Origin of the sequence: Mycobacterium sp. 852002-10029_SCH5224772 (assembly GCF_001667315.1) — a bacterium.
In the GTDB taxonomy this organism is placed as follows: domain Bacteria; phylum Actinomycetota; class Actinomycetes; order Mycobacteriales; family Mycobacteriaceae; genus Mycobacterium.
This window is the reverse complement of the sequence record NZ_LZHT01000118.1, coordinates 1-57,671: the sequence shown is the minus strand read 5'-3', so window position 1 is coordinate 57,671 and position 57,671 is coordinate 1. Positions and strand designations below refer to the sequence as shown.

Below are 57,671 nucleotides of genomic sequence, written 5' to 3'. Positions count from 1 at the left end.
GAGCGGGCGTGGCCCCGGCATCGCCGGCTGTCCCTGACCGCCGATGACGCCCGGTCGGCGGCGGTGGTCGCGCTGCTCGAGCGCATCAGCGCGAGCGTGGAGGCGCTCAGCGCGCTGCTCACCGACGGCGAGCTGGTCAGTGCGCATCTGGTGTTGACCCCCGAGCGGGTGGTCGCCGCGGAGGCGGCCCGGACGCTGGGGTCCCTGGCGTTGATGGGTGTGCGCGTCGAAGAGCTGATCGTGAACCAGGTTCTGCTGCAAGACGAGTCGTACGAGTACCGCAATCTGCCCGAGCACCCTGCCTTCTACTGGTACACCGAACGCATCGCCGAGCAGCGCAGCGTGCTCGACGACCTCGACGCCACGATCGGTGAGGTAGCCCTGGTGATGACCCCGCACCTATCCGGCGAGCCGGTCGGCGCCAAGGCGCTAGGCGCGCTGCTCGATGCCGCCCGTCGCCGGGGCGGCGCCGCGCCGCCGGGCCCGTTGCGTCCCACCGTGGACCTGGAATCCGGGACGGGACTTGGGTCCATCTACCGGATGCGGCTAGCGTTGCCGCAACTCGATCCGTCGGCGCTGACGTTGGGGAGGGTCGATGACGACCTGATCATCAGCGCCGGCGGATTGCGGCGCAGGGTGAGGTTGGCGTCCGTGCTCCGGCGCTGCACAGTGCTGGACGCGCGCCTGCGGGATGGTGAGCTGACAGTGCGTTTTCGACCAGATCCGGAGGTGTGGCCTAAGTGAGTGGGGCTCATCCCGAAAGCGGTCCCGAGCTACGCAGGCTCGCCCAGTCGATTCTGGACGGAATCGATCCCGCGCTGCGCGCGGCAGCGGCGCTGACGGCGGGCGCAGGACCCGGAACCGGCAAGTGCCAGCAGGTGTGGTGCCCGGTGTGCGCGCTGGCCGCGTTGGCGACCGGCGACCAACACCCCTTGCTCACCGCGATCGCCGACCACAGCATCGCCTTGCTTCAGGTGATCCGCGACATCGTCGACGACATTGACCGGGCGTCCACACCGGAGCCGCCGCCCGACGGTCCGCCCAGCGGCGCGACCGACGCCGGCGATGCCGCCCCGCGGACCCGTTATCAGCCCATCCCCGTCACGCTGGACGAGTGAGCCTCGGCGTCGCAGGTGGTCCCTTCTCGTGGGGATGGGTACAGTTGGCGCAGAACATCAGCGGGTGAAGCAGAGAGGGAGGGCCATGTGGTACTGGCTGTTCAAGTACGTACTCCTCGGCCCGTTGCTATCTCTGCTCGGTCGGCCGAAAATTGAAGGCTTAGAACACGTTCCGAGCTCCGGGCCGGCGATACTGGCAAGTAATCACCTGGCCGTGATGGACAGTTTCTATCTTCCGCTGGTCGTGCGGCGTCGAATCACCTTCCTGGCCAAGTCGGAATATTTCACCGGCACCGGCGTGAAGGGATGGTTCCAGCGGTGGTTCTTCACCGCCGTTGGGCAGGTGCCGATCGACCGTACCGATGCCGACAGCGCTCAGGCCGCGCTGAGGACCGCGCAGCAGGTGCTGGACCAGGGCAAGCTGCTGGGCATGTACCCCGAAGGCACGCGGTCCCCGGACGGCCGGCTGTACAAGGGCAAGACCGGGCTGGCGCGGCTGGCCCTGGAGACCGGGGTCCCGGTGATCCCGGTCGCGATGATCGGCACCAACGTCGTCAACCCGCCCGGGACCAACATGTTGCGGTTCGGCCGGGTCACCGTTCGCTTCGGCGAGCCCATGGACTTCTCGCGCTTCGACGGGTTGGCCGGCAACCGCTTCATCGAGCGGGCCGTCACCGACGAAGTGATCTACGAGCTGATGGGTTTGTCCGGGCAGGAGTACGTCGACATTTACGCGGTCAGCCTAAAAAAGGGCGGCGACGGTGACGCGGCCGACGGCGAGGCCGCGCGCATTCCCGAGACCGCTGCCGGTTAGCCGACCGCGGTAACCGGCGCCAACGGCTCCGGAGCGGTCTCCCGCGAAACCCCGCGGGCGGTGACGGCGACGCCGGCCGCGACGATGACCGCCAGCGCCCACCACACGTAGGACATCCCGGCGAGTTGGCGCCACCACACCGCGCTCGCCTCGTGATGCTTGGGCAGCAGGTCGATCGGAGTCCACCTCATCAGCGCAACCCCGACGGCGCTGACGACCATCAGCGGCGCGTTGCGGCGCCGCCAGGCCAAGATCGCCGTCACCAGCGCCGCGGGCAGCACCCACACCCAATGGTGTGACCACGACACCGGCGACACCACCAGCCCGAACAGCGCGACGCAGACCAGCGCGAGCGTCGGCTCGTCGGCGCGCAGCACCCGCCGCATCGCCCAGACCGTCAGCGCCAGCACCACCAGCGATGCGGCCACCCACAGCAGGAAGCGCTCCTGTTGTCCCAGCCCCAGCCGGGCCAGGGCGCCGGCGATGTTCTGGTCGGTATTCAACGACGCGGAACCGATCCGGTCGGTGTGGTGCACGGTGTGCGTCCAGTACTCCCACGAGTCGTTCCAGGCCAGGGCGAAACCCAGCAGCGTCGCCCCCACGAACGACGCCAGCGCGGTCAACGCCGCCCGGTGATCGCGGCGCAGCAGGAAATAGAGCAGAAACACCGCCGGCGTCAGCTTCAGCGCCATGCCCAGCCCCAGCAAAAGCCCGCGCGGCCACGGCGTGCGGCGCGGCAGGCAGTCGGCGATCACCAGCGTCATCAGCACAACATTGATCTGACCGAAGGCGAAGTTCGAGCTGATCGGTTCCAGCCAGATCGCCGCCGCCGCCGCGGCGACGATGGCCAGCCACCACCGGCGCAGCCAGGCCGGCCCAGGCAGCACAGCGGAGGCGCTCCACACGTCGAGCCGGGTCAGCACGATCACGGTCGACACGACCAGCAGCACCAACGTCAAGGCGGTGATCGCGACACTGGCGGCCGGCATGTGCATCCAGGCGAACGGGCAGAACACGATGGCGGCCAGCGGCGGATAGGTGAACGGCAGATCCACGATCGGCGTGTGGAACAGCACGTCTCCGCGGTACAGCGGCCGGCCGTCCATCCAGGCCCGGGCGCCCATCTGATAGACGTCGATGTCGATGCGATACGGGGTGTGCCCGAACAACTGCCACGCCGCGTAACTGAGCCCCGCCGCGGCGGCCAGCCAAGCCACGCCCCACACCAGCGCCCACCCGGGGCCACGCTTACCTGGTAAGCCCGCCCCGGGCGCCTGCCGTGTACTCATGTCGCACAACAGCGTAATGGGTGCCCGCGCCCGGACATCCCTGGTGCAGCGCGGCTCCCACGGCATCGCCGCGCGAAGGCGTAGGTTTCAGGAGTGCTCCACTCGTTCGGGGACGAGATGTCCCGATGGTTCGAACATGACATTCACGATCGGGGCCACCTGCCACTGTTGTGCTGCCTGGTGGCCTTTATCTTGACGTTTTTCGTCACGCGGACGTTCGTGCGGCTCATCCGTCGCCGCGTCGAAAACGGCCAGCCCACCAGGTGGTGGCACCCGCGCAACGTCCACGTCGGGGGAGTGCACATCCACCACGTGACGTTCGGGGTGGTCCTGACGCTGCTCTCCGGGCTGACGCTGGTCACGCTGTCCATCGATGGGCATGAGCCTCAGTTCATGATGGCCGCTACCTTTTTCGGGGTCGGCGCCGCCTTGGTCCTCGACGAGTACGCGTTGATCCTGCATCTGTCCGACGTCTACTGGTCCGAGGACGGCCGCACGTCGGTCGATGCGGTCTTTGCCGCCGTGGCGGTGGCCGGGCTGTTGATGATGGGTCTGCACCCGCTGATGTTCTTCCTGCCGATCTGGCATGACGCCAATTCGGTGGCACTGCGGGCCGTGGTGGGCGGCGCCATGGCGCTGACGCTGCCGCTGGCCGTCGTGGTGGTGCTCAAGGGCAAGGTATGGACGGGCCTGCTGGGCATGTTTCTGGTCATCCTGCTGGTCATCGGGGCGATCCGGCTGTCGCGCCCGCACGCGCCCTGGGCCCGCTGGCGCTACTCCACGCAGGCGGACAAGATGCGCCGCGCGCTGCAGCGCGAACGGCGGCTGCGCCGCCCGGTGGTGCGGGCCAAGCTGTATCTGCAGTGCGCCATCGCCGGCACGCCGCGGTTCCCGGACCAACATGCGGTGGACGCCAGGCTGGACGACGAGATTCATCCCGCGCCGGCCCCCACCGGTCCCATCCTGATCGGCAGATAGGCCGCCGCGCCCGCCGCCGCTTGAGTGACCGTCTCCTTTTTCGTGCCGTGCCGGCACTCATCGTCGCCGGCTGAGCTTGAGTGACCGTCTCCTTTTTCGTGCCGTGCCGGCACTCATCGTCGCCGGTCTAGGCTTCTTCCGGTGCGGTACTTCTACGACACCGAATTCATCGAGGACGGCCGCACCATCGAGCTGATCTCGATCGGGGTTGCCGCCGAGGACGGCCGCGAGTACTACGCGGTATCCACGGAATTCGACCCCGAGCGCGCCGGGCCGTGGGTGCGCGCCAACGTGCTGCCCAAGTTGCCGCCGCCGGCGTCGCAGTTGTGGCGCTCACGCAGGCGGATCCGCGAGGACCTGGAAGAGTTCTTCGGCCTGAATTCTGGGCAGGCAACCCCGGAGCCGATCGAACTGTGGGCGTGGGTGGCGGCTTACGACCACGTCGCGCTGTGCCAGTTGTGGGGCCCGATGCCGGAACTGCCGCGGGCCATCCCGCGTTTCACCCGGGAGCTGCGGCAACTGTGGGAAGACCGGGGCAGCCCGCGGATGCCGCCGCGGTCATCCGACGCCCACGACGCGCTGGTCGACGCCCGCGATCAGCTCCACCGATTCCGGTTGATCACAGCGGCAGACTGAGACCGCCCCGAGGCGATCGAGCCCAGATCGACGGCGTTCACGCTGATCAGCCCTGACCAGGGGCGTCCACGCCCCGGTTACGATGGACCGATGAACTGGACCGTCGACATACCGATCGACCAGCTGCCGCCGCTGCCGCCGCTGCCGACCGATCTGCGGGCGCGGTTGGACGCCGCCCTGGCCAAGCCGGCCGCCCAGCAACCCAGCTGGCCCGCCGATCAGGCGTCGGCGATGCGCACGGTCCTGGAGAGCGTGCCGCCGGTCACGGTGCCGTCGGAAGTCGTCCGGCTACAAGAGCAACTGGCCCAGGTGGCCAGGGGTGAGGCGTTCCTGCTGCAGGGCGGTGACTGCGCCGAGACGTTCACCGAGAACACCGAACCCCACATCCGCGGCAACGTGCGCACCCTGCTGCAGATGGCGGTGGTGCTGACCTACGGCTCGAGCTTGCCGGTGGTCAAGGTGGCCCGCATCGCGGGGCAATACGCGAAGCCACGCTCAGCCGACGTCGACGCGTTGGGGTTGAAGTCCTACCGCGGCGACATGATCAACGGCTTCGCCCCGGACGCCGCGGTGCGCGAGCACGATCCGTCGCGGCTGGTGCGTGCCTACGCCAATGCCAGCGCGGCGATGAATCTGGTTCGGGCGCTGACGTCTTCGGGGTTGGCGTCGCTGCATGGGGTTCACGACTGGAACCGCGAATTCGTCCGGACATCGCCGGCGGGTGCCCGCTACGAGGCGCTGGCCACCGAGATCGATCGCGGTCTGCGTTTCATGAGCGCCTGCGGGGTGGCCGACCGCAACTTGCAGACCGCCGAAATCTACGCCAGCCATGAGGCTTTGGTGCTCGACTACGAGCGGTCGATGCTGCGCCTGTCCGAAAGCGACAGCGGCGAGCCCCAGCTGTATGACCTGTCGGCGCACACCGTGTGGATCGGCGAGCGGACCCGCCAGCTCGACGGCGCACACGTCGCCTTCGCGGAGGTGATCGCCAACCCGATCGGCGTCAAGATCGGCCCGACGATCACCCCGGAGCTCGCCGTCGAATACGTCGAGCGGCTCGACCCGCACAACAAGCCCGGCCGGCTGACGTTGGTGAGCAGGATGGGCAACAACAAGGTGCGCGACCTGCTGCCGCCGATCGTGGAGAAGGTCCAGGCCGCCGGCCACCAGGTGATCTGGCAGTGCGACCCCATGCACGGCAACACCCACGAGTCGTCCAACGGCTACAAGACCCGGCACTTCGACCGCATCGTCGACGAGGTGCAGGGCTTCTTCGAGGTCCACCGCGCGCTGGGCACCCATCCCGGCGGCATTCACGTCGAGATCACCGGCGAGAACGTCACCGAGTGTCTTGGTGGGGCGCAAGACATTTCGGACACCGACTTGGTCGGCCGCTACGAGACCGCGTGCGACCCACGGCTGAACACCCAGCAGTCGCTGGAGTTGGCGTTCCTGGTCGCCGAGATGCTGCGCGACTGAGTTTCATTGCTCGTGAGCGTGTGTGTCTGCATGACGACACGGCCGTACAACTGCGCACGCTCGCAAAGAAGCTAGAGCAGTCCGTCGAGGTTGCTTCCGATGGTCCACGCCGCGGTCGCGACCAGTCCGCTGAGCGCCAGCACCAGCGCCACCCACACCAGCACCATGCGCCGATTGTGCTGGCGCGTCCACACGAATTCGCTGATCGGAATCCCGGCGAATTCGCCTGTGACAGGCTCATATTCGTTGTCATCGTCGGGCTCGGCCTCGGGCGGCGCCGGGCGCTGCGGTTCCGGCCAGTCCTCGGGGCCCCGGGTCAGCTGGCGGGTGGGGTGGCGCACCGGCTCGGGCGGCCCGGGTTGCTGCGCCGGGTGCCGGCTCGTCCGGCTGTGATGCAGCGCCGCCGAGCGGTGCTGCGCGGAGTTGCGCGGCGCCGGCACCCGAAAGTCCGGCAGCGCAAGCTCGTCGGCGATCGCGTCGAGATCGGCGCCCATCTCGGACGCGTCGGCGTACCGGCCGGCCGGGTCGCGGGCCGTCGCCCGCTGCACGAATTGGTCGACCTGCGCGGGCACGCCGTCGATGGCCGCGCTGGGCGCCGGCACGTCGGTGTCCAGCCGTTGATAGGCGATCGACAGCGCCGAGTCGCCGGTGAAGGGGGTGTGCCCGGTCAGCAGCTCGTAGGCGAGGATGCCCGCGGAGTAGACGTCGCTGCGCGGGCTGGCGTCGCCGTCGCGCACCTGTTCGGGCGACAGATACGCCGCGGTGCCCAAAATTACACTGGTAGAGGTGATTCCGGCGGCAGCGACGGCACGAACCAACCCGAAGTCGGCGATCTTCACTTCGCCATCGTCGGAGATCAACACGTTCTCCGGCTTGACGTCGCGATGCACCAGGCCGGCCCGGTGCGCGGCGGCCAGCCCGCCGAGGACCGGACGGAGCACCGCCGCCACGGCATACGGCGGCATGGGTCCGCGCTCGCCCAGCAGCTCGCGCAGGGTGCCGCCCTCGATGAGCTCCATCACCAGAAACGGGTGCCGCGCGTCGGAGCCCTGGTCGTAGACCGCGACCAGCCCGGGATCCTTCAGCCGCGCAACGGTGCGGGCCTCGCGCTGGAACCGGGTGAGGAACTGCTCGTCGCCGGCATAGCGAGAGTCCATCACCTTCACGGCGACGGGACGGTCGAGCCGGGTGTCGAGACCGCGGTACACCGTTGAGGTGCCCCCGCTGGCGATCTTGGCCTGGATCAGATAACGGCCGTCCAGCACGGCGTTGTCCAACGGGTCCGCCGCCCCGGCTTCGGCCCGCCGACGAGACGGAACGGCCCGGCCGGGCGGATGAGCTTGGGCCACGGGGCCATCGTAGGTGCGACGCTGTGATTGGGCGGTAGAACCCGGGTTCAAGGCGCGTATCAAGGCTTACACTTGCGCGGATGAGCAGTATTCCTGCCGGCGACGATGTGCTAGAGCCCGACGAGCCGATCTACGACCTGCCGCGGGTCGCCGAATTGCTCGGAGTCCCGGTTACCAAGGTGCACCAACAACTCCGGGAGGGCCATCTGCTCGCGATCCGGCGCGGCGAGGGCGTGGTGGTGCCGCAGGTGTTCTTCACCCAATCCGGCGAGGTGGTCAAAAGCCTGCCGGGATTGTTGACGATCCTGCATGACGGCGGCTACCACGAAACCGAGATCGTGCGCTGGTTGTTCACCCCGGACCCGTCGTTGACGGTGACCCGGGACGGCAGCCGCGACGCGATCAGCAATGCCCGTCCCGTCGACGCGCTGCATGCCCACCAGGCCAGGGAAGTCGTGCGCCGGGCGCAGGCGATGGCCTGCTGAGCCCGTCGATTAACCGGCGTTGACCGCGGTCCGCTCGGCCGGCGGCTGACGATCCCGGTACAGGGTGTACCAGGCGGTCAGCGCGCACGCGGTGGCCAGCGAGAAGTGCAGCCACGAGTACATACCATGCGAGCCATCGGGTTTGAAGATCACCATCACCCAGGTCGATAGCCCACCGATGATCGCCACCGCGCGCCGTGACTGGGCCAGGGGGGCCACGACCGCCAGCGGCCACGAGTAGTACCACGGCAACGCGGCCGGGACGAACAGCACCACGATCAGCATCGAGTACGCGATGCCGGTGAGCGCGCCCTTGTCGTCACGACGGAACCGCCACCACAGCAGCGGCAGGCAGACCGCGATGATCGCGATGCCCACCAGCCGGGTGACGCGGAGAATCGGATAGAAGCTCACCGGGATCAACCCGCTGCCGATCGCGTGGATCAGGTTGGCCGCCGCCGTCGGCACGGTCAGCCAGTTGATGATCTTCACCGATCCGGCCAGCGCGGTCAGCCACCCCAGCCCGACGCCGGCCACCGCCGACAAGACCGCGAACGTCACGGCGAAGACCAGCAGGGTCGCCCCCGTGGCCGCGAGAAGCGCTCGCACGGGCGGATATCCGCGTCGGCCGCGCAGATCCCGCGCCCACACCCAGACCAGGAAGGGCAGCGCGATGCCGGCGGTCGCTTTGACCGCGATGGCGACCGTGATCAGCGCGGTGCCCGCGACGTGGCGGCCGCCGAACGTCAGCGCGATGCCGGCGGCCATCAGACCCACCATCAGCATCTCGTTGTGCACTCCGCCCATCAGATGGATGAGCACCAGCGGGTTGAGCACACAGATCCACAACGCGATCGACGGGTCAGCGCCCAAATGGCGCGCCAATCGAGGGGTCGCCCAGATCAACAGCGCCAGACCGGGCAACATGCACAGCCGCAGCAACATGGTTCCCGCCACCACGTTGTTGCCGACGATGACGGTGATGAGCTTGGCGACCAGAATGAACGCCGGACCGTAGGGCGCGGTCGTGATCGACCAGATGGGACTGACGTTGTCCAGCAAGATGTTTGGATTGGCGACCGGGCCAACGGCGTAGGGATCCAGGCCGTCGCGCAGCAGTGCGCCCTGCGCCAGATACGAATAGGTGTCCCGGCTGAAGACGGGCACCGACACCAGCAGTGGCGCCAGCCAGAAGCCGGTGGTGGCCTTCATGACGAACTCGGTCGCTTCGCCGGCCAGCACCCGGCGGCCCAGACCCAGCCAGGCGATCAGCATGAGACCGACGCCGGCCCACAACACGATCGACGACAGCACCAGGCCGTGTCCAAAACGCAGCCAGGACATGTGAATTGATTCGAGCAGCGGGTCGTGTTGGCGGGTGCTGCCCGCCCCCAGTCCGCCCAGGGTGATCAACACCGATCCGAGCAAGCCGAGTTTTGCCGGACGGGAGTCGTCGGCGGCCACGAACGTCTTCAGTCGCGAAAACCATTCTCCGCGAGACGGTTTAGCTGCAGCCGAGTCGGCGTCCGGGGTGTCGGTAGGTGTCGTCATCGGTTCATGCGGACCGGTTGGTGGCCATCTTGGCCAATTCGGACAGGCCCGCTTTTGCCGCGGTGTTGATGGGTGCGGCGGCCAGCGCGGCCAGCGCCCGCTGGGTGAGCGTGGCGATTCGCTGTTCGGCCGCGGCCAGGGCGCCCACCGACTCGATGACGTCGCGCAGCTGATCCACTTGCGCGTCGGTCAGCGGGGCTCCGATCGAGCTCCGTAACAGGTTGGCCGCCAACGGGTCTGACTTCTCCGCCAGCTCCACCGCCTCGGCCAGCAGCACCGTGCGCTTGCCCGATCGCAGGTCATCCCCGGACGGTTTGCCGGTCACCGCCGGGTCACCGAACACGCCCAGGACGTCGTCGCGTAGCTGAAACGCCACCCCGAGATCCGTGCCGAACTGGCTAAAGATGTCGTGGACGTCGGGTCTGTCGGCGGCCGCGGCCACCCCGAGCTGCAGCGGTCGCGACACGGTGTAGCAGGCGGTCTTGAAGGTGTCGACGTTCATCGCCGATGCGATCGAGGCGGCGGCGCTGGCCTCGGCGACGATGTCGAGGTACTGCCCGCCGAGCACCTCGGTGCGGATGTTGGCCCACACCCGGCGGACGCGCCGCTGTGCCTGCGGCGTCAAGTCGACACCGAAGACGATGTCGTCGGCCCAGGCCAGGGCGAGGTCACCGAGCAGGATGGCGGCCGACATGCCGAACCGCTCCGGCGAGCCTTGCCAGCGCCGGTCGCGATGCAGCGTCGCGAAACGAACGTGGGTGGTCGGCCGTCCCCGCCGGGTGGAGGAGTCGTCGATCACGTCGTCGTGCACCAGGGCGCAGGCGTGCAGCAACTCGAGTGCGGAAAACAGCAGCAGCACTTGCTCATCGGGAGCGTCGGCGGCCACCGCGCGCCAACCCCAATAGGCGAAGGCGGGGCGTAGCCGCTTACCGCCGCCCAGCACAAAATCTTCGAGCGCAGCGATCAGCTCGCTGTAGTCCTCACCGATGTAAGCGGTCTCGGCGCGCCGGTCGTGCAAATACCGCCGCAATTGTTCGGTGATGGCGCCGGTCAACTCGACGGTTGCCGCTGCTGCTGTTGCTTTCCGGCTCAGCGCGGCGCCCCTTTCTGCTCGGCTCGCTGGGTGTTCCAGGCCCGACCAGTGTATTCGTCGCGCCGCCCGGGTTGCGTTGCCCATGACGTCGCCGCGCGCACCCAGTTGCTTCGACTGCCTCACTAACCCGCCCCTATGCTTGCGGGTGCGCTGGGGCCCGCGCGGGTCATGCGCGGCCAGAGGACGCCCCAGGCCAATAGTCGTTGGACGGAGAGAAGCCGCGTGACCCTCAACACCATTGCGCTCGAGCTGGTGCCCCCCAACGCCGACGAAGGTCGGGAGCGGGCACTCGAAGAGGCGCAGAAAGTGGTGCGGCATTCGGCCGAGGCCGGTCTGGACGGCCGGATCCGGCACGTGATGATCCCCGGGATCATCGCCGAGGACGACGACCGCCCGGTTCCGATGAAGCCCAAGCTGGATGTGCTCGACTTCTGGTCGGTCGTCAAGCCGGAGCTGCCGGGGATCAAGGGCTTGTGCACGCAGGTCACCGCGTTCATGGACGAGCCGTCGCTGCGGGGCCGGCTGACCGAGTTGTCCTCGGCCGGAATGGAAGGCGTGGTCTTCGTCGGCGTACCGCGCACCATGAACGACGGTGAGGGCTCCGGCGTCGCCCCGACCGACGCCCTGTCGATCTATCGCGAGCTGGTGAGCAACCGCGGCGTGATCCTGATCCCCACCCGCGACGGGGAGCAGGGCCGGTTCAACTTCAAGTGCGACCAGGGCGCCACCTACGGCATGACCCAGCTGCTGTACTCCGATGCGATCGTGGGTTTCCTCAGCGAGTTCGCCAAGGAAACCGATCACCGGCCCGAGGTCCTGTTGTCCTTCGGCTTCGTGCCGAAGATGGAAGGCCGCGTCGGGCTGATCAACTGGCTCATCCAGGACCCGGGCAACGCCGCCGTGGCCGCCGAGCAGGAGTTCGTCCGCAACCTCGCCGCCAGCGAGCCGCCCCAGAAGCGCCGGCTGATGGTCGACCTCTACAAGCGCGTCATCGACGGGGTGGCCGAGCTCGGCTTCCCGCTGAGCATCCACCTCGAGGCGACCTACGGGATTTCGGGTCCGGCGTTCCAGACCTTCGCGGAGATGCTCGCGTACTGGTCACCGGCTCAGCAGGGCTAGCTGGGCGGCGGCTGATCGCGCGGTGCGGTGAGCCGCGGTGACCGGTCGCGGCTGACCCACGCCAGCAGCCCCACCACGCCGGCGGCCGCGAAGGACGCGATGCCCAGCCACACCACGGCGCCGGTGAAAGAACGGGTGTTGGGGTCGGTGTAGCGGGCCTGGGCGGTCATGGTGCTCACCACGCCCGGCTTGAGCTTCCACGACACCACGTCGGGCTCGACCCGGTCGCCGTTGGTGGAGGTCACCACGCCCGGGAAGGCGACGGTCAGCTCGACATCCGCCTCCGAATCGGTCAGCGAGGTCAGATCCGCCCGGCCCTCCAGGAGCACCAGGTTGCCGTTGCGGCGCAGCGACAGGTTGACGCCGGAGGCGTCGGAGTTCATGTTGGCCAGCTGCGGCAACTCGGCGAACGTCAGATCGGAGAACACCGCCTGGGAGCCGACGTAGCCGTCGCTGTCGTAGTTCGACACCGCCACCTTCTGGCTGAACGGCAGGTTGTTGCTGTCCAGCTGGGGGCCGGTGTCCTTGGGGGTCTTGGGTTTCGCGGCGGCGACGATCTCGCCGGACACCAGGTCGTCGGGGGAGATGGTGAGCGAGGCCCGGACCCGCAGGCACCCGGTGGCCAGCGGCACCACCAGCAGCAACATCGCGATGGCCACGAAACGGCTTCGTCGAGCCCGGGGGGCTCGGACGCCTCGGCCGCGGACGGGGGGAGGGCTGGCGCGCACCAGGTCATCGTGCCAGATCAGGTGTGCCACTTAAATACGCGCCACACCGCAGTGAGGCTCCCGATGCGCCCCGAGTTCCGCGGCGTCACAGGGGCAGTTCGCGGCCCAGGATCGCGAACGCGCGCGGGTCGCCGGCGAAGTGGTAGCGGCGGATGATGTCAGTGAAACCCAGCCGCCGGTACAACCGCCAGGCGCGGTTGGGCTCACCATTGATTTCCGGCGTCGACAGCAGCACGTTCTTTTCCGCGCGGCCGGCGAGCAGCCGACGGGCCAGCGCCTCGCCGAGGCCGCGGCCCTGGGCGCGGGGATGGATGTGCAACTCGGTCAACTCGAAATAGCTGTTCATCAGCCGGGCGATCTCCTGGGGCGGCGAGCCGCCGCGCTGCATGCCCAGCACGACCTGCTGCTGCCACCATTGCCCGGGCGCCCCGGGATAGCCGTAGGCGACGCCGAGTAACGGTGCGCTGGTCAGATCTTCCGACGAGGGCGGGTGCGTGTTCTCATCGTCGGCTACCTCGGCTTCGACGACGCCAACGCCTTGCCAGCCGCGTCGACGGATGTGCTCGAGCCACATCGCGGCGCGCTGCTGCTCCGTGCCCCGCGGGTATCGCATCGCATCGACGTACACCCCCAGGGCGTCCCCGAGGCGACGCTCCATATCGTGCGGGAGCAGATCGATGAGGAATATCGCCAACTCGCGGTGCCCTCCTCATCCGGTGATCAGAGTCATGCGGTGCTCGTCGTGCTGTGGTCGTCGGGGACCAGGCTGCTATCGATCATTATCGGACCCCCGCACCGCGGCCCGACGAGCGGTCGTGGCACCGAACCGCCGAACCACCCCGGTTCGGGAAGCCGGTTGTACCGCACGGGCGTTCCGGTCTGGCGGGGTGCCCCGATCCGGCCGGGATAGAATCGGCGCGGAACCAGTGGTATGGGGCAGATTGACCTCGTATCATTCAATTAGTTGCCCGTGCAACGGGCATCCGCGTGCTACCGATAGTCACGTGCCACATTGTCGGCAAGGAGGGACGAATGCCACTCTCCGATCATGAGCAGCGAATGCTCGATCAGATCGAGAGCGCTCTCTACGCCGAAGATCCCAAATTCGCGTCAAGCGTCCGGGGCGGCGGGTTTCGCGCGCCCACGGCCCGCCGGCGTCTGCAGGGTGTGGCGCTGTTCGTCGTCGGTTTGGCGATGCTGGTTTCCGGGGTGGCGTTCAAGGCCACCTGGATCGGTGGCAGCGTCCCCATTCTCAGCATTTTCGGGTTCATCGTCATGTTTGGCGGAGTGGTGTTCGGCATCACCGGCCCCCGGTTGTCGGGCAGGTCAGACCATTCCGGCTCGACGCCCGGCTCGCTGCGCCAGCGCCGCAACAAAGGCGGCGGCTCCTTCACCAGTCGCATGGAGGATCGGTTCCGCCGCCGCTTCGACAACTAGCGCCGATCTGCACGCGCGGGGTAGCCACGGGCTGCCCCGTTTTGCTTTTCTTCCAGGTCCGATGCCGGCGGCGCTGCCATCGTCGCAGGTTCCGGCCGTCTGGCTGACCCCGGCGCAATCGTCGATGCCGTTTTGCGACTCATTCGAACCCTAACCGAGGTGCGGGGGCCGCGCCTGAGCCCCACTGGGCCCCACTCAGGTTCCCCACTACGCCCCACCCGCGGCGTTTTCCCTGATAGATACGCTGATTCTGCAGCCCTGCAGCATGCCTGGGGAAGCGCCCGACACGCCCCCTGTGTCGCGCTGTGGAGCCCGTGACGACGGATAACCCGAAAAACGCCACGACGACACTCGGTTAATGGGGCGAAGTGGGTGATTGTGGGGTATGGTGGCGACAGTGTTTGGGTGACCTCGAACGGGAGGTGAGCTGGTGTTTCTTGGCACCTACACGCCCAAACTCGACGACAAGGGGCGGCTGACGTTGCCCGCCAAGTTCCGTGACGCACTGGCAGGGGGGTTGATGGTCACCAAGAGCCAGGACCACAGCCTCGCCGTCTACCCGCGGGCGGAATTCGAGCAACTGGCCCAGCGGGCGAGCAAGGCCTCGCGGAGCAACCCCGACGCCAGGGCGTTCCTGCGTAACCTCGCCGCCGGCACCGACGAGCAGCATGCCGACGCCCAGGGCCGCATCACGTTGTCGGCCGACCACCGTCGTTACGCGAGCCTGTCCAAGGACTGCGTGGTGATCGGCGCGGTCGACTACCTCGAAATCTGGGACGCGCAGGCCTGGCAGGACTACCAGCAGACCCACGAAGAGAACTTCTCCGCGGCCAGCGATGAAGCACTCGGCGACATCATTTGAGGCGCATGCCCGTGCAACGTGGCCTCTGCCCGAACCGACCCTGGCGTACTTCCCCAACGCCAGGTTCGCGCTTTCGGACAGGGACCTCGATGCAGGGGCGCCGCACTTTTTCCGGCACGCACGGACGGTACGGGCCCACGCGGTCGACGGGTGCCGGCGAATCCGGGGAGGCGTTGCGGTGGCAGACAATTCAGATTTCGGGCACATGCCCGTCCTGCTGGAGCGTTGCGTCTCGCTCCTCACGCCCGCATTGACCCGCCGACACCCGGACGGGACGGGAGCGACCTTGGTCGATGCCACCGTCGGCGCGGGCGGGCATGCGGAGCGGTTCCTGACCGACCTGCCGGGGCTGCGGCTGATCGGACTCGACCGCGACCCCAGCGCCCTGGACATCACCCGATCACGGTTGGCGCGATTTGCCGACCGCGTCACGCTGGTGCACACCCGCTACGACGGGGTCGCCTCGGCGCTGACCGAATCCGGATATGCCGCAACCGAATCGGTCGACGGAATGCTGTTCGACCTCGGAGTGTCCTCCATGCAGCTGGATCGCGCCGAACGGGGTTTCGCCTACGCCCAGGATGCGCCGCTGGACATGCGGATGGACCCGCAAGCACCGCTGACCGCGGCCGACATCCTCAACACCTATGACGAGGCGGAGCTGGCGAACATCTTGCACCGCTATGGCGAGGAGCGGTTCGCGCGGCGCATCGCCGCACACATCGTGCGCCGGCGTGCCCGCCAGCCGTTCACGTCCACCGCGGACCTGGTAGCCCTGCTCTACGAAGCGATTCCGGCCGCGGCCCGGCGCACCGGCGGGCACCCGGCCAAGCGCACCTTCCAGGCGCTGCGGGTAGCGGTCAACGACGAACTGGACTCGCTGCGCGGCGCGCTTCCGGCGGCCCTGGACGCGCTTGCGGTCGGCGGGCGCATCGTGGTGATGGCCTACCAATCGCTGGAAGACCGGATCGTCAAGCGGTTGTTCACCCAGGCGGTCGCCTCCCGTACCCCGGTGGACCTGCCGGTCGAACTTCCCGGCCACCAGCCGCGATTCCAGGCCCTGACACAGGGTGCTGGACGCGCCGACGCCACCGAGATCGAACGAAATCCGCGCAGCGCCGCGGTGCGATTACGGGCTCTGCAACGAATCGAATCACAGCAGGCTACCGGGAAAGGCGATTGATGAAAGCGGACCGCGAGACGGCGAAACGGCGCGGTGGCGGCGACCGCCGGGGCGCGCGCGACGCTTCTGGCCGACGGGGCAGGCGTCCGGCACCGGAATCCGGTGCGGCGCGGCGCACCCGCGGCGCCAAGACCTCGGCGCCCACCCGTGAAACCCGCGCGCCCAAGTCCGGACCGCAGACCAGCCCCGTCGCCCGGCCGGTCGAGCGGCCGGCGCGGGCCAAGAACACCAGCCAGGCCAAGGCGCGGGCCAAAGCACGGAAAGCCAAGGCGCCCAAGGTTGTTCGTCCCAGGCTGACCGAGCGGCTGGCAATCCGGCTCGCATCGATCGACCTGCGCCCGCGCACACTCGCGAGCAAGGTTCCGTTCGTCGTGTTGGTCATCGGTGCGCTCGGCGTCGGGCTTGGGCTCACGCTGTGGTTGTCCACCGACTCCGCCGAACGCTCCTACAAGTTGAGCCACGCCCGCGAGCGGACCCGGCTGCTGCAGCAGCAGAAGGAGGCGCTCGAGCGCGACGTCCGCGAGGCCGAAGCCGCGCCGGCGCTGGCAGAGGCCGCCCGCAAGCAGGGCATGATCCCCACCAGAGACACCGCGCACCTGGTCCAGGACCCGTCCGGGAACTGGGTGGTCGTGGGCACCCCCAAGCCGGCCGACGGTGTTCCGCCGCCGCCGCTGAACACCAAGCTCCCCGACGAAGCGCCGCAGCCCCCGAAGCCGGCCGCGCCTGCCGCGGAGGTTCCGATGCGGCTCGAACCGGTCCCCGGCGGCCCGGCCCCGGCCAGGTCCGGGCCCGAAGCGCTGCTGCGCGCACCCGACGGGGCCTCGACGGTGGGCGGCCAGCACTTCCCGCCGGCAGTTCCGCCGGTGCCCGGCGCGCCTGGTGCGCCGGGCGCGCCCGCTGCCGGTACGCTGCCCGGCATGCCAGGCGGGCCCGTTACCGGTGCGCTGCCCGGCATGCCCGGTGGGCCGGTAACCGGTGCGCTGCCGACGCCGGGCCTGCCGATGCCGGCCATGCCCGCGGCCCCTCCGGTACCCGCCGAGGTGCCGATTCCCTTGGGCGGCCTGCCCATTCCGGCGCCTGGACAGCTGCCCGCACCCCTGTCGCCGGAGGTTCCGGTCCCCGTGCAGCTGGGCCGTCCCGCCAGCCCCCAGCCGATCGTCCCCGCCGCTCCGGCGCCCGCCCCGATGCCGCAACCGGGCACCGGCGTCCTGCCCGGGCCCGCCGGTACGGCGCCAGGTGCCCCCAGGTGAGCCGCGGCGATTCCCCGCGGGCACGCCGCTCGCAGGCGGCACGCCCGACGCGTGGTCCCCGTAAGGACTTGGAGGGCAACGGCGTCCGGCAACCCAAGCGCCGCGCGAAATCGCAGCAAGCCGAACAGGGTCGCGACGTTCGGGAACCGAAGCGAGTCCGAAAAGCCAAGCAGCCCAAGGATGCCCGCGGAGCACAGCGGCCCGAGCCGGCGGGCGCGGGGCACTCGGCGCGGGACCGGCGCACCCGTCAGATCGCGCAATTGGCCAGTCGCGGCAGCTCGTTCGTTTTCCGTCATCGCGCCGGCAACATCGTCATCCTGGTGTTGATGCTGGTTGCCGGCGCCCAGTTGTTCGTCCTGCAGGTGACCGACGCTCCATCGCTGCGCGCCCAGGCCGCCGGACAACTCAAGGTCACCGATGTGGAAAAGGCGGTGCGCGGCAGTATCATCGACCGCCACAAGGATCAACTGGCCTTCACCATCGAGTCGCGTGCGCTGACCTTTCAGCCGAAACGCATTCACAAGCAGCTGGAGGAGGCGAAAGCCAAGAATTCGGCCGCCCCCGACCCGCAACAGCGGATGCGGGATATCGCCAAGGACGTCTCGGGCCGCCTGGGCAACAAGCCCGATTCGGCGACCCTGCTGAAGAAGCTGCAAAGCGACGAGAATTTCGTCTATTTGGCGCGCGCCGTCGATCCCGCTGTCGCCAGCGCGATCTCGGACAAATTCCCCGAGGTGGGTTCCGAACGCCAGGATCTGCGCCAGTATCCGGGCGGATCGTTGGCCGCCAACATCGTCGGCGGCATCGATTGGGACGGCCACGGGCTGCTGGGGCTGGAAGAGGCCATGGACTCCGTACTATCCGGAACCGACGGTTCGGTCACCTATGACCGCGGATCCGACGGTGTGGTCATCCCCGGCAGTTACCGCAACCGGCACCGGGCGGTCAACGGCTCGATGGTGCAGCTGACCCTCGATGACGACATCCAGTTCTATGTGCAGCAGCAGGTTCAGCAGGCCAAGAATGCATCTGGCGCGCACAATGTTTCGGCCGTGGTGCTCGACGCGAAGACCGGCGAAGTGATGGCCATGGCCAATGACAACACCTTTGACCCCTCCCAGGACATCGGGCGGCAGGGCGACAAACAGCTGGGCAACCTGGCGGTGTCCTCGCCATTCGAACCCGGCTCGGTGAACAAGGTGATCACCGCTTCGTCGGTCATCGAGTACGGCCTGTCCAATCCGGACGAGGTGCTGCAGGTCCCCGGTTCGATCCAGATGGGCGGGGTCTCCATCCACGACGCCTGGGACCACGGCGTGATGCCCTACACCACCACGGGTGTGTTCGGAAAGTCCTCCAACGTCGGCACGTTGATGCTCGCGCAGCGGGTTGGCCCGGAGCGCTTCTATGACATGGTCCGCAAGTTCGGACTCGGGCAGCGCACCAACGTGGGCCTGCCCGGGGAGAGCGCCGGGCTGGTGCCGCCGATCGACCAATGGTCGGGCAGCACCTTCTCCAACCTGCCTATCGGGCAAGGTCTTTCGATGACGCTGCTGCAGATGACCGGCATGTACCAGACGATCGCCAACGACGGGGTGCGGATCCCGCCGCGGATCATCAAGGCCACCATCGCGCCCGACGGCACGCGGACCGACGAACCGCGCCCGGACGGTGTGCGCGTGGTGTCGGCGCAGACGGCGCAGACCGTGCGCAACATGCTGCGTGCCGTCGTGCAACACGATCCGATGGGCTACCAGCAGGGCACGGGTCCGGCCGCCGCGGTGACGGGCTACCAGATGGCCGGCAAGACCGGTACCGCTCAGCAGATCAACCCCGCCTGCGGCTGCTATTTCGACAACGTCTACTGGATCACGTTCGCCGGGATGGCCACCGTCGACAACCCCCGGTATGTCATCGGCATCATGATGGACAACCCGGAGCGCAACGCGGACGGCACGCCGGGCCACTCGGCGGCTCCGCTGTTCCACAACATCGCCGGCTGGCTGATGCAGCGCGAGAACGTGCCGCTGTCGCCGGACCCGGGCCCGCCGCTGACCTTGCAGGCCACCTAACCGCACGCCCGCGGCGCGGCCGGGCGGCCCACCTGCCGCGGGCCCGTGGATCCCCTCACGGCCGGGTGCGGCTCGGTAGGGTGTCATGGCCGATCATGAGGATCATGCGGTGCCGGAGGGAGGTGTGACGGAAGTGGTGTCGATGCCCACCGGGTTACGCCCCAGCGCCGCCGCGGGCGCACGCCTACCCGTGCTGGCCGCCCAGGCGGGGGCCGTGCCAGCCGACGATGCAGGTCGGCGGGCAGCGGTGCCCGACGTGGCGGTGACCGGTGTGACGCTGCGCGCCCAGGACGTGCTGCCCGGTGATCTGTTCGCCGCGCTGCCCGGTTCGACCACCCACGGGGCCCGGTACGCCGCGCAGGCGATCGCCAGCGGGGCGATCGCGGTGCTCACCGATGCCGCCGGGGTCACCGAGATGGGTGCCCTCACCCAGGCCGTGCCCACGCTGGTGCACCCCGATCCCCGCGGTGTGCTGGGCGGGCTGGCCGCCACGGTGTACGGGAACCCGTCCGCGCGGGTGCCGGTCGTGGGGATCACCGGCACGTCCGGCAAGACCACCACGACGTATCTGGTCGAATCCGCTTTGCGCGCCGCGGGCCGCACGGCCGGGCTGATCGGCACCATCGGCATTCGCGTCGACGGCGCCGACATTCCCAGCGTGCTCACCACGCCGGAAGCCCCCACCCTGCAGGCGATGCTGGCGGCGATGGTCGAACAGGGGGTGGACACCGTCGTCATGGAGGTCTCCAGCCACGCGCTGGCACTGGGCCGCGTGGACGGGACCGAATTCGCGGTCGGTGGTTTCACCAACCTGTCCCGCGACCACCTCGACTTTCACCCGACCATGGCCGACTACTTCGAGGCCAAGGCGTTGCTCTTCGAGCCGAATTCGCCGCTGCGGGCCCGCCGCGCCGTCGTCTGCGTCGACGACGAGGCCGGGCGCGCGATGGCGGCCCGTGCCGGCGACGCGATCACCGTCAGCGCCGAGGGTCACCCCGCGCACTGGCGCGCAGTTGACGTGGCCCCGATGGGCGCCGGGGGACAACGGTTCACCGTCATCGATCCCGCCGGCGCGCGGCATCAGCTCGGCGTTCGGCTGCCTGGCCACTACAACATCGCCAATTGCCTTGTGGCACTGGCTGTTCTGGACGCGGTGGGGGTGTCTGTGGGCCAGGCATCGGCGGGACTGTTGCAGGCGCGCGTGCCGGGGCGCATGGAGGAAATCGACGCCGGACAGGATTTCCTGGCGCTGGTCGACTACGCCCACAAACCGGGCGCGTTGCGCGCCGTGCTGACCACCCTGGCCCGTCCGGAACGCCGGCTGGCGGTGGTGTTCGGCGCCGGCGGCGAACGCGACCCGGGCAAACGGGCGCCGATGGGCGCGACCGCGGCCGAGCTGGCCGACCTGGTGGTCGTCACCGACGACAATCCGCGCGGCGAGGACCCGGCGGCGATCCGCCGCGAGATCCTGGCCGGCGCAGCCGAAAGCGGTTGTGCGGCAGACATTGTCGAGATCGCCGACCGGCGCGCCGCGATCAGGCACGCGGTCGCCTGGGCGGGCCCGGGTGACGTGGTGCTGATCGCCGGCAAGGGCCACGAGACCGGCCAGCGGGCCGGCGGGCACACCCGTCCCTTCGACGACCGGGTGGAGCTGGCCCAGGCGCTGCGCGACCTCGACGGGGTCCGGCGATGATCGACCTGACCGTCGCGCAGATCGCCGACATCGTCGGCGGCACCCTGTCCGGCATCTCGCCGGAGGACGCCGCGCAACGCCACGTCACCGGGACGGTGGAATTCGACTCACGCGCCGTCGGACCCGGCGGGCTTTTCCTGGCGCTCCCGGGCGCGCGCTCGGACGGCCACGACCACGCGGCCTCGGCGGTCGCCGCCGGTGCGGTCGCGGTGCTGGCCGCCCGGCCCGTCGGTGTCCCCGCCGTCGTCGTCGCCCCCGATCGGGCGGCCGGATCGCGGGCCGGGGTGCTCGAGCACGACCCGGACGGCTCTGGCGCGGCGGTGCTGGCGGCGCTGGCCAAACTGGCCAAGGCGGTGGCCGCCGAACTGGTTTCGGCGGGGCTGACCATCGTCGGGATCACCGGATCGTCCGGCAAGACCTCGACCAAGGACCTGGTGGCCGCCGTGCTGGAACCGCTGGGAGAGGTGGTCGCCCCGCCCGGGTCGTTCAACAACGAGCTGGGACATCCGTGGACGGTGCTGCGTGCGACACCCGACACCGATTACCTGGTCCTCGAGATGTCGGCGCGCCACCCCGGCAACATCGCCGCGCTCGCCGACATCGCCCCGCCGGCGATCGGGGTGGTCCTCAACGTCGGCACCGCGCACCTGGGCGAGTTCGGCTCGCGCGAAGCCATTGCGCAAACGAAATCCGAACTGCCGCAATCTGTTCCGGCCTCCGGGGTGGTGATCCTCAACGTCGACGACCCGGCGGTGGCGGCGATGGCGGAGGTGACCGCGGCCCGGGTGGTGCGGGTCAGCCGCGCCGAGACGGGCCCCAGCCAGCTGTGGGCAGGGCCGGTGGCGCTCGACGAGTTGGCCAGGCCGTGCTTCACGCTGCATTACCGCGACGCCTCCGGGGCCAGGCAGGCACAGGTGCGCCTCGGTGTCTACGGCGATCACCAGGTCGCCAACGCGCTGTGCGCCGCCGCGGTCGCGCTGGAATGCGGCGCCGACGTCGAACAGGTGGGGGCGGCACTCGCCGGGGCCGGCCCAGTGTCGCGACACCGGATGCACGTCACCACCCGCTCCGACGGCGTCACCGTGATCGACGACGCCTACAACGCCAACCCCGATTCGATGCGGGCCGGGCTGCAGGCCCTGGCCTGGATTGCCCACGGCGGGGGCGAATCGGGCAGCGGGCACCCCGCTGCAAAACGCAGGAGTTGGGCGGTGCTCGGCGAGATGGCCGAACTCGGCGAGGACGCGATCGCCGAGCATGATCGCATCGGCCGGCTGGCCGTGCGCTTAGATGTGTCTCGACTCGTTGTCGTGGGAAGTGGGAGGTCGATGAGCGCCATGCACCACGGAGCGGTCATGGAGGGTTCGTGGGGTTCCGCCGATAAGGGGGCCGTCAACGTGGCAGACAGCGACGCCGCCCTGGCGTTGCTGCGGGCCGAGGTGCAACCCGGCGACGTCGTCCTGGTCAAGGCGTCGAACGCGGCCGGCCTGGGCGCGCTGGCCGACGCCCTGGCCGCAGAACACTCAGCAGTCGCGGAAAACGGCGGGACCCGCCCATGAGGCAGATCCTCGTCGCCGTCGCCGTCGCGCTGACCGTGTCGATCCTGTTGACCCCGGCGCTGATCCGGTTGTTCACCCGGCAGGGATTCGGCCACCACACCCGCGACGACGGCCCGCCGACCCACCACGCCAAACGTGGCACGCCGTCGATGGGCGGCGTGGCGATCCTGGCCGGCATTTGGGCCGGTTATCTGGGGACCCACCTGGCCGGGCTGGCCTTCGACGGCGAGGGCGTCTCCGCGTCGGGGCTGCTGGTGCTGAGCCTGGCCACCGTGCTCGGCGGCGTCGGCTTTCTCGACGACGTGATCAAGATCCGCCGGTCGCGCAATCTCGGGCTGAACAAGACCGCCAAGGCGGTCGGGCAGGTCACCGCCGCGGTGCTGTTCGGTGTGCTGGTGCTGCAGTTCCGCAACGCCAACGGGCTGACACCGGCCAGCGCGGACCTGTCCTACGTGCGGGAGATCGCCACCGTCGCCCTGGCCCCGGCGCTGTTCGTGCTGTTCTGCGTGGTCGTCGTCAGCGCGTGGTCCAACGCGGTCAACTTCACCGACGGACTGGACGGGCTCGCCGCCGGCAGCATGGCGATGGTCACGGCGGCATACGTGCTGATCACGTTCTGGCAGTACCGCAACGCGTGTGTCACCGCACCCGGGCTGGGCTGCTACAACGTGCGCGATCCGCTGGATTTGGCGATCGTCGCCGCCGCCACCGCCGGGGCCTGCATCGGCTTTCTGTGGTGGAACGCCGCGCCCGCCAAGATCTTCATGGGCGACACCGGATCGCTGGCGTTGGGCGGCATCATCGCGGGCCTCTCGGTCACCAGCCGCACCGAGATCCTCGCCGTGGTGCTGGGTTCGCTGTTCGTCGCCGAGGTCGGCTCGGTTGTGTTGCAAATCTTGACTTTTCGTACCACCGGGCGCCGGGTCTTCCGGATGGCGCCCTTCCACCACCACTTCGAGTTGGCCGGCTGGGCCGAGACCACGGTCATCATCCGCTTCTGGCTGCTCACCGCGATCGCCTGCGGGTTGGGCGTGGCCCTTTTCTACGGTGAATGGCTGGGCGCGATCGGTGCGTGATGAGCGGTCTTGATCCCCTCGTGCCGGGCGCGCCGGTGCTGGTGGCCGGCGGCGGGGTGACGGGCAAGGCGGTGCTGGCGGCCCTGATCCGATTCGGCGCGGTGCCGACGCTGTGCGACGACGACGCGGCGACCCTGCGCGGCTTTGCCGATGCGGGGGTGGCGACCGCGCCGAGGGCGGCGGCCACCGAGCAGATTTCCCGCTACGCCCTGGTGGTCACCAGCCCGGGCTTCTCACCGGCCGCGCCGCTGCTCGTCGCCGCGTCGGCCGCGGGCGTGCCCGTCTGGGGTGATGTGGAGCTGGCCTGGCGGCTGGACGCCGCGGGTCACTACGGACCGCCGCGCCGCTGGCTGGTGGTGACGGGGACGAACGGCAAGACCACGACGACGTCGATGCTGCACGCCATGCTGAGCGCCGCGGGGCGCCCAAGCCTGTTGTGCGGCAACATCGGCAGCCCGGTGCTCGACGTGCTGGACGAGCCCGCCGAGTTGCTGGCCGTCGAGCTGTCCAGCTTCCAGTTGCATTGGGCGCCTTCGCTGCGGCCCGAGGGCGGCGCGGTGCTCAACATCGCCGAGGACCACCTGGACTGGCACGGCACGATGGCCGACTACGCCGCGGCGAAGGCCCGGGTGCTCGACGGCCGGGTGGCGGTGGTCGGGCTGGATGATGGCCGGGCCGCGGCGCTGCTGGCCACCGCGCGGGCCCCGGTGCGCGTCGGCTTTCGGTTGGGCGAGCCGGGCCCGGGGGAGCTCGGCGTGCGCGACGGCCACCTGGTCGACCGCGCCTTTGCCGACGACCTGGCGTTGCTGCCCGTCGAATCGATACCGGTGCCCGGTCCCGTCGGCGTGCTCGACGCCCTGGCCGCCGCGGCGCTGGCCCGCAGCGTCGGGGTGCCGGCCGAGGCGATCGCGTCGGCGATCGGGACTTTCCGGGTGGGCCGGCACCGGGCCGAGGTCGTGGCCGTCGCCGACGGCATCAGCTACGTCGACGACTCCAAGGCCACCAATCCCCACGCCGCCGAGGCGTCCGTGCTGGCCTACCCCCGGGTCATCTGGATCGCCGGCGGTCTGCTGAAGGGGGCGTCGGTCGACGCGGAGGTCGCCAGGATCGCGTCCCGGCTGGTCGGGGCGGTGCTCATCGGTCGCGATCGGCAAGTGGTTGCAGAGGCGTTATCGCGACACGCGCCGGATGTCCCCGTCCTCCACGTTGTGACAGGCGAGGATGCTGGTATGGATGCGACTGCTGTGGTTTTTGGTGCAGATGTGACAGAAGTGAAACATTTGGCCGGGGATCTCGGCGCTGCGGTCATGCGCGCGGCGGTGACCGCGGCTCGTGGCCTGGCCACACCCGGTGACACGGTCCTGCTGGCACCGGCGGGCGCATCGTTCGACCAGTTCGCCGGTTACGCCGACCGCGGCGACGCGTTCGCGGCCGCCGTGCGCGCGGCGATCCGGTAGGGCGGGCGTGGGTAACGCACTGACCCGGCTCCTGGGCCGGGGTAAGGCGACCGGCGGAATCGCCGCGACCGAGCAGGGGCCCGCGGACGACGCCGACTCGTCGACCGAGGACACCGACGCGGCCGCTGTTGCCGGGACGTCCTCGCACGACACCGGCAAGAACGGCAAGCCCCCCAAAGCCCCGAAGGCCCCTAAGGCGCAAAAGGAAACGGCCGCCGGCAACGACGGCGGTTCGCACAACCGGTTCGGCGCCTGGCTCGGCCGTCCCATGACGTCGTTTCATCTGCTCATCGCCATCGCCGCCTTGCTGACGACGCTCGGCCTGATCATGGTGCTCTCGGCGTCGGGCGTGCGGTCCTATGGCGCCGACGGGTCGGCCTGGATCATCTTCGGCAAGCAGGTCCTGTGGACGGTCATCGGGCTCGTCGCCTGCTACACCTCGTTGCGGATGTCGGTGCGGTTCATCCGCCGCGTCGCCTTCACCGGTTACGTCGTCACGGTCATCTTGCTGGTCTTGGTGCTCGTTCCCGGCATCGGCAACCTGGCCAACGGCTCCCGTAAGTGGTTCGTGGTCGCGGGCCTTTCCATGCAGCCTTCCGAGCTGGCCAAAATCGCCTTCGCCATCTGGGGTGCGCACATGCTCGCGGCCCGCCGCCTGGAGCGGGCCAGCCTGCGCGAACTGCTGATCCCGCTGGTGCCGGCGGCGATCATCGCGCTGGCGCTGATCGTTGCGCAGCCCGACCTCGGGCAGACGGTGTCGATGGGCATCATCCTGCTCGCCCTGCTCTGGTACGCCGGCCTGCCGCTGCGCGTCTTCGGCACCTCGCTGCTGGCGGTGTTCATGGCCGGCGCGGTCTTGGCGATGTCGGCCGGCTACCGGTCCGAGCGGGTGCGATCCTGGATCAACCCCGAGAACGACCCGCAGGACACGGGCTACCAGGCCCGGCAGGCGAAATTCGCATTGGCTCACGGCGGCATCTTCGGCGACGGCCTGGGCCAAGGCACCGCCAAATGGAACTACCTGCCCAACGCGCACAACGACTTCATCTTCGCGATCATCGGTGAGGAACTCGGTTTCATCGGCGCGTTCGGTCTGCTGGTCCTGTTCGGGCTGTTCGCCTACACCGGGATGCGGATCGCCCGCCGGTCGGCCGACCCGTTCCTACGGCTGCTGACGGCCACCACGACGATGTGGGTGCTGGGCCAGGCGTTCATCAACATCGGTTACGTGATCGGGATCCTGCCGGTGACGGGCATTCAGCTACCGCTCATCTCCGCCGGTGGAACATCCACCGCGGCAACGCTTTTCATGATCGGAATCATGGCCAACGCGGCCCGGCACGAACCCGAGGCGGTGGCCGCGCTGCGCGCCGGCCGTGACGACAAGGTGAACCGGCTGCTGCGGCTGCCGCTGCCCGAGCCGTATTCGCCCACGCGGCTGGAGGCGTTCCGCGGCCGCCGGTCTCGCCCGCAGCCGGAAGCCACGCCCCGCAAGGGCGCCGGATCGCCCGGGCGCAAGGCGGCCCGCAACGGCGAGGCACCGCTGCGACCGGCGCCGCCGCGAGCGGCCGGCCGGCCGGCTCGCCAGTCTGCGGGTAACGCCCGCTCACGGGCGAGGCATCATGGATCTGGCCAGCGCTATGCGACCCTTGGAGCCAATCAGGCCGCCGGCCGGCGTCAGCAACGGCGCACACGCGCATTGGAAGGTCAGCGTTACGGGTGAACGACACGGTCAACAAGCCGACCGGCGGGCGGGGGGCAGACCCTCTGCCCGCCGGTGCCGCGTTGTCGGCTTTTAAGCCGTTATCGGTCGTGCTGGCCGGCGGGGGAACGGCCGGCCACGTCGAGCCGGCAATGGCCGTCGCCGACGCGCTGAGTGCGCTTGACCCGCGGGTCCGGATCACCGCGCTGGGCACGGCGCGGGGGCTGGAAACCAGGCTGGTGCCCGCGCGCGGGTATGACCTCGAGCTGATCACCCCGGTGCCACTGCCGCGTAAGCCCAGCGGCGACCTGGCCCGCCTACCCTCGCGGGTGTGGCGAGCGGTCCGGGAAACCCGCGCCGTGCTGAGGGCGGTCGACGCCGATGTGGTGATCGGCTTCGGCGGGTACGTGGCGCTGCCGGCCTACCTCGCCGCCCGCGGCCTCCCCGGCGGGTACCCACGGCAGCGCCGGGTTCCGGTGGTGATCCACGAAGCCAACGCCAGCGCCGGGCTGGCCAACCGGGTAGGCGCCCGCAGCGCCGAACGGGTGCTCTCCGCGGTCCCCGATTGCGGCCTGCCGGGCGCCCAGGTCGTGGGGGTGCCGGTGCGCGAGGCCATCACCGCACTGGACCGCGCGGCGCTGCGCGCCGAAGCGCGCCGACACTTCGGTTTCGCCGACGACGCCCGGGTGCTGCTGGTGTTCGGCGGCTCACAGGGCGCGGCCTCGCTGAACCGGGCCGTTTCCGGGGCGGCCGCCGGTCTGGCCGAGGCGGGCGTGGCCGTGCTGCACGCGCACGGCCCCAAGAACACGCTCGACCTGCGTGAACCCCAGCCGGGCGATCCGCCGTACGTCGCGGTGCCCTACCTCGACCGGATGGATCTGGCCTATGCCGCCGCCGACCTGGTGATCTGCCGGTCGGGGGCGATGACGGTCGCCGAGGTCTCGGCGGTGGGTTTGCCGGCGATCTACGTGCCCCTGCCGATCGGCAACGGCGAGCAGCGGCTCAACGCGTTGCCGGTGGTCAATGCCGGCGGTGGCATGGTGGTCGCCGACGCCGACCTGACGCCCGAGCTGGTCGCCCGGGAAGTGGCGGACCTGGTGGGCGACCCGCCGCGGCTGGCGGCGATGACGACGGCCGCCGCGCAGGTGGGGCATCCCGATGCGGCACGCCAGGTGGCCCAGGCGGCGCTGGACATCGCCAGGAAGGCGCAGCTCGGCCGCTCGAGCGGCCGGGGGACCGGGGGAACCCGGTGAACACCCACCAGCTGCCGCCTGAGCTGCAGCGGGTGCACATGGTCGGCATCGGGGGCGCCGGCATGTCGGGCATCGCCCGCATCCTGCTCGACCGCGGCGGGCTGGTCTCCGGCTCGGATGCCAAGGAGTCGCGCGGCATCCATGCGCTGCGGGCCCGGGGCGCGCAGATCAACATCGGGCACGACGCGTCCTCGCTGGATCTGCTGCCCGGCGGCGCCACCGCCGTCATCACCACCCACGCCGCCATCCCCAAAACCAACCCCGAGCTCGTCGAGGCCCGGCGGCGCGGCATTCCGGTGATCCTGCGGCCGGCCGTGCTGGCCAAGCTGATGGACGGGCGCACCACGCTGATGGTCACCGGCACGCACGGCAAGACGACGACGACATCGATGCTGATCGTCGCGCTGCAGCACTGCGGGCGCGACCCGTCGTTCGCGGTCGGCGGGGAGATGGGGGAGGCCGGCACCAACGCCCACCACGGCAGCGGCGATTGCTTCGTCGCCGAGGCCGACGAAAGCGACGGGTCGCTGCTCGAATACACGCCGAACGTCGCGGTGGTCACCAACATCGAGACCGACCACCTGGACTTCTACGGCAGCGCCAAGGCCTACGTCGACGTGTTCGACGCCTTCGTGGAGCGGCTTGCCCCCGGCGGCGCGCTGGTGGTGTGCGTCGATGACCCGGGGGCGGCGGCGCTGGCACGGCGCACGGCCGCACTGGGCATTCGAGTCTTGCGCTACGGATCCGGCTCAGCGACCTCGCACTCGGGTGAACCCCTGGCCGCCGCCTTGTTGTCGTGGCAGCAGCAGGGCACCGAAGCGGTCGCCCAGATCCAGCTCGCTCCCGGCCTGGACCCCGAACAACGCCCGCGGGTGATGCGGTTATCGGTGCCCGGCCGTCACATGGCGCTCAACGCGATGGGCGCGCTGCTGGCGGCCGTCGAGATCGGCGCCCCGGCCGACGCGGTGCTGGACGGGCTGGCCGGCTTCGAGGGGGTGCGCCGCCGATTCGAGCTGGTCGGCACCGCGGGTAACGGGCAGCCGGTGCGAGTGTTCGACGACTATGCCCATCACCCCACCGAGATCGTCGCCACGCTGGGGGCGGTGCGAACCCTGCTCGAACAGAGCGGTGACGGCCGCAGCATCGCGGTGTTCCAGCCCCATTTATATTCGCGGACAAAAGCTTTCGCCGAGGAGTTCGGGCACGCGCTGGACGGCGCGGACGAGGTGTTCGTGCTCGACGTCTACGGCGCGCGCGAACAACCGCTGGCCGGTGTCAGCGGCGCCAGCGTCGCCGAGCACGTCAGCGTTCCGGTGCGCTACCTCCCGAACTTCTCCGCCGCCGCCGAGCAGGTGGCCGCGGTCGCCGGGCCCGGCGATGTCATCGTCACCATGGGGGCCGGGGACGTGACGTTGCTGGGACCCGAGATCGTCACGGCGCTGCGGGTGCGGGCCAACCGCGGCGCACCGGGAGCGCTGCGATGACCCAGAACCCCGAGCCGCCCGGGGCCACCCCGGCCGACCGCCCGGCGACGACGCGGGCTGCGGAGCGGCCCGCCGAGGAGCCGGGCAACCCGGGTGTCGGCGACCAACCCGACACCCCGGTCCCCGACGACGCCGTCACCGAACCGCTGTTCACGGGTGCGGGCGCCGACGAGACGGAAACCGCTCAAAGCGCCGATCCGGCGGAGGTCGAGGGGCCGCGCCGGCGGGCCCGCCGGGAACGCGCCGAACGCCGCGCCGCCCAGGCCCGCGCCACCGCCATCGAAGAGGCGCGCCGTGAAGCCAAGCGCAGGGCCACCGGACTGCCGGCCAGCGAGTCCAAACCCGTTGCGCGCGGCGTTGTTCGAGGGCTCAAGATGCTGTTGGTGACCATCCTGCTGGTGATCGTCGGCGTCGGGCTGGCATTGGTCCTCTATTTCACGCCAGCGATGTCGGCCCGCAACATCGTCGTCGTCGGCACCGGCGTGGTGACCCGCGAAGAGGTCCTGGACGTGGCCCAGGTGCGGCTCGGAACGCCGCTGCTGCAAATCAACACCAGCCAGGTCGCCGACCGGGTGGCGGCGATCCGACGCGTCGCCAGCGCGCGCGTGCAGCGCCAGTACCCGTCCGCGCTGCGGATCACCATCGTCGAGCGAGTCCCGGTGGCGGTCAAGGACTTTCCCGACGGGCCGCACCTTTTCGACCGGGACGGCGTGGACTTCGCGACCGGGCCGCCACCACCGGCGCTGCCTTACCTCGATGTCGCCGATCCGGGGCCGAACGACCCGGCCACCAAGGCCGCCCTTCAGGTGCTGACGGCGCTGCGGCCCGAGGTCCAGGACCAGGTCGGCCGGATCGCGGCGCCCTCGGTGGCGTCGATCACCCTGACGCTCGGCGACGGCCGGGTGGTGATCTGGGGGACCACCGACCGCACCGATGAGAAGGCCGAGAAGTTGTCCGCGCTATTGACCCAGCCCGGCAAGACCTACGACGTGTCGAGCCCCGACCTGCCGACGGTCAAGTAGCTTCCCGCCCGAATGTGAGGCCAGCCGCCCATTCGGCGCCGAGCGTGCGGCCAGCCGCACGCTGGCGAGACGGAAAAATTTGCGCGCCGCGTGTCGGCGCGCCTGCGGGGTTAGCGCGCGCCATGCCCATACCGTTCTGGTTGCGCGGAACTACTTGACATAACTCTAACTCTATGGTTGAGGTTGAGGGTTTGCCAGGGAGGACCGCCAACGTCCGGAGGAGCCCACCACCGGGAGAGCCGAGCCCATCAGGGAGGAAGACGAATGATGACCCCCCCGCACAACTACCTGGCCGTGATCAAGGTCGTAGGTATCGGTGGCGGCGGCGTCAACGCCGTCAACCGAATGATCGAACAGGGCCTCAAAGGCGTCGAGTTCATCGCGATCAACACCGACGCGCAGGCGCTGTTGATGAGCGATGCCGACGTCAAACTCGACGTCGGGCGAGACTCCACCCGCGGCCTGGGCGCCGGTGCCGACCCGGAGGTCGGACGCAGGGCCGCCGAGGACGCCAAGGACGAGATCGAGGAGCTGCTGCGCGGGGCGGACATGGTGTTCGTCACCGCCGGTGAGGGCGGCGGGACCGGCACCGGCGGGGCACCTGTCGTCGCCAGCATCGCCCGCAAGCTGGGGGCGTTGACCGTCGGCGTGGTCACCCGGCCGTTCTCGTTCGAGGGCAAGCGCCGCGGCACGCAGGCCGAAACCGGCATCAATTCGCTGCGGGAAAGCTGCGACACCCTCATCGTGATCCCCAACGACCGGCTGCTGCAGATGGGGGACGCCGCGGTATCGCTGATGGATGCGTTCCGCAGCGCCGACGAGGTGCTGCTCAACGGTGTGCAGGGCATCACCGACCTGATCACCACCCCGGGGCTGATCAACGTCGACTTCGCCGACGTCAAAGGCATCATGTCCGGCGCCGGTACCGCGCTGATGGGCATCGGCTCGGCCCGTGGCGAGGGTCGAGCGCTCAAGGCCGCCGAGATCGCGATCAACTCGCCGCTGCTGGAACAGTCGATGGAGGGTGCGCAGGGCGTCCTGATGTCGATCGCCGGCGGGAGCGACCTGGGCCTGTTCGAGATCAACGAGGCGGCCTCGCTGGTGCAGGACGCCGCGCATCAAGACGCCAACATCATCTTCGGCACCGTGATCGACGACTCGCTGGGCGACGAGGTGCGTGTCACCGTCATCGCGGCGGGCTTCGACGCCACCGGTCCCGGTCGCAAACCGGTCATCGGCGGCAGCGCCGACAAGGACGAGAAAGTCGGCGCGCACCGCATCGAGTCGGCGAAGGCCGGCAAGCTCACCTCGACGTTGTTCGAGCCGGTCGACGCGGTCAGCGTGCCGGTGCACACCAACGGTTCGACCTTGAATATCGGCGGCGATGACGATGACGTCGATGTGCCGCCGTTCATGCGCCGCTGAGGTCTCAATTTGCTTGCCACTGCGCGACAAACCGGCCGCGGCCGTACGTCGATGCGGCCTGGCGGGCAACACCTTCGGAGATACTGGTCAGGTGAGTGTGCGCATCCGGCGGGTGACCACCACCCGTGCCGGTGGTGTCTCGAAGCCACCCTTCGACACCTTCAATCTCGGAGATCACGTCGGTGATGACCCGGCCGCGGTCGCCGAGAACCGGGCCCGGCTGGCCGCCGCCGTCGGCTTGCGCGCCGGCCGGGTGGTGTGGATGAACCAGGTCCACGGTGATCGGGTCGAGGTGGTCGACGGGGCACGCGACAGCGCGGTGGAAGACACCGACGCCCTGGTGACCCGCACGGCGCGACTGGCGCTGGCGGTGGTGACCGCCGACTGTGTTCCGGTGTTGATGGCCGACGCGCACGCCGGTGTGGCCGCCGCGGTACACGCCGGCCGGGTCGGGGCCCAGCGCGGTGTGGTGGCGCGCACGGTGGAGGCGATGCTCGAGCTGGGTGCGCGGCCCGGCGACATTTCGGCCCTGCTGGGCCCCGCGGTCAGCGGCGACAACTACGAAGTGCCGGCGGCGATGGCCGACGAGGTCGAGGCGGCGCTGCCGGGCAGTCGCACCACCACCGCGGCGGGGACCCCCGGGCTCGATCTGCGGGCCGGAATCGCTTGCCAGCTAAAGGATTTGGGAGTCACCGCAATCGATATCGATCCTCGGTGCACGGTGGCCGACCCGACGTTGTTCAGTCATCGCCGGGATGCGCCCACCGGCCGGCTGGCCTCGATGGTCTGGATGGAGTGACCGCTATGGCGCTAGGAGCATCAGCCCCAGAAAGCGGAAGCGACCGCGAATCGGAATTGACCCACGCCTTGGCGGCGGTGCGCTCACGCCTTGCCGCGGCGGCAGAAGCGGCGGGCCGCAATGTCGGGGAAATCGAAGTTTTACCGATTACCAAATTCTTCCCAGCAACCGATGTTGTGACTTTGTCCCGATTGGGTTGTCGGGCCGTCGGCGAATCGCGGGACCAGGAAGCGACGGCAAAGGCAGCCGAAGTCACTCGGTTGCTGGCGGCATCTGCGCGGACGAACGTGGGAAACCCGCGCTGGCACATGGTGGGTCATATCCAGCGGAACAAGGCGCGGTCGGTGGCCTGTTGGGCGCACACCGCCCACTCGGTCGACAGCGCTCACCTGGTAAGCGCGCTCGACCGGGGAGTGGCGGCGGCGCTGGCCGACGGGCACCGCTCCGACCCGATGCGAATCTATGTCCAGGTCAGCCTCGACGGCGACGAGTCCCGCGGCGGCGTGGACATTTCCCGGCCGGGGGCCGTCGACCAGATGTGCGCTCAGGTCGCGGAGTCGACCAACCTGGATCTGGCCGGATTGATGGCAATCCCGCCGCTGAACTCGGATCCCGACGAAGCCTTTGACCGGCTTCAATCGGAACACCGGCGGGTGCTCGAATCGCATCGGAACGCGGTCGGCCTGTCCGCGGGCATGTCCGACGACTTCGAAATTGCGGTCAAACACGGTTCGACATGTGTGCGTGTCGGTACCGCGCTATTGGGTCGTAGACCGTTACCGTCACCGTAAGTAGTCACTGCAGTAACAGCTTTATCACTAACACCAGGAATCCCAGGGGCTAGAAGGGTCAACGCAATGAGCACACTGCACAAAGTCAAGGCCTATTTCGGTATGGCCCCAATGGACGACTACGAAGACGAGTATTACGACGACCGCGCGCCGTCACGCGGTTTCCCGCGCCCGCGATTTGACGAAGCTTTCCAGGGAGGATACGGCCGCTACGACGGCGACGACTATGACGACCCGCGCCGCGAGCCCGCCGACTACCCGCCGCCCGGCGGCTACCGCGCCGGCTACGCCGAGGAGGCGCGCTACAGCCCCGTTCACCCCCGCGAGTTCGACCGGGCCGAGAGGGGCGGGCCCCGTTTCGGGTCGTGGTTGCGCAATTCCACCCGCGGCGCGCTGGCGATGGACCCGCGCCGGATGGCGATGATGTTCGAAGAGGGCCACCCGCTGTCGAAGATCACCACGTTGCGGCCCAAGGACTACAGCGAGGCCCGCACCATCGGCGAGCGTTTCCGCGATGGCACCCCGGTCATCATGGACCTGGTGTCGATGGACAACGCCGACGCCAAGCGGCTCGTCGACTTCGCGGCCGGCCTCGCCTTTGCGCTGCGCGGCTCCTTCGACAAGGTGGCGACCAAGGTCTTCCTGCTGTCACCCGCCGACGTGGACGTGTCCCCGGAGGAGCGCCGCCGGATCGCCGAAACCGGTTTCTACGCTTACCAATAGACGCAACCGACCCCGCTCGGCGACGGCTTGTCCGTGGGAGGCGATCGCACCCTCGAACGGGTGAGCGATCCCCGGGACCACGTGACGTGGGGCCCGTAACCCGGAGTCGGTAGGCTGGCAGGCGCCGCGCACGTCCGCGGCGCTTGGCATCGCGTGGCATCTCATCGGTAAGGTCGGGGCACTTCAGTTGGTGTTGTTCTTTCAGATCCTTGGGTTTGCGCTGTTCATCTTCTGGCTGCTGCTCATCGCTCGGGTCGTCGTCGAGTTCATTCGGTCCTTCAGCCGGGACTGGCATCCCACCGGCATCACCGTGGTGGTGCTGGAGATCATCATGTCGATCACCGACCCGCCGGTGAAGCTGCTCCGCCGGCTGATCCCCCAACTCACCATCGGAGCGGTCCGCTTCGACCTGTCGATCATGGTGCTGTTGCTGGTGGCGTTCATCGGGATGCAGCTGGCGTTCGGCGCCGCGGCCTGAGCCGATCCCGCCCCCCGCGGCGTGAGCCCGTTCCGGGCCAGGAGTCGGTTCGGACACGTTTTAGCGTCGGTTTGGTTCGCGCGATTTAAAATTTCTCAGGGTTCGGATTTTATTGGGCTCAGTGTTTGAAATTGGTTCTTATTTATTGGGCTAATCAGCAACCGTCGCGCCTGGTGTGACAGGATGGACGGCAGTTGCACTACGGCTACCACTGCGTTCTACACTTTCCAGAACGTTAGACAGGAACTTGAGGGGACGAAACAATGCCGCTTACACCAGCCGACGTCCACAATGTGGCGTTCAGTAAGCCACCGATCGGCAAGCGGGGCTACAACGAAGACGAGGTGGATGCCTTCCTCGATCTGGTGGAAGCCGAGCTGACGCGACTCATCGAAGAGAACAGCGATCTGCGCCAGCGGATTGAAGAGTTGGACCAGGAACTGGCCTCTGGTGGCGGGGCTGCCGCCCCGGCCGCTGCCGCCGCGCCCACCCAGGCCATTCCTGTCCGCGAGCCCGAGCCGGAGCCCGTCAAGGCGGCGGCCGCCCCGGCCGCGGCGGTCAACAACGAGGAACAGGCCATGAAGGCCGCCCGGGTGCTCAGCCTGGCCCAAGACACCGCCGACCGGCTGACCAGCACCGCGCAGGCCGAGTCGGAGAAGATGCTGTCCGACGCCCGCGCCAACGCCGACCAGATCCTCAGCGAGGCCCGCAGCACCGCCGAGACCACGGTCACCGAGGCCCGGCAGCGCGCCGACGCGATGTTGGCGGACGCGCAGACCCGGTCGGAGACCCAGTTGCGCCAGGCCCAGGAAAAGGCCGACGCCCTGCAGGCCGACGCCGAACGCAAGCATTCCGAGATCATGGGCACCATCAACCAGCAGCGCACGGTCCTGGAAGGCCGCCTCGAGCAGCTCCGCACCTTCGAGCGCGAATACCGCACCCGGCTCAAGACGTATCTGGAGTCTCAGTTGGAGGAACTCGGCCAGCGCGGATCGGCGGCCCCTGTGGACTCCAGTGCGGACGCGGGCGGGTTCGAACAATTCAACCGGGGTAACAACTAGCCTTTCAGTGGTGCCGGACGCTCGCCGAGCTTCGGGGTTGGCACACTAGGTCTTGAACACCGCAGTCCCGCTCGTCGCCTGGAGGATGCCCGATGCTCGTCATTGCGCTGGTATTGGCCCTGATCGGGCTTGTCGCCTTGGTGTTCGCGGTCGTCACGAGCAACGAGCTGGTCGCCTGGGTGTGCATCGTCGCCAGCGTGGTGGGTGTGGTGTTGTTGATCCTCGACGCCTTGCGGGAGCGCCAGCAGCGCGAGGCCGGTGGTGACGAAGACCAGGATGCGGGCGACGCCCAGCCCGACGAGGAAGACTACGTCGACTACCCCGAGGAAGTCCCCGCGGAGGGCGAGCCGGAGGCCGCCTCCGAAGCGACCGAGCCGTCGGAGTCCAGCGTCGCGGCCGACGGCCGCAGCGACAAGCCCGCCAAGTAACCTCGGCGCGCTCAGGCGGTCGGCGTGGCGAGTAGGTCGCGCACCTCGTCGTCACTGACCTGATGAAAGTCGTCGTAGACCTGGCCGACCGCTTCGAAGCCGGGCGGCATCGTCACGCACACCACGTCATCGGCCTCGAGCGCGAGGTCGCGGCAGGTCGACTCCGGTCCCACCGGGACCGCGACGGTGATTGATTTCGGGCCCGCGGCCCGCACCGCGCGCACGGCGGCCAGCATGCTGGCGCCGGTGGCGATCCCGTCGTCGGCCAGGATCACCACCCGGTCGCGCAGGTCGGCGATCGGGCGGTCGCCGCGGTACGCGTGCTCGCGCCGGAGCAGTTCGGACGTCTCGCTGTCGATCACCTCACGCACCTGCTCATCGGTGATGCGCAAGCTGGCGACGACGTCGTCGTTCATCACCAGCCCGCCACCGCTGGCCAGCGCGCCCATCGCCAGCTCCGACCAGTCCGGCACCCCGAGCTTGCGCACCAGGAACACATCCAGCGGAGCACCTACGGCGGCGGCGATCTCCCAGGCCACCGGCACTCCGCCGCGGGCCAGCCCGAACACCAGCACGTCGTCGCGGCCGCGGTAGGACATCAACTCCGCGGCCACCGCGCGACCAGCCTCGCGGCGGTCACGGAAATTGCGTGTCGCCGTTCGACGGAGAAAGCCGTTCGGTCGGTTCATTGGTCCGCCCACCAGCCTACGTGTGAAAGCCCATTCACGGAGGCCCGCGCTCGGTCTGATGGCCGGCGCAGGCGCAATACGGTTGCGCGGCAAGGGGATTGGACGTAGCGGGCGATGTCGGGTCTAATGGAGCGATCGCCGCTCAACACCGCCGCAGTGTGGGTGTGATCGCGGCTTCGCCGCTCAACACGCTCCATCGGCTCGGAAGTGAATGCGAGCATCCACTTCGCTCGCCTCAGTCGCGTGTCCGAGGGGGGACTTGAACCCCCACGCCCATTAGTAGGGCACTAGCACCTCAAGCTAGCGCGTCTGCCATTCCGCCACTCGGACAAGACCAAACCAGCATGGGTTGGCAGCTAAGGCTATCGGATTGCCCGCCGCGAACCCAATCCAGTTCCTCGGGACGTCTCGGTGCTCGGCGTCGAGCCGTCCGGCCCTGGCAATGGTAGGAAAGGGGGTTGTGACCATTCAGAGCGGGGCGGCCAACCGGAGCGACGATGTGGTCGAGGTGGTCAGCAAGCTGATCCGGTTCGACACCACCAACACCGGCGATCCGGAGACCACGAAGGGTGAGGCCGACTGCGCGCAGTGGGTCGCCGAGCAACTCGCCGAGGTCGGCTACGCGCCGCAGTATCTCGAGTCCGGCGCCCCGGGCCGCGGCAACGTCTTCGTCCGCCTGCCGGGCGCCGACCGCTCGCGGGGCGCGCTGCTGATCCATGGGCATCTCGACGTGGTGCCGGCCGAGCCGACCGAATGGAGCGTGCACCCGTTCTCCGGCGCGGTCAAAGACGGCTTTGTCTGGGGCCGCGGGGCGATCGACATGAAGGACATGGTCGGCATGATGATCGTGGTGGCCCGGCAGTTGAAGCGGGACGGCATCGTGCCCCCGCGCGACCTGGTCTTCGGATTCATCGCCGACGAAGAGCACGGCGGGACCTACGGCGCGCAGTGGCTGGTCGACAACCGGCCGGATCTGTTCGACGGCGTCACCGAGGCGATCGGCGAGGTGGGTGGTTTCTCGCTGACCGTGCCGCGCCGCGACGGAGGCGAACGTCGGCTCTACCTGATCGAGACGGCCGAAAAGGGGCTGTCGTGGATGAGGCTGACCGCCCGCGGCCCGGCCGGCCACGGATCGATGGTGCACGACCAGAACGCCGTCACCGCCGTCGCCGAGGCCGTCGCCCGCCTGGGCCGGCACCAGTTTCCGCTGGTGCTGACCGACACCGTCGCGCAGTTCCTCGCGGCCGTCAGCGAGGAGACCGGTCTCACCTTCGACACCGACTCGGGTGACCTGCGGGGAGCGGTCGAGAAGCTGGGCCCGATGGCCCGCATGCTCAAGGCGGTGCTGCACGACACCGCGAACCCCACCATGCTCAAGGCCGGATACAAGGCCAACGTCGTCCCCGCGATCGCGGAGGCGGTGGTGGACTGCCGGATCCTTCCCGGCCGCAAGGAGGCGTTCGAGGCCGAGATCGACGAGCTGATCGGACCGGACGTGACCCGCGAGTGGATCAAGGACTTCTCGTCGTATGAGACCAGCTTCGACGGTGACCTGGTCGACGCGATGAACGACGCCCTGCTGGCGCTCGACCCGGGCGCCCGCACCGTGCCGTATATGCTCTCCGGTGGTACCGACGCGAAATCCTTCGCGCGCTTGGGTATTCGCTGCTTCGGTTTCAGCCCGCTGCGGTTGCCGCCGGATCTGGATTTCACCGCGCTGTTCCATGGCGTCGATGAGCGGGTACCCATCGACGCGTTGCGGTTCGGCACCGACGTGCTGACCCACTTCCTGACCCACTGCTAATGAGGACCGCAAGCCGATCACCCGAGAGGACCGTCATGAGCACTGCTCCCGACCCGTACGCATCGCTGCCCAAGCTGCCGACGTTCACGTTGACCTCGCAATCGGTCACCGACGGTCAGCCCCTGGCCAAGCCCCAGGTCAGCGGGATCATGGGCGCCGGTGGCGAAGACGTCAGCCCCCAGCTGAGCTGGTCGGGATTCCCGGACGGGACCCGCAGCTTCGCCGTCACCGTCTATGACCCCGACGCGCCGACGGCCTCCGGGTTCTGGCACTGGGCGGTGGCCAACCTGCCGGCCGACGTCACCGAGCTTGCCGAGGGAGCCGGCGACGGCAGCAATCTACCCGGTGACGCGCTGACGCTGGTCAACGACGCCGGGCTGCGCCGCTACCTGGGCGCCGCGCCGCCGGCCGGTCACGGTCCGCATCGCTACTACATCGCCGTGCACGCCGTGGACACCGACAAGCTGGATCTCCCCGAGGACGCCAGCCCCGCCTTCCTCGGGTTCAACCTGTTCCAGCACGCCATCGCGCGGGCGGTCATCCACGCCACCTACGAACAGAAGTAGGGGAGGGCCCTTCGCCCCAGCCGCGAAAGTGCAACTGCCGACGCATTTTCCGCGTGAACGCGTCGCCCACTGCACTCCCGCGGGGGCTCAGTGAGCCGTCGAGCCGACCGCATCACTGAGCGAGGCGAATTCGCCGTCGTGCAGCCGACGCGCGACGCCGTCGTGAATCTGCTTGGCCCACAAGCCACCTCCGTAGATGAAGCCGGTGTAGCCCTGCAGCAGCGAGGCGCCCGCGGTGATCCGCTCCCAGGCGTCGTCGGCATTCTCGATGCCGCCGACGCTGATCAGTACCAGCCGGTCGCCGACCCGGCTGTAGAGCCGGCGCAGCACCTCGACAGCGCGGCGTGCCACCGGCGGCCCGGAGATGCCGCCGGCGCCCAGCGCCTCGACCCCCGGGGTTTTCAGGCCGTCGCGCGACACCGTGGTGTTGGTGGCCACGATCCCGGCCAGGCCGAGTTCGACCGCCAGGTCCGCGATGTCGTCCACGTCGGAGTCGGAGAGGTCCGGCGCGATCTTCACCAGCACCGGTTTGGTCGTCTCGGCGAGGACGGCCGCCAGGATGGGCCGCAGCGACTCGACCGCCTGTAGATCACGCAGGCCCGGGGTGTTAGGCGAGCTGACGTTGACCACCAGGTAGGACGCCAGGGGGGCGACCAGCCGGGCGCTCGCCCGGTAGTCGTCGACGGCCTGATCGGCCGGCGTTGTCTTCGTCTTGCCGATGTTGACCCCGATCGGCACCTCCGGCCGCTGTCGCGCGAGCCGCATCGCCAGCGCGCCGGCACCGAGATTGTTGAAGCCCATCCGGTTCAGCAGGGCCCGGTCGGGGGGCAGCCGGAACATGCGGGGAGCCGGGTTGCCGGGCTGCGGGTGGGCGGTGACGGTCCCGATCTCGGCATACCCGAAACCCAGCGCGCCCCAGGTGAGCACGCCCAGACCGTCCTTGTCGAAGCCGGCCGCCAGCCCGAGCGGGCCCGGGAAGCGCACCCCGAACACGGTGCTGGCCAGCGCCGGGTCGGTCGGGGCAAGCAGCCGGCGCAACACCCGCCGCGTCCAGGCGAGCCTCGTGACGCCGCGCAGGATGGCGAAAACCAGCGTGTGGATGCGCTCGGGCGGGATCACGAAAAACAGCTGCCGCGCCACGCCGTACAACCGGTGGCCGCCCTCGCGTGGTCGCTCGGGCGTCACAGTTCGGGCTGGTCGGGCCGTCGCCCCTCGACGCCCGCAGCGTCGAAACGAGACTTCTTGCGGCGCAACAAAACTCGTCTACTGCCGTCGGTGTAGAGGCGCACTCTGGTCAACTCCCAGCCGCGGTATTCGGCCTCGATGGACAAACGGGTGGACGCGCTGACCCGGGTGACTTCCGGGGGCAGGCGCAGCGGCACCCATTCGTATTCGTCGGACATCTCGGTGTCCCAGCCCGCGGGCAAGCGGCTGCGCCGGGCCGCGGTCAACGCCTACCCGCCGCGTGGTCGATGACCTGAACTCCCGCACCGGATCCCGACACCACGTACAAGGTGTCCGACGCTTCGTCGAAGGCCAGTGAGTTCGGTTGCTGCACGGTGGGGTAACGCACCTTTTCGACGGGAATTCCGGTGGACAGATCGTAACCAATGACGATATTGGAAAGTGTCGCCGAAACCCAGGCTAACGCGCGGGAACCGGCCAGGCCGTAGGGCGCCTGGGAGACCGGGTAGGCCTGACGCAGGATCAGCGGGTCCACGCCGTACACCAGCAGCTGGCCGCCGCGGGTATCGGCGACCAGGACCCGGCCCAGCGCGTCGGCGGCCATGGTGGTGGCGCCCCTGCCGGCGCGCAGCGCCTGCTGGACGTGACCGTCGGCGCCAATCGTCGTCACAGACGTCTGTCCGCGGTCCAGCACGACCGTCGTATTGCCTTGTGTGGCAAGGCAATCGACGCGCGCGAAGATCTTGTTCCGGGTCTCGACGCTCGCACTGGTCACGGCGCCCGGCGTCGGAGAAGCCAGGGTGTAGACAGCGCCGTCGGCGCTGCCCAACACCAGCTTGCCGTCGGCGCGTTGGGCCACCGCGGTGAATTCGCTCTGGGCGGCCTCGGTGACGCCCACCCGCGCCGCGTGGCCGGTGGTCAGGTCGACCGCGAAGTAGCCGCCGCGTGCGGCGAGGTAGACGGTTCCGTGGCCGTCGGCGGTCAGCGCGGTCGCCGGTCCCGGCAGGTCGACGATGCGGGGGGCGGCCTGCGGGTCACCGAAAACGGCAACGCTGGTGGGGCCTGCCGCGTCGGCACCTGGCGCCAAAACCGCCAGCTGGCCGGTGCCGCCGTCGAACACCGCCGCCGCGGCGCGGGCGGCCAGCGGGCGCACCGCGCCGGCGGGAGGCTGTGACACCGGCGGCGACACGGCCGCCAGCGCGGGTTCGATGGTGCGCGGCGCGCTCTGAAGCGGATTCGACGAGCACCCGACCGTCACGGTCAGCAAAACCGCTATACCCACCAAACCGCCTTGAGCTGCCAGCTTGTGACGTCCTTGTCGTGGCAGCAATTCGTTTCCCTCACGGTGCGGCGGTGGAACCCAAATTCTAAGGAACGCTCTCGCGTCCAACAGGGCCATGCTGCCCGTCTTCGGCCGTACTGGCGAGGTATCGTCTGCTCATGGCCGTCACCGCTGACCGTCATATGACGCAGAAAGAGTTTGCTGTCGAAGACATGTCGACAGGTATTTTCGCTAGCGGATACGGACAAGTCGGTGATGGACGAAGTTTTTCGTTCCACATCGAAAGCGGATCACTCGTCGTCGAGGTTTACCGGCCGCGTCTTGCCGGACCTGTCCCGCAGGCCGACGAGGTGGTCGCCACCGCAGTCCGCAGCCTGGTCGATATCGACCTCACGGACGAACGCAGTCTGAGCGCGGCGGTGCGCGACTCCGTGGCGCACGCCGCGCCGCCGTCGGGCTAGTCACCTGCGGTAGCGGCGCCGCGCACCGGGTAGCGTCGTGGTCGATATGACCGTCATCCTGTTGCGACACGGCCGCTCCAGCTCGAACACCGCGGGCATTCTCGCCGGTCGTTCCGAGGGCGTCGACCTCGATGACAAGGGCCGGGAACAAGCCGCCGGGCTGATCGACCGGATCGGTGATCTGCCGGTTCGGGAATTGATCACCTCGCCGCTGTTGCGCTGCCGTCGCACCCTCGAGCCCCTGGCCGAGGCGCTGTGTCTGGCGCCGCTCGTCGATGATCGGCTTGCCGAAGTGGACTACGGAGAATGGACCGGCCGCAAAATCGGCGAGCTGGTGAGCGAGCCCTTGTGGAAGGTCGTTCAGGCTCATCCCAGCGCGGCGGTCTTTCCCGGCGGCGAGGGCCTGGCGCAGGTGCAGGCGCGGGCGGTCGCCGCCGTCCGCGAGCACGATCGACGCCTCGCGGCCGAGCATGGTGGCGACGCGCTGTGGGTCGCTTGCACTCACGGTGATGTCATCAAAGCGGTCATCGCCGACGCGTATGGCATCCACCTGGACGGCTTCCAGCGCGTCACCGCCGATCCGGCATCGGTCAGCGTGATCCGCTACACCGAGCTGCGCCCGTTTGTGTTGCACGTCAACCACACCGGCGCCCGGTTGTCCGCCGCATTGCGCGCCGGGCCGCCCCCGAAGGAAGAGGCAAAGGCGGAAACGGACGGGCAATCCAACGGCGAGCCGCAGGCGCCACCGGCCACCGGGGTGCCGTCCAGCGACGCCGTGGTCGGCGGTTCCACGGATTAATTCGGCTGCCACCACTATCGGATCGCACGGCGACGGCAACAGCCGGTATTTTGGAGGTGCCATGTCCCGCGCAATTCACGTCTTCCGCACACCCGACCGCTTCGTGGCCGGGACCGTTGGCCAGCCCGGAAACCGCACGTTCTACATCCAGGCGGTGCACGACGCCCGGGTGGTGTCGGTGATCTTGGAGAAGCAGCAGGTTGCCGTGCTGGCCGAACGCATCGGCGCGCTGCTGCTCGAGGTTAATCGCAGGTTCGGCACGCCGGTTCCCCCGGAGCCCGCCGAGGTCGAGGACCTGAAGCCGTTGATCACACCCGTGGACGCCGAGTTTCGGGTCGGGACCATGGGCCTGGGCTGGGATTCGGAGGCCCAGACCGTCGTGGTCGAGCTGCTGGCCGTCACCGATGCCGAGTTCGACGCGTCGGTGGTGCTCGACGACACCGAGGAGGGTCCCGACGCAGTACGGGTGTTCTTGACACCGGAGTCCGCGCGGCAGTTCGCCACCCGCTCCAGCCGCGTGATCTCGGCGGGGCGTCCACCGTGCCCGCTGTGCGACGAACCGTTGGATCCGGAGGGACATATCTGCGCACGCGCCAACGGCTATCGGCGCAACGCGCTGCTCGGGTCAGACGATGACCCCGAGATATGACGACCATGAGGTGTTGCGCGACGGCGAGCTGACGGTCATCGGACGGATCCGCTCGGCCAGCAACGCCACCTTCTTGTGCGAATCGACGCTCGACGAGCGCGCGGTGCATTGCGTCTACAAGCCGGTGGCCGGTGAGGCGCCGCTGTGGGATTTTCCCGACGGAACGTTGGCCGGCCGCGAGCGGGGCGCGTACCTGGTGTCCGCGCGATTGGGGTGGAACATCGTGCCCTACACGATCATTCGCCACGGGCCGGCGGGCCCGGGCATGCTGCAGCAGTGGGTGCAGCAGCCCGGCGACACGGTGGGCACCGATCCGCGGCCGGGTCCGGACCTGGTCGACCTGTTCCCCGCCGGTAACGCCCAGCCCGGCTACCTGCCGGTGCTGCGCGCCCACGACTACGCCGGCGACGAGGTCGTGTTGATGCACGCCGACGATATTCGGCTGTGGCGGATGGCGGTGTTCGACGTGCTGGTCAACAACGCCGACCGCAAGGGCGGCCACGTCCTGCGCGACCTCGACGGCCACATCTTCGGGGTCGACCATGGGGTGTGCCTGCACGTGGAGAACAAGCTGCGGACCGTGCTGTGGGGATGGGCCGGCAAGCCGATCGACGGTCAAACGTGCAAGGCCGTCGCCGGGCTGGCCGAGGCCCTCACCGGCTCGTTCGGCGACGAATTGGCCGAACACATCACCCGCGCGGAGATCGCCGCGCTGGGCATGCGCGCGCACGCACTGCTGGACAATCCGGTGATGCCCGTGCCCAACCGGCATCGTCCGATTCCGTGGCCCGCTTTCTAGCGGCGATCGCAAGCGCGGCGTAGCCATCGGTGAAGGCCATGCCATGCCGTCGGCGATACTGAACCGGTGAGCGATGCCCCCGACGACGAGTCGGCTGAATTGACCGACGCGGCGCTGGCCGCCGATCTCGCCGCCGATGCGGGGGAGTTACTGCTCAAAGTCCGTGACGAAGTGGGGTTCGGCTATCCCTGGGCGCTGGGCGACGCGGGGGACAGCCTGGCGAACGAACTGATCCTGCGCCGGTTGCGTGTCGAGCGGCCCGACGACGGAGTGCTCAGCGAGGAGGCCTACGACGACCTGTCCCGGCTGCAGCACGACCGGGTGTGGATCATCGACCCGCTGGACGGCACCCGCGAGTTCTCCACGCCGGGCCGCGACGACTGGGCCGTCCACATCGCGCTATGGCAACGGCCCAGCAACGGCCAGCGCGAGATCACCGACGCGGCGGTGTCGTTGCCCGCGCGTGGAAACATCGTCTACCGCAGTGACACCGTGACCGCCGGCGCCGCGCGTGTCGGCGTGACGGACAGCATCCGCATCGCCGTCAGCGCGACCCGGCCCCCGGCGGTCTTGTATCGGATGCGGCAGACGTTGCCCATTCAGCCCGTGGCCATCGGTTCGGCGGGCGCCAAGGCGATGGCCATCATCGACGGCGATGTCGACGCCTACGTGCACGCGGGCGGGCAGTGGGAGTGGGACTCGGCGGCCCCGGCCGGGGTGGTGATGGCCGCCGGGATGCACGCCTCGCGGCTCGACGGATCACCGATGCGCTACAACCAGCTCGACCCGTACCTGCCCGACTTCGTGATGTGCCGCGCCGAGTTGGCACCAATCCTGTTGACTGCCATTCGCGACGCGTGGCGTTAGGCGGCCTGGCGTCCGAGCCGGCGTCGCCAGTCTTTCGCTGACAGCAGGCGGACAGCGTTTTCCACGAGGGTCCCCTTCTTGCGACTGTAGGGGTACCACAGCAGTTCCTTTTTCAGCGCGATCCGCTCGGCAACAATGGCTTTCTGGCGGCAGTACTTGCGGATGCCGTCGGCACCACCGGAGCGCGAACCGATCCCCGATTCCTTCCATCCGACCATCGGCAGCCCAAACTGCAACAGGCTTGTGACGACGTTGTTGATGTTGACGCTGCCCGTATTCATTTGCCGCGCAACGTTCATCGCCTTGCTTTTGTCGCTCGTCCACACGCTGCCGGACAACCCCAGATTGGAGTCATTGGCCTTTGCAATGGCTTCCGCGAGGTCGCGGACCTTCATGACCGGAAGCGTGGGGCCGAAGGTCTCTTCGCGCATGCACGCCATGTCGTGGTTCACGTCGACCAGCACGGTCGGCTCGTAGAACAAGCCGCCGCCGTCGCCGCCCGCCTTCCCGCCGACAAGCACGTTCGCGCCCTTGCTCACGGCGTCGTCGACATGGCGGGACACGACCGCGAGTTGCTGTTCAGTGGTCATCGACCCGACTTCGCAGGAGTAATCGTGCCCGGCATCCATGCCGTTGCGCAGCGCAGATGTCTTGGCCACCAACTTCTTTACGAACTCGTCGTAGACCGGCTCCTCGACGTAGACCCGTTCCACCGAGATACATACCTGCCCGGTGTAGAAGAACCCACCCCACACCGCGCCGTCGACGGCGCGGTCGATGTCGGCGTCGGCGCACACAATCATCGCGTCCTTGCCCCCGAGCTCCAGGCTGCAGGGGATCAGCCGCTCGGCCGCCGCGACGGCGATGCGGCGCCCAGTGCCGACCGATCCGGTGAACATCACGTAGTCGACCGTATTGACCAGTGCCGCACCGGTTTCCCCGTAACCGAACACCACGTCCAGCACATTCGGCGCGCCGATCTGCTTCCAACCCTCGACCGCGACCCGCCATGCCAGGGGGGTGAACTCGGAGGGTTTGGACAGCACGGCGCACCCGGCCATCAGCGCGGCGGGGATGTCGAGTAGCGGCACGGACAGGGGCCCGTTCCACGGGGTGATGACCCCGACGAGTTGATAGGGCGCATAGACCACGGTCAGCTTCTTGCCCGCGTTGGCGGCGCCGTAGGGGCGCACCGTCTGATCGGCGAGAAATTCGGCGGCGTTGTCGATCCAATAGTTGATGATCTGCACCGCGGAGATCTCCACGCCGGTGTCGCCCCAGGACTTGCCCGTTTCGAGTTGCAGCGGTGTCAACAGCTCATCGCGATGATCGAGCATCCAGTCGCGCCACTTGCCCAGCCACCGTGCGCGGCCGTCGACTCCCATTTGCTGCCACATCGGCTGAGCCGCCCGCAGCCGGGTGGCCACGGCCTCGACTTCGCCGGCGGTGGCGACCGGGACGTGGCCGACGACCTGTGCCGTCGCCGGGCAGGTGACCACGACTTCTTGGTGCGTGGCCGCGCCCGCGGTGTCTGTTCGGTCAGGTGTGTGGGTCGACATCGCAACCACCTCGCTCGTCGACGTTGGGTGAATTTGCTCGATACCGCTGTTAGCAAACCACGAATCCTGCGGGGGCGATAGCGCTTCCGGGACGCAGGACGGCGGTCGATTCCGGCCTGCATCATCGCCACGCTTAGGCTGATTGCCATGCAGTCCTGGTCTTCCCCACAGGTCCCCGTGCTGGCGGGGCGCGGCCCGGAGCTACGGCTGTACGACACATCTGATCGACAGGTGCGTCCCGTGGCGTCGGGGTCGACGGCCACGATGTATGTCTGCGGCATCACCCCCTATGACGCGACGCACCTCGGCCACGCCGCAACCTATCTGGCGTTCGATCTGATCTACCGGCAGTGGCTGGATCTCGGCCACGAGGTCCACTACGTCCAAAACGTCACCGACGTCGACGATCCGCTGTTGGAGCGCGCGGAGCGCGACGGCGTCGATTGGCGGGAGCTGAGCGAGCGTGAAGTATCGCTGTTCCGCGAGGACATGGCTGCGCTGCGCATGCTGGCGCCAAGCGATTATGTCGGGGTGACCGAGGCGATCCCCGAGGTCGTCGAGCTGGTCGAGAAGATGCTGGCGTCCGGGGCGGCCTACGTGGTCGAGGGCGAATACCCGGACATCTACTACCGGGCCGACGCCACGCCCCAGTTCGGCTACGAATCGGGCTATGACCGCGACACCATGCTGCGCCTGTTCTCCGAGCGCGGCGGCGACCCGCAGCGGCCCGGCAAGATCGACCAGCTCGACGCCCTGTTGTGGCGGGCGGCGCGGCCCGGGGAGCCCAGCTGGCCGTCGCCGTTCGGCGAGGGCCGACCCGGCTGGCATGTCGAGTGCGCGGCGATCGCGCTCAGCCGCATCGGCAGCGGCCTCGACATTCAGGGCGGGGGCAGCGACCTGATCTTCCCGCATCATGAGTTCACCGCGGCGCACGCCGAATGTGTCCGGGGCGAAAGACGATTCGCGCGCCACTACGTGCACGCTGGGATGATCGGCTGGGATGGGCACAAGATGTCCAAGAGTCGCGGCAACCTGGTGCTGGTGTCGAGGCTGCGTGCACAAGGTGTCGAACCGGCGGCCATCCGGTTGGGGCTGCTGGCCGGGCACTACCGCGGCGATCGCTTTTGGAGCGAGCAGGTGCTCGACGAGGCCATCGCTCGGCTGCAGCGCTGGCGCACCGCGGCCGCGCTACCGGCCGGCCCGGACGCCGCCGACGTGATCGCGCGGGTGCGCCAATATTTGGCCGACGACCTCGACACCCCTAAAGCGCTTGCCGCACTTGATGGTTGGACGACCGATGCGCTCGAATACGGTGGCCACGACGCCGAGTCGCCCCGGCTGGTGGCGGCGGCGATCGATGCGCTACTGGGCGTGGAGCTGTAAGCGCCGCGCCGGTGCTGATCGGTAAGCAGAACCGCCCGCCCGCATTGGCGTGGTTCCGCCGCCGTGCATCAGGCGGATATGGATTATTTGCTGACGTCCATACCTCAATCGTGCCATGGTTCCTATGAAACAGCTGTATAACCAGCACGTTAATTAACACTGGTGTCGAATTTCGCGCAGTCGATGCTATTTGCTGAGGGTCAGTATTTCAGGTATATTTTGCGATAACTGCTGGACCATAAGAGGGAGTGAGGTCCGGTGCGTACGGGGAATGGATCAGCGCAGCCGTCATCGGGCAATCTGCTGCGGCGACCGGTACCTCGGGATCGTAGTAAGCCGCATAGGCGTGGTGTAGCTGCTACCGCTGGGCCGAACGGCCCATTTGGGTATTGAACTTCACCAACGGGATGTGGCTTTGATGAACGCGACGTTTCTGAACGCCAGGGCGCCGATACGCCCTCACCAGAACTAGGGTTTTCCGGTGCAGGGCGTAAATGGGTCCACGTGGCCCATCGTGGGGCGAGATGTGGAATTCCGGCGGTCGCTGGCGGCCCTGGGTAACGACGAATTCCACGGGGTGGCGTTGGTGGGCGACAGCGGCGTGGGCAAGTCGACGCTGGCGCGCATGCTGGCGAAGACGGTCGAGTCGGCCGGTCGCACGGTGCATTTCGCGCTGGGCACTCAAACGGGCTACGCAGTGCCGCTGGGTGCGTTTTCTCGCGCGGTGACCCTTGGGGTCGCACACGAACCGGCGGTCATGCTGGCCGCGGCGCACATGTCGCTGTGCCAAGAGAAAAACCTGGTGGCGGTGGTCGACGACGCGCAGTTGCTCGATCCCTTGTCGGCCACCTTGGTCAATCAGCTTGCCGCTGACCGCAGCGCGCGGTTGATCATGACAATCCGATCCGGTGAGCCGGTCTCGGACGCGGTGACCGCGCTGTTGAAAGAGCGCCTGCTGCTGACCGTCCACGTCGATCCGTTCACCCGCGAGCAGACCGCACTGCTGGCCGGCGTGGTCCTGGGTGGTCCGGTCGAGTCGGCATTGGTTGACGAATTGTTCGAGCGCAGCGCGGGAAATCCGTTGCTACTACGCGGTTTTCTGACCGCGGGGCAAGAAAGTGGGACGTTGGTCCGTACGGAAGAGGGCTGGCAACTTCGGGGCCCGTTGCGCGCAGATCGCGAACTTCACGATGCGTTGGAGTTTCGGCTGCAATCGCTGAGTCCAGCGGAGCTGGAGGTGGTGGAGATCTTGGCCACTGCCGAGCGGCTGAAGTGGGAGGTGCTGCGTGACATCTGCGATGCCGACGTGGTAACAACTCTGGAGCGCCGTGGTCTCATCCAGTTGGTCGCCGACGGGTCCCATGCCGTGGCCCAGTTGAATCAGCCCATGCTCGGCGAAGCGGCGACCCGGTACGCCGGGACGGTGCGCTCGAGGCAAGTCAACGGCAAATTGGTGCGGGCTCTGCAAAAACATGAGCGGGCCGGAGGCCGGCTGCTGAGGCTGCCCGGCCTACAGGGCCGAATCCGGTTGGCCCAGTTCATGATGCGAAGCGACCTGGAGCCCGACCTCGATGTGGTGATCGAAGCCGCGGCGGATGCGTTGGCGATGTCGAATGTGGCGCTGGGCGAAGAGCTTGCACGGTTCGCGGTAGATCGTGGTGGTGGTCTGCCGGCCGCGTTGGTGCTTGCCGAGGCCATGAGTTGGCAGGGCCGCGGCGAGGAGGCCGATTCCGTGCTTGTCGACGCCGAACCCAGCGACGACGACGAGTGGCTGATCGCGCGGTGGGGATGTTTGCGCGCTGCCAATTTGCACTTCGGCTGCGGAGACGTTGAAGCGGCCACCCGGGCGCTCGATGACGTGAAAAAGCGTGTGGCGTCCGAGGCCGGCATCCGGCTGCTCACCGCGCTGGAGGTGTCCATGGGTTACTTCCATGGCGACGTTGAGACGACTATTGAACTTGGGCTGGGCTTGTGCGAGTCCGATTTATCACCGACAGCGACCGCGTGGGCGGTTTTCCCAACATGCGGCGCCTTGGCGGCCGCCGGGCGGTTTTCCGAAGTCAGCCGCATAGCCGAACTCGGGCTGCGTGCTTCTCGGCTGTGCGGACTGGGGCCGCATCAATTCAACATCGGGATGATGGAAGTCATGGCCGCGAGCGCCGCCGGCGATGATCGCGCGGTAGAGCGGGTCTATAAGCGTTATGCCGCGATGGCTGCCGGTCTTCCTGAAGCGAAGGCCATGGTCGACGCGATGCTCGGGCTCGTGCACGTTGCACGTGGGGAGCTCGCGTCAGCGTGCTCCGCATTCGTCGACTCGGTTGTGGTGTTCGCCCAGGGTTTTCCGTCCCCTTGGTTGGCGCTGGTGGCCGCCCTGCTTGCCCAGGCGGAAGGGGAGCGGGGAGATGGCGCGGCGGCTGCCGCTGCGTTGCGGCATGCGGACAAGGCCTACGGGCCGCACGTCGCGGTGTTCTTGCCAGAACTCGAGCTTGCCCGGGCCTGGGAGCGAGCGTCGGTCGGCGAGACGGCGGCCGCCCAGACGCATGCGGTGCAAGCCGCGCAAATCGCGGAAGCAGCCGGGATGCACGCGGTCGAGCTACGGGCACGCCATGCAGCTGTGCGCTTCGGCGATCGTTCGCAGGCCAGGCGGTTGGAGAAACTTGCTCGTATGCTGAACACCGCGTTGGCCGAGGCGGTCGCCGACCATGCCCGCGGACTGGCCCAACATGACGGCCATCTGCTCGATGTCACCGCACACAAATTCGCCGATCTCGGCGCATTGGCTTTCGCCGCCGATGCATCGGCGCAGGCGGCCAGCGAACATGCCTGCAGAGGCGACCGCGGTGAGAAATTCGAGTCGTCGACGTGGGCGCACGCTCTGGCCAGCCAATGCGGGGCACGCACACCGGCGGTTGCGGCGGCGGCGTCCCCGCTTCCGTTCAGCGGCCGTGAGCGCCAGATCGTGATGCTGGTCGCGGCCGGTCTGTCCAATCGCCAGATCGCCAACCGGTTGGTCATCTCGGTGCGCACGGTGGAGGGACACCTGTACCGCATCTTCGCCAGACTCGGCATCAACACTCGGGAGCAACTCATCTGCCTGACCCGCAGGGAGCCGTCCGCGCAACGCGAGGTGTCACCCCTCGGCGAGGGGTCGTCGGGCTACAGGAGCCTTGATCACCCTCGGACTGGCTGAGTTTTCGCTGTCGGCTCTTGCGGTTTTAGGCGCCCCTACTCTATCTCCGCGCGCATACCACTCGACTTGTATGTGGCTTCCGACGAGGCCCGCTTGAGGGGCCATACGCTCCGCACATGATAGGCAGTCGGAAGCGCACGGTCGCGATCGTCGATCACCATGTCGACCCGTCCGGACCCGCAGAAACGGTCCAGCTGTGCGAATCGTTGACCGTCGAGAAGCGACTCCCATCAGGCTACGGAAACGGGACCTCGGCTTCGCTGGACTCTTTCAGGCGTTATTTGGCGGCAGCGAGTTCAGCCGTTATGTAGCGGCAATGAGCTCCGAACGTCTCGTCGGGCAGAGGAACGCACTGGCTTGCGGCAGACGGTAAGCAGACTGGTCGCCGCATCGGCAGCCTCCGGGAACGGGGAGATACACCTTTGACGCAGAGACTAAATGGGTCGACGTGGCCCATCGTGGGGCGCGATGTGGAATTCCGGCGGTCGCTGGCGGCTCTCAATAACGGGGAATTCCACGGGGTGGCACTGGTCGGTGACAGTGGGGTGGGTAAGTCGACGCTGGCGCGCATGCTGGCGAAGACGGTTGAGTCGGCGGGGCGTACGGTGCGATTCGCGTTGGGCACCCAAACCGGCCACGCAGTGCCGCTGGGTGCGTTTTCTCGAGCGGTGAGTCTCGGGGTGGGGCATGAGCCGGCCATGATGCTGGCCGCTGCGCATAACATCTTGGGCCAAGACAAGAACCTGGTGGTGGTGGTCGACGAGGCCCAGTTGCTTGATCCGTTGTCGGCCACCTTGGTCAATCAGCTTGCTGCAGGCGGCGGTGCGCGGTTGATCGTGACGATCCGGTCGGGTGAGCAGGTGCTGGATGCGGTGACTGCGTTGTTGAAAGAGCGCCTGTTGTTGACTGTTCACGTCGACCCGTTCACCCGCGAGCAGACCGCGCTGCTGGCCGGCGCGGTTCTGGGTGGTCCGGTCGATTTTCGTTTGGTTGACGAGTTATTTGAGCGCAGTGCGGGAAATCTGTTGCTACTGCGCGGTTTTCTGACCGCAGGGCGTGAAAGTGGGGCCTTGGTTCATACCGAGGAGGGCTGGCAACTTCGGGGCCCGTTGCGCGCGGATCGTGAACTTCGTGATGTTTTGGAGTTTCGGCTGCTATCGCTGAGTCCAGAGGAGCTGGAGGTGGTGGAGATTTTGGCCACCGCCGAGGTGCTGGAGTGGGAGATTCTGCGCGACATCTGCGATGCCGATGCGATGGCAACCCTCGATCGCCGCGGTCTGATCCAGTTGGTCGTCGACGGATCCCACACCTTGGCGCAGTTGAATCACCCCATGCTCGGTGAAGCGGCGACCCGCCATGCCGGGGTGGTGCGTTCGCGGCAACTCAATGGCATCTTGGCGAAAACCCTTCGAAGGCACCTGCGGGCAGGTGGGCGGCGCTCGCAATTCTCGGATCCGCGGGGCCGAATCCGGTTGGCTCAGTTCATGATGCGAAGCGACTTGGAGCCCGACCTCGAGGTGGTGGTCACCGCGGCGGCCAGTGCATTGGCGATGTCGAATGTGGCGCTGGGCGAGGAGCTGGCAAGGTTCGCCGTCGATCGCGGTGGTGGCCTGCCGGCGGCGTTGGTGCTTGCCGAGGCGGTGAGTTGGCAGGGACGCGGCGAGGAGGCCGATTCCATTCTTCTGGGCGTCGATGTCAATGACGCCGACGAATGGCTGGTCGCGCGGTGGGGCTGTCTGCGCGCTGCCAACCTGGCGTGGGGGTGCGGTGACGCCGACACCGCGAAGCGCGTACTGGCCGAGGTGAAACAGCGTCTCGTGACCGAAAGCGGCCTCCAGCTGATCACCGCGTTGGAGATTTCGATCGGGTTCTTCTGCGGCGACGTTGAGACGACGATTGAGATTGGGCCGAGGCTGTGCGAGCCCGATGTAGTGCCGATGGCCACCGTGTTGGCGGCTGTCGCGACATGCGGTGCCTTGATGGCGGCCGGGCGGTTTTCCGAAGTCGGCCGCATAGCCGCTGCCGGCGTGCGCGCGACGGCGCTCTGCAGAGCGGGAGCGCAGCGGTTCGCCGTCGGACTGGCCGAGGTTATGGTCGCGACCGCTGCTGGTGACTATCCGGCAGCCGACCGAATCCACGGGCGTTACGCTGCGCTGGCTGTCGGTCTTCCCGCAGCGGAGGCCATGGTCGACGCGATGCTGGGACTCGTGCAGGTCTCCCGCGGTGAGCTCCCGTCAGCGTGCGCCACTCTCAGCCGGTCGATCTCGCAACTGTCCCAAGGCTTTCCGTCACCTTGGTTGTTGGTGGTGGCTGCCCTGCTTGCCCAGGCCGAGGGGATGCGGGGAGATGTCGCGGCGGCCGCCGCTGCGTTGCGGCGTGCGGAGGACACCTATGGACCGCACGTCGCGGTGTTCTTGCCGGAACTCGAGCTCGCCCGGGCCTGGGAGCGGGCAGCTGCCGGCGACACGATCGCTACCCAGACGCATGCGATGCAAGCGGCCCAAGCCGCCCGGACAGCCGGGATGCACGTAGCGGAGATGCGGGCACGCCATGCGGCTGTGCGCTTCGGCGACCGTTCGCAGGCTGAGCGGGTGGATGAGCTCGCCCGGAGGCTGAACTCGCCATCGGCGCAGGCAGTCGCTGACCATGCCCGCGGTCTGGCCCAACATGACGGCCATCTGCTCGATGTCGCCGCACACAAATTCGCCGATCTCGGCGCATTGGCTTTCGCCGCCGATGCATCGGCGCAGGCGGCCAGCGAACATTCCCGCCGGGGCGACCGGCGCGAGGAGATCGAGTCGTCGACCTGGGCACACGCCTTGGCCAACCAGTGCGGACTGCGTACACCGGCGCTCGAGGCCGCGGCGCGCCCGCTTCCCTTTAGCGGCCGTGAGCGTCAGATCGTGATGCTGGTCGCGGCCGGATTGTCCAACCGTGAGATCGCCAACCGGCTGGTCATTTCGGTGCGCACGGTGGAGGGACACCTGTACCGTCTGTTCTCCAAACTTGGAGTCAACCACCGCGACCAGCTCGTCCAGCTGCTGAACCTGGATTTGTCCGCGACACAGGACGACGACCCCGGCGCGTCATGACGACGTTCCGCAACGACCCATGGACATCGCGGACCGCGGTAATTCGTGCTGCTCAGCGGGGCGGGTCTGCTGGCCGGGCCGCGTAACAGCTTCGAGCCAGCATCCTCGGTGAAAACCGCTGTCGCAGAATCAAATCCGCGCCGGTACATCCATTTTCGGTTGAGTATTTGCGCGTCGCTGAAGGAGTCACCACTCTGTCGGCTTGCGCTAACCACTCTATGTGCGCGCAGTTACTACGCTACCCGGCTTGATAAGCCTGACAACAGGATTGAAACCCATACGCTCCCGATCATGTCGAGACCGTTGCTGGGTCAAGCCCTCCAGCGCCCCGGTCGAAAACAGCAAGTGCACTGAAGTGCCCGACCCATGCCAAACCGAGGATTTGGAGGACTTGTGAGTACCAATCCGTTCGATGACGACAACGGCAGCTTCTTCGTCTTGATGAACAACGAAGAGCAACACAGCCTGTGGCCGGCGTTCGCCGACGTTCCAGCCGGCTGGCAGATCGTTTATGGCGACACGGACCGCGCCGCGTGCCTGAACTACATCGAAGAGAACTGGCCCGATATCCGGCCGAAGTCTCTACGGAACAGGCTGGCGGCAGCGCGCCGGGGTTCTGGCAAGTAGACCGCAAGGGAATCCGATGACGATTGATGACCGGGCGCTGGTGGTTGGGCGCGAACAACTGACGGATGTTGATGGTGGGCCATTCCCGCTGACGCGCGGACAGCTGGATATATGGCTTGCGCAGGAAACGGATCGCCAAGGTGCGAGGTGGCAGCTGGGCTATCTTCTGCGAATCGAGGGCACGGTCGACCCGTGGTTGCTCGAGCAGACGATCCGTCAAGTGGTGCGCGAGGCCGAACCACTTAGAGCCGTTTTTTTCCAGGTCGATGGCCACGTGTTCCAAGAGGCGGTTGATTACCCGGATGTCGAGCTTGCCTGCTATGAGTGCATGGGCTCGCAGGATCCTGTCCAGGAAGCCTATCGGTTGGCATCCGCGATTCAGCGCACGGTGATGCCGCTTAGTGGTCCGCTGTTTAAATTTGCGTTGTTGCAGACGCGGGCAGATGAATTTTATCTTTTCGTGTGCTGCCATCATATCGTGGCGGACGGAATCGGCCTTGCTCTTATTTGTCATCGGATCGGAGATGTCTATAGTGCCGTGGCTTCGGGCGCGCCGATTCCACCGGTCTTTTTTGGATCGCTGAGTGATCTGATTGCTTGCGAGTCAGAATACGAAGCGTCCGCCGATTATCTCGAGGATCAGGCCTATTGGACCAAGAACCTGCCGGCGGAAAACGAACCGCGTTATCGGTGGGCGCCCGCCGCGGGCGGCCGTGATTCATATGAATCTTCTCCGCCGGTTGAATTGGATCCTGTCGTTGTCGCCGGGATCCAGGAGTTGTCGCAGGCGCTGGGGGTGCGTCGCTCGTCGGTGATTGCTGCGGCGTGCGCGCTGCTGGTGGGTGGGTGCGACGTCGAGACCTCGGAGGTGGTGTTCGAATTTCCGGTAAGCAGGCGGGTGCGTCCGGAGACACAGACGGTTCCCGGAATGGTTACCGGGTTCGTCCCACTGGTATTGAAAGCTTCGCCGGACTCCGCGGTTGCCAGTTTTTGTGAACACGTCGACACGCGACTGCGGGAAGCGTTGCACCATCAGCGGTTCCCGGTGCACGCTATTGAAAACAAGCGCCCCCGAGGCTCCGCGCATACGTCGAATCGCATAATTCTTAATTTCATTCCGACGACAAATCTGGCAAATATTGCTGGTGCTACGGTTTCGGGGACCCTGACGCATACTAATCTCGTCGATCAGCTTGGACTGGACTTTTTCAGCGACCATGATCGGCTTTTTCTCGGCATGCAGCCCGGCGCTACGACAAGTGGGTTCGGGGGCGCTGGCCAATGGCTTTCTGATTGTGACGTCCGCGATTTGGTCGAGCGGTTGGAGCGGGTGTTGGTGGCGATGACCGCCGACCCGACACGGCGGCTCTCGTCGGTGGATCTGCTCGGTGAGGGTGAGTATGCCCGGTTGGGTGAGATCGGTAACCGGGCGGTGTTGAGCGAGTCGGTGAGCACGTCGGTGTCGATTCCGGTGCTCTTCGCTGAGTGGGTGGCCCGGATACCGGAGGCGGTGGCGGTGACCTTCGAAGCCCGTTCAATGACGTACCGGGACCTCGATGAGTCCTCAAATCGGTTGGCGCACTTGCTGGCCGGCCGGGGGGCGGGCCCGGGCGCCTGTGTGGCGCTGCTGTTGTCCCGGTCGGCCGAGGCGGTCGTGGCGATCCTGGCGGTGCTCAAGACGGGGGCGGCGTATCTGCCGATCGACCCGGGGCTGCCGGCGGAGCGGACCGGGTTCGTGCTGGCCGATGCCGCGCCGACGGCGGTGATCACCACGGCGGGGCTGGCCGAGCGGCTCGACGGGCATGACGTGGTGATCGTCGACGTCAACGATCCCGCTGTTGAGGCTCAGCCGTGCACGGGCCTGCCGGCGCCGGCCCCCGACGCTATCGCCTACCTGATCTACACCTCGGGTACCACCGGGGTGCCGAAAGGCGTGGCGATCACCCATCGCAACGTGACCCAGCTGTTGGGGTCGTTGGATGCCGGCCTGCCAGGTGCGGGCGTGTGGGCGCTGTGTCATTCGTTGGCTTTCGACGTGTCGGTGTGGGAGATCTTTGGTGCGCTGTTGCGCGGTGGGCGGCTGGTGGTGGTGCCCGAGCCGGTAACCGGGTCACCGCACGACTTGCACCACGTGCTAGTCGCTGAACAGGTCGATGTCGTCACTCAGACCCCGTCGGCGGTGGCGGCGTTGCCGTCTGAGGGGTTGGAGTCGGCGGCGTTGGCGGTGGTCGGTGAGGCCTGCCCGGTTGAGGTGGTGGATCGGTGGGCGCCGGGGCGGGTGATGGTCAACGCCTATGGCCCGACCGAGACCACGATGTGCGTGGC

At 68.2% G+C, this 57,671-nt stretch carries 50 protein-coding genes, 1 tRNA gene and 1 pseudogene (1 of these 52 running past the window's edge); 40 read left to right on the top strand and 12 right to left on the bottom strand.

Annotation, left to right across the window (positions count from 1 at the left end; translation table 11 throughout):
• From A5775_RS21320 to A5775_RS21310, 3 genes are all read left to right on the top strand, one after another.
• Window positions 1-744, top strand: the 3' portion of a protein-coding gene (locus A5775_RS21320; RefSeq protein ID WP_197512817.1) for an ArsA family ATPase. 516 nt of this gene lie to the left of the window's left edge; 744 of the gene's 1,260 nt are visible here — the last part of the coding sequence; its start codon lies beyond the left edge, outside the window; the stop codon is at window positions 742-744.
• A complete protein-coding gene (locus tag A5775_RS21315) occupies window positions 741-1,118 on the top strand; it encodes a hypothetical protein (RefSeq protein ID WP_067256773.1) in 378 nt (125 codons plus the stop codon). The genes A5775_RS21320 and A5775_RS21315 overlap by 4 nt, the downstream gene beginning before the upstream one ends.
• A gap of 85 nt (window positions 1,119-1,203) precedes the next feature.
• The gene (locus A5775_RS21310; RefSeq protein ID WP_067256771.1) at window positions 1,204-1,932 is read left to right on the top strand and encodes a 1-acyl-sn-glycerol-3-phosphate acyltransferase; all 729 of its coding nucleotides are present in this window, start codon (window positions 1,204-1,206) and stop codon (window positions 1,930-1,932) included.
• On the opposite strand, the gene A5775_RS21305 is transcribed toward A5775_RS21310, so the two are convergent.
• The gene (locus tag A5775_RS21305; RefSeq protein WP_067256770.1) at window positions 1,929-3,221 is read right to left on the bottom strand and encodes a glycosyltransferase 87 family protein; all 1,293 of its coding nucleotides are present in this window, start codon (window positions 3,219-3,221) and stop codon (window positions 1,929-1,931) included. The genes A5775_RS21310 and A5775_RS21305 overlap by 4 nt on opposite strands.
• Window positions 3,222-3,338: 117 nt before the next feature.
• Here A5775_RS21305 and A5775_RS21300 point away from each other — a divergent pair, with 117 nt between their 5' ends.
• From A5775_RS21300 to A5775_RS21290, 3 genes are all read left to right on the top strand, one after another.
• Window positions 3,339-4,199, top strand: coding sequence for a hypothetical protein (locus tag A5775_RS21300; protein WP_197512815.1), 861 nt, complete (start codon window positions 3,339-3,341; stop codon window positions 4,197-4,199).
• A gap of 141 nt (window positions 4,200-4,340) precedes the next feature.
• Window positions 4,341-4,835, top strand: coding sequence for a polyadenylate-specific 3'-exoribonuclease AS (locus tag A5775_RS21295; protein WP_067256766.1), 495 nt, complete (start codon window positions 4,341-4,343; stop codon window positions 4,833-4,835).
• A gap of 90 nt (window positions 4,836-4,925) precedes the next feature.
• Window positions 4,926-6,314 (top strand): class II 3-deoxy-7-phosphoheptulonate synthase, encoded by a 1,389-nt coding sequence (locus A5775_RS21290; protein ID WP_067256763.1) that lies wholly within the window; start codon window positions 4,926-4,928, stop codon window positions 6,312-6,314.
• Window positions 6,315-6,385: 71 nt separating this feature from the next.
• Here A5775_RS21290 and A5775_RS21285 read toward each other — a convergent pair whose 3' ends face one another.
• Window positions 6,386-7,663 (bottom strand): protein kinase, encoded by a 1,278-nt coding sequence (locus tag A5775_RS21285; protein WP_197512804.1) that lies wholly within the window; start codon window positions 7,661-7,663, stop codon window positions 6,386-6,388.
• A gap of 80 nt (window positions 7,664-7,743) precedes the next feature.
• On the opposite strand from A5775_RS21285, the gene A5775_RS21280 reads away from it, so the two are divergent.
• Window positions 7,744-8,148, top strand: coding sequence for an Rv2175c family DNA-binding protein (locus A5775_RS21280; RefSeq protein WP_067256759.1), 405 nt, complete (start codon window positions 7,744-7,746; stop codon window positions 8,146-8,148).
• Window positions 8,149-8,157: 9 nt separating this feature from the next.
• Here the strand turns inward: A5775_RS21280 and A5775_RS21275 are convergent, their stop codons facing one another.
• Entirely contained in the window at window positions 8,158-9,699 is a 1,542-nt protein-coding gene (locus tag A5775_RS21275) for an alpha-(1->6)-mannopyranosyltransferase A (protein WP_067256757.1), read from the bottom strand.
• 4 nt (window positions 9,700-9,703) lie between these two features.
• A complete protein-coding gene (idsA2, locus tag A5775_RS21270; protein WP_067256755.1) occupies window positions 9,704-10,753 on the bottom strand; it encodes a bifunctional (2E,6E)-farnesyl/geranyl diphosphate synthase in 1,050 nt (349 codons plus the stop codon).
• Between the two features lie 261 nt (window positions 10,754-11,014).
• On the opposite strand from idsA2, the gene A5775_RS21265 reads away from it, so the two are divergent.
• A complete protein-coding gene (locus A5775_RS21265; RefSeq protein ID WP_067256753.1) occupies window positions 11,015-11,911 on the top strand; it encodes a mycobacterial-type methylenetetrahydrofolate reductase in 897 nt (298 codons plus the stop codon).
• Here the strand turns inward: A5775_RS21265 and A5775_RS21260 are convergent.
• Together A5775_RS21260 and A5775_RS21255 are read right to left on the bottom strand one after the other, a co-directional pair.
• Complete coding sequence (locus tag A5775_RS21260; protein WP_067256805.1) at window positions 11,908-12,558, bottom strand: DUF3153 domain-containing protein; 651 nt, start codon at window positions 12,556-12,558, stop codon at window positions 11,908-11,910. The genes A5775_RS21265 and A5775_RS21260 overlap by 4 nt on opposite strands.
• A 166-nt stretch (window positions 12,559-12,724) precedes the next feature.
• A complete protein-coding gene (locus tag A5775_RS21255; RefSeq protein ID WP_067256751.1) occupies window positions 12,725-13,333 on the bottom strand; it encodes an N-acetyltransferase in 609 nt (202 codons plus the stop codon).
• A gap of 338 nt (window positions 13,334-13,671) precedes the next feature.
• Between A5775_RS21255 and A5775_RS21250 the strand changes: the two genes are divergently transcribed.
• The 20 genes from A5775_RS21250 to A5775_RS21155 all read left to right on the top strand — a co-directional run bounded on the left by A5775_RS21250 (window position 13,672) and on the right by A5775_RS21155 (window position 36,394).
• Window positions 13,672-14,076 carry a DUF3040 domain-containing protein gene (locus A5775_RS21250; RefSeq protein ID WP_067256749.1) on the top strand — a complete coding sequence of 135 codons (405 nt, stop codon included), beginning with the start codon at window positions 13,672-13,674 and terminating at the stop codon, window positions 14,074-14,076.
• 430 nt (window positions 14,077-14,506) lie between these two features.
• On the top strand, window positions 14,507-14,938 hold the full coding sequence (gene mraZ / locus A5775_RS21245) for a division/cell wall cluster transcriptional repressor MraZ (RefSeq protein ID WP_067256747.1): 432 nt from the start codon (window positions 14,507-14,509) through the stop codon (window positions 14,936-14,938).
• Window positions 14,913-16,121, top strand: coding sequence for a 16S rRNA (cytosine(1402)-N(4))-methyltransferase RsmH (gene rsmH / locus A5775_RS21240; RefSeq protein ID WP_156660794.1), 1,209 nt, complete (start codon window positions 14,913-14,915; stop codon window positions 16,119-16,121). Before mraZ ends, rsmH begins: the two co-directional genes overlap by 26 nt.
• Window positions 16,121-17,371 (top strand): hypothetical protein, encoded by a 1,251-nt coding sequence (locus A5775_RS21235; protein ID WP_067256745.1) that lies wholly within the window; start codon window positions 16,121-16,123, stop codon window positions 17,369-17,371. The genes rsmH and A5775_RS21235 overlap by 1 nt, the downstream gene beginning before the upstream one ends.
• The gene (locus A5775_RS21230; RefSeq protein WP_067256743.1) at window positions 17,368-19,443 is read left to right on the top strand and encodes a penicillin-binding protein 2; all 2,076 of its coding nucleotides are present in this window, start codon (window positions 17,368-17,370) and stop codon (window positions 19,441-19,443) included. The genes A5775_RS21235 and A5775_RS21230 overlap by 4 nt, the downstream gene beginning before the upstream one ends.
• A gap of 85 nt (window positions 19,444-19,528) precedes the next feature.
• A complete protein-coding gene (locus tag A5775_RS21225; RefSeq protein WP_067256741.1) occupies window positions 19,529-21,136 on the top strand; it encodes a UDP-N-acetylmuramoyl-L-alanyl-D-glutamate--2,6-diaminopimelate ligase in 1,608 nt (535 codons plus the stop codon).
• On the top strand, window positions 21,133-22,695 hold the full coding sequence (murF, locus tag A5775_RS21220) for a UDP-N-acetylmuramoyl-tripeptide--D-alanyl-D-alanine ligase (protein ID WP_067256739.1): 1,563 nt from the start codon (window positions 21,133-21,135) through the stop codon (window positions 22,693-22,695). The genes A5775_RS21225 and murF overlap by 4 nt, the downstream gene beginning before the upstream one ends.
• Window positions 22,692-23,771, top strand: coding sequence for a phospho-N-acetylmuramoyl-pentapeptide-transferase (gene mraY / locus A5775_RS21215; protein ID WP_067256737.1), 1,080 nt, complete (start codon window positions 22,692-22,694; stop codon window positions 23,769-23,771). The genes murF and mraY overlap by 4 nt, the downstream gene beginning before the upstream one ends.
• Window positions 23,771-25,228 (top strand): UDP-N-acetylmuramoyl-L-alanine--D-glutamate ligase, encoded by a 1,458-nt coding sequence (gene murD / locus A5775_RS21210; protein ID WP_067256735.1) that lies wholly within the window; start codon window positions 23,771-23,773, stop codon window positions 25,226-25,228. Before mraY ends, murD begins: the two co-directional genes overlap by 1 nt.
• 58 nt (window positions 25,229-25,286) lie before the next feature.
• Window positions 25,287-26,951, top strand: a complete 1,665-nt coding sequence (gene ftsW, locus A5775_RS21205) for a putative lipid II flippase FtsW (RefSeq protein ID WP_369827900.1) — start codon at window positions 25,287-25,289, stop codon at window positions 26,949-26,951.
• Window positions 26,948-28,183, top strand: a complete 1,236-nt coding sequence (murG, locus tag A5775_RS21200) for an undecaprenyldiphospho-muramoylpentapeptide beta-N-acetylglucosaminyltransferase (protein WP_067256731.1) — start codon at window positions 26,948-26,950, stop codon at window positions 28,181-28,183. Before ftsW ends, murG begins: the two co-directional genes overlap by 4 nt.
• Entirely contained in the window at window positions 28,180-29,667 is a 1,488-nt protein-coding gene (murC, locus tag A5775_RS21195) for a UDP-N-acetylmuramate--L-alanine ligase (protein ID WP_067256729.1), read from the top strand. Before murG ends, murC begins: the two co-directional genes overlap by 4 nt.
• On the top strand, window positions 29,664-30,689 hold the full coding sequence (locus tag A5775_RS21190; protein WP_082953105.1) for a cell division protein FtsQ/DivIB: 1,026 nt from the start codon (window positions 29,664-29,666) through the stop codon (window positions 30,687-30,689). Before murC ends, A5775_RS21190 begins: the two co-directional genes overlap by 4 nt.
• A 267-nt stretch (window positions 30,690-30,956) precedes the next feature.
• Window positions 30,957-32,114, top strand: coding sequence for a cell division protein FtsZ (gene ftsZ / locus A5775_RS21185; RefSeq protein ID WP_067256798.1), 1,158 nt, complete (start codon window positions 30,957-30,959; stop codon window positions 32,112-32,114).
• A 91-nt stretch (window positions 32,115-32,205) separates the two neighbouring features.
• Complete coding sequence (gene pgeF, locus A5775_RS21180) at window positions 32,206-32,913, top strand: peptidoglycan editing factor PgeF (RefSeq protein WP_067256727.1); 708 nt, start codon at window positions 32,206-32,208, stop codon at window positions 32,911-32,913.
• 5 nt (window positions 32,914-32,918) lie between these two features.
• The gene (locus A5775_RS21175; protein WP_067256724.1) at window positions 32,919-33,704 is read left to right on the top strand and encodes a YggS family pyridoxal phosphate-dependent enzyme; all 786 of its coding nucleotides are present in this window, start codon (window positions 32,919-32,921) and stop codon (window positions 33,702-33,704) included.
• Between the two features lie 66 nt (window positions 33,705-33,770).
• Window positions 33,771-34,427: a cell division protein SepF gene (locus A5775_RS21170; RefSeq protein WP_067256722.1), complete on the top strand. Its 657-nt coding sequence runs from the start codon at window positions 33,771-33,773 to the stop codon at window positions 34,425-34,427.
• A 187-nt stretch (window positions 34,428-34,614) separates the two neighbouring features.
• Complete coding sequence (locus A5775_RS21165) at window positions 34,615-34,905, top strand: YggT family protein (RefSeq protein ID WP_003878110.1); 291 nt, start codon at window positions 34,615-34,617, stop codon at window positions 34,903-34,905.
• 263 nt (window positions 34,906-35,168) lie between these two features.
• Window positions 35,169-35,966: a DivIVA domain-containing protein gene (locus A5775_RS21160; RefSeq protein ID WP_067256720.1), complete on the top strand. Its 798-nt coding sequence runs from the start codon at window positions 35,169-35,171 to the stop codon at window positions 35,964-35,966.
• 92 nt (window positions 35,967-36,058) lie between these two features.
• Window positions 36,059-36,394 (top strand): hypothetical protein, encoded by a 336-nt coding sequence (locus A5775_RS21155; protein ID WP_067256718.1) that lies wholly within the window; start codon window positions 36,059-36,061, stop codon window positions 36,392-36,394.
• 11 nt (window positions 36,395-36,405) lie between these two features.
• Here the strand turns inward: A5775_RS21155 and A5775_RS21150 are convergent.
• Window positions 36,406-37,086 (bottom strand): annotated as a pseudogene (locus A5775_RS21150) (phosphoribosyltransferase); the annotation flags it as partial.
• Between the two features lie 241 nt (window positions 37,087-37,327).
• Window positions 37,328-37,413 (bottom strand) — tRNA-Leu (locus A5775_RS21145).
• Between the two features lie 112 nt (window positions 37,414-37,525).
• Between A5775_RS21145 and A5775_RS21140 the strand changes: the two genes are divergently transcribed.
• Window positions 37,526-38,887 (top strand): M20/M25/M40 family metallo-hydrolase, encoded by a 1,362-nt coding sequence (locus A5775_RS21140; RefSeq protein WP_369827898.1) that lies wholly within the window; start codon window positions 37,526-37,528, stop codon window positions 38,885-38,887.
• A gap of 35 nt (window positions 38,888-38,922) precedes the next feature.
• Entirely contained in the window at window positions 38,923-39,453 is a 531-nt protein-coding gene (locus A5775_RS21135) for a YbhB/YbcL family Raf kinase inhibitor-like protein (protein WP_008256205.1), read from the top strand.
• An 87-nt stretch (window positions 39,454-39,540) separates the two neighbouring features.
• On the opposite strand, the gene A5775_RS21130 is transcribed toward A5775_RS21135, so the two are convergent.
• From A5775_RS21130 to A5775_RS21120, 3 genes are read right to left on the bottom strand one after another with little or no spacing between them, the layout of a single operon-like run.
• A complete protein-coding gene (locus tag A5775_RS21130) occupies window positions 39,541-40,593 on the bottom strand; it encodes a quinone-dependent dihydroorotate dehydrogenase (RefSeq protein WP_369827899.1) in 1,053 nt (350 codons plus the stop codon).
• A gap of 41 nt (window positions 40,594-40,634) precedes the next feature.
• Window positions 40,635-40,904, bottom strand: coding sequence for a DUF5703 family protein (locus A5775_RS21125; protein ID WP_067256710.1), 270 nt, complete (start codon window positions 40,902-40,904; stop codon window positions 40,635-40,637).
• Complete coding sequence (locus A5775_RS21120) at window positions 40,901-41,968, bottom strand: YncE family protein (protein ID WP_369827897.1); 1,068 nt, start codon at window positions 41,966-41,968, stop codon at window positions 40,901-40,903. The genes A5775_RS21125 and A5775_RS21120 overlap by 4 nt, the downstream gene beginning before the upstream one ends.
• A 110-nt stretch (window positions 41,969-42,078) precedes the next feature.
• On the opposite strand from A5775_RS21120, the gene A5775_RS21115 reads away from it, so the two are divergent.
• The 5 genes from A5775_RS21115 (at window position 42,079) to A5775_RS21095 (ending at window position 45,495) form a co-directional block, all read left to right on the top strand.
• Entirely contained in the window at window positions 42,079-42,381 is a 303-nt protein-coding gene (locus tag A5775_RS21115; protein ID WP_067256707.1) for a hypothetical protein, read from the top strand.
• A gap of 46 nt (window positions 42,382-42,427) precedes the next feature.
• Entirely contained in the window at window positions 42,428-43,180 is a 753-nt protein-coding gene (locus A5775_RS21110; RefSeq protein ID WP_067256704.1) for a histidine phosphatase family protein, read from the top strand.
• A 61-nt stretch (window positions 43,181-43,241) separates the two neighbouring features.
• The gene (locus tag A5775_RS21105; protein WP_067256702.1) at window positions 43,242-43,829 is read left to right on the top strand and encodes a DUF3090 domain-containing protein; all 588 of its coding nucleotides are present in this window, start codon (window positions 43,242-43,244) and stop codon (window positions 43,827-43,829) included.
• Complete coding sequence (locus A5775_RS21100; protein WP_067256700.1) at window positions 43,813-44,628, top strand: SCO1664 family protein; 816 nt, start codon at window positions 43,813-43,815, stop codon at window positions 44,626-44,628. Before A5775_RS21105 ends, A5775_RS21100 begins: the two co-directional genes overlap by 17 nt.
• Window positions 44,629-44,694: 66 nt before the next feature.
• The gene (locus tag A5775_RS21095; protein WP_067256698.1) at window positions 44,695-45,495 is read left to right on the top strand and encodes a 3'(2'),5'-bisphosphate nucleotidase CysQ; all 801 of its coding nucleotides are present in this window, start codon (window positions 44,695-44,697) and stop codon (window positions 45,493-45,495) included.
• Here A5775_RS21095 and A5775_RS21090 read toward each other — a convergent pair.
• Complete coding sequence (locus A5775_RS21090) at window positions 45,492-47,054, bottom strand: aldehyde dehydrogenase family protein (RefSeq protein WP_067256696.1); 1,563 nt, start codon at window positions 47,052-47,054, stop codon at window positions 45,492-45,494. The two genes, A5775_RS21095 and A5775_RS21090, sit on opposite strands and share 4 nt — an antisense overlap.
• Before the next feature lie 147 nt (window positions 47,055-47,201).
• Here A5775_RS21090 and mshC point away from each other — a divergent pair, with 147 nt between their 5' ends.
• The 5 genes from mshC to A5775_RS21065 all read left to right on the top strand — a co-directional run.
• Complete coding sequence (gene mshC, locus A5775_RS21085; protein ID WP_067256694.1) at window positions 47,202-48,437, top strand: cysteine--1-D-myo-inosityl 2-amino-2-deoxy-alpha-D-glucopyranoside ligase; 1,236 nt, start codon at window positions 47,202-47,204, stop codon at window positions 48,435-48,437.
• Between the two features lie 514 nt (window positions 48,438-48,951).
• On the top strand, window positions 48,952-51,627 hold the full coding sequence (locus tag A5775_RS21080; RefSeq protein WP_082953104.1) for a LuxR family transcriptional regulator: 2,676 nt from the start codon (window positions 48,952-48,954) through the stop codon (window positions 51,625-51,627).
• Between the two features lie 470 nt (window positions 51,628-52,097).
• Window positions 52,098-54,719 carry a LuxR C-terminal-related transcriptional regulator gene (locus A5775_RS21075; protein ID WP_067256795.1) on the top strand — a complete coding sequence of 874 codons (2,622 nt, stop codon included), beginning with the start codon at window positions 52,098-52,100 and terminating at the stop codon, window positions 54,717-54,719.
• 393 nt (window positions 54,720-55,112) lie between these two features.
• Entirely contained in the window at window positions 55,113-55,346 is a 234-nt protein-coding gene (locus A5775_RS21070) for an MbtH family protein (protein ID WP_067256690.1), read from the top strand.
• 16 nt (window positions 55,347-55,362) lie between these two features.
• Window positions 55,363-57,671 (top strand): AMP-binding protein (locus tag A5775_RS21065; protein WP_156660793.1); only part of this gene is annotated, 2,309 nt, incomplete at its 3' end.

Excerpts from the sequence above, each read along its gene's own strand:
- A5775_RS21310 (WP_067256771.1), top strand. The coding sequence starts at position 1,204 with ATGTGGTACTGGCTGTTCAAGTACGTACTCCTCGGCCCGTTGCTATCT.
- A5775_RS21305 (WP_067256770.1), bottom strand. The coding sequence starts at position 3,221 with ATGAGTACACGGCAGGCGCCCGGGGCGGGCTTACCAGGTAAGCGTGGC.
- A5775_RS21300 (WP_197512815.1), top strand. The coding sequence starts at position 3,339 with ATGTCCCGATGGTTCGAACATGACATTCACGATCGGGGCCACCTGCCA.
- A5775_RS21290 (WP_067256763.1), top strand. The coding sequence starts at position 4,926 with ATGAACTGGACCGTCGACATACCGATCGACCAGCTGCCGCCGCTGCCG.
- A5775_RS21280 (WP_067256759.1), top strand. The coding sequence starts at position 7,744 with ATGAGCAGTATTCCTGCCGGCGACGATGTGCTAGAGCCCGACGAGCCG.
- A5775_RS21275 (WP_067256757.1), bottom strand. The coding sequence starts at position 9,699 with ATGACGACACCTACCGACACCCCGGACGCCGACTCGGCTGCAGCTAAA.
- A5775_RS21260 (WP_067256805.1), bottom strand. The coding sequence starts at position 12,558 with ATGTTGCTGCTGGTGGTGCCGCTGGCCACCGGGTGCCTGCGGGTCCGG.
- A5775_RS21250 (WP_067256749.1), top strand. The coding sequence starts at position 13,672 with ATGCCACTCTCCGATCATGAGCAGCGAATGCTCGATCAGATCGAGAGC.
- rsmH (WP_156660794.1), top strand. The coding sequence starts at position 14,913 with ATGAAGCACTCGGCGACATCATTTGAGGCGCATGCCCGTGCAACGTGG.
- A5775_RS21235 (WP_067256745.1), top strand. The coding sequence starts at position 16,121 with ATGAAAGCGGACCGCGAGACGGCGAAACGGCGCGGTGGCGGCGACCGC.
- A5775_RS21225 (WP_067256741.1), top strand. The coding sequence starts at position 19,529 with ATGGCCGATCATGAGGATCATGCGGTGCCGGAGGGAGGTGTGACGGAA.
- murF (WP_067256739.1), top strand. The coding sequence starts at position 21,133 with ATGATCGACCTGACCGTCGCGCAGATCGCCGACATCGTCGGCGGCACC.
- mraY (WP_067256737.1), top strand. The coding sequence starts at position 22,692 with ATGAGGCAGATCCTCGTCGCCGTCGCCGTCGCGCTGACCGTGTCGATC.
- murD (WP_067256735.1), top strand. The coding sequence starts at position 23,771 with ATGAGCGGTCTTGATCCCCTCGTGCCGGGCGCGCCGGTGCTGGTGGCC.
- A5775_RS21190 (WP_082953105.1), top strand. The coding sequence starts at position 29,664 with ATGACCCAGAACCCCGAGCCGCCCGGGGCCACCCCGGCCGACCGCCCG.
- ftsZ (WP_067256798.1), top strand. The coding sequence starts at position 30,957 with ATGACCCCCCCGCACAACTACCTGGCCGTGATCAAGGTCGTAGGTATC.
- A5775_RS21175 (WP_067256724.1), top strand. The coding sequence starts at position 32,919 with ATGGCGCTAGGAGCATCAGCCCCAGAAAGCGGAAGCGACCGCGAATCG.
- A5775_RS21170 (WP_067256722.1), top strand. The coding sequence starts at position 33,771 with ATGAGCACACTGCACAAAGTCAAGGCCTATTTCGGTATGGCCCCAATG.
- A5775_RS21160 (WP_067256720.1), top strand. The coding sequence starts at position 35,169 with ATGCCGCTTACACCAGCCGACGTCCACAATGTGGCGTTCAGTAAGCCA.
- A5775_RS21155 (WP_067256718.1), top strand. The coding sequence starts at position 36,059 with ATGCTCGTCATTGCGCTGGTATTGGCCCTGATCGGGCTTGTCGCCTTG.
- A5775_RS21140 (WP_369827898.1), top strand. The coding sequence starts at position 37,526 with ATGGTAGGAAAGGGGGTTGTGACCATTCAGAGCGGGGCGGCCAACCGG.
- A5775_RS21135 (WP_008256205.1), top strand. The coding sequence starts at position 38,923 with ATGAGCACTGCTCCCGACCCGTACGCATCGCTGCCCAAGCTGCCGACG.
- A5775_RS21115 (WP_067256707.1), top strand. The coding sequence starts at position 42,079 with ATGGCCGTCACCGCTGACCGTCATATGACGCAGAAAGAGTTTGCTGTC.
- A5775_RS21110 (WP_067256704.1), top strand. The coding sequence starts at position 42,428 with ATGACCGTCATCCTGTTGCGACACGGCCGCTCCAGCTCGAACACCGCG.
- A5775_RS21105 (WP_067256702.1), top strand. The coding sequence starts at position 43,242 with ATGTCCCGCGCAATTCACGTCTTCCGCACACCCGACCGCTTCGTGGCC.
- A5775_RS21100 (WP_067256700.1), top strand. The coding sequence starts at position 43,813 with ATGACCCCGAGATATGACGACCATGAGGTGTTGCGCGACGGCGAGCTG.
- A5775_RS21090 (WP_067256696.1), bottom strand. The coding sequence starts at position 47,054 with ATGTCGACCCACACACCTGACCGAACAGACACCGCGGGCGCGGCCACG.
- mshC (WP_067256694.1), top strand. The coding sequence starts at position 47,202 with ATGCAGTCCTGGTCTTCCCCACAGGTCCCCGTGCTGGCGGGGCGCGGC.